The sequence below is a fragment of the Huijunlia imazamoxiresistens genome (assembly GCF_037132455.1).
In the GTDB taxonomy this organism is placed as follows: Bacteria; Bacteroidota; Bacteroidia; order Chitinophagales; family Chitinophagaceae; genus Flavisolibacter; species Flavisolibacter imazamoxiresistens.
In genome coordinates, this window is record NZ_JBBBEI010000009.1 from 189,743 (window position 1) to 237,717 (window position 47,975).

Below are 47,975 nucleotides of genomic sequence, written 5' to 3' on the forward strand. Positions count from 1 at the left end.
CTGCCCTCCTCGGGTTTTGGGCCTTCGCTGACCCTTTCCCAGACAGCCGATTCTGTACCCGCCACCCCTGTATACGTGCGGATGAAAGCCGGGCTGCCCTCGGGGTCGTATACCGGCACCCTTTCCCTGAGCACGGCCGGCGCGGCGCAGGTGCATGTTTCTTTAGCCGGAAGTGTAAAGTTGCAAAAGGCGTATACGTTTACGGCGGATGCCGCCACCACCGGCGCCGCCAACCCGCCCGCCGCCAACATAACCGTAGCCGCCGGCAATACCGCCACCGCCGGTGTGGTAGACTATACCGATGCCGGGGGCGCCACCGGCAACCGTTTCCGGGCGTATAGCGGGGGGCAGCGCAATGCCACGGGGGCCATGGACCTGAACCTGTTCCCTGCAGATGCCACGGACTATTCTGTTACCTGGAAGCAGAGCGTGGGTACGGCCAATACGGATTACAAGGCAGGCGTGTTGCTCAGAGGTTCCGGCGAAGCAGGAACCGCCACTACCGGTTATGTACAGGGTCTGAGGCAGGGCTACCTGTTCATTGTGTATACCGCCAACGGGCAGGCGACCAAACATTCGGAATTCCGGGTGTACCGCTCCACTTCCGCCACTTCCCTGAATACGCTGGTGAATACTTCGGTCAACAGCCTGGTTCCTGCCGTGGGGCAATCCATCTGGTACCGGGCCACGGTTTCCGGAACTGCTTTGGTGAGCCTGAAGCTGGAATACTCCACCGACAGCCTGACGTGGACTACCGGCGCCACCGCCTCGGACGCCTCCGGAGCCTTCCCTGCAGGGGCCACCCAGCTGGTGTGGGGCCTGGGAACACCGAACTACAACTTTTTCCTGGACGATATTACCCTGAATGCCATCAAGCCTTCCGGGGTGCTGTCCTTGTCGGCGGACGCGTTGACCGGCTTGCGGTATCTCCGGGATGCGGGTCCTTCGGCCAGCCAGTCGTTTACGGTTTCCGGGAGCGCACTGCCCGACCAGGTAGTGCTGCAGGCCCCGGAGCCTTTCGAGATCTCTTTAAACGCCGGTTCGGGCTATGGCGCTTCGCTGACGCCGGCACAAAGCGGCGGATCGCTTCCGCAGACTCCTGTATACGTTCGCCTGAAGGCCGGACTGGCGGTCAATAATTACGAAGGGGCGCTTACGCTTGCCTATGCCGGCATCGCGGCCAGCCCCGACAAGGCAATTAGCCTGGGCGGCGCTGTCGTGCAGCCGGAGATCCTCGTGACCACACCCTCCGCCCTTAACGACCTGGGGTATATCGCGGGTTACCCTTCAGCGGAACGCAGCTTTACCGTAGCCGCAACTAACCTTTCCCAAAACCTGGAGCTCCGGGCTCCGGCCAATTTTGAAATCTCCTTGAGCCCGGGTGGGGGCTACGCCCCCGCGCTGACCCTGGCGCCCGCTACGGGCAGCATCGCTTCCACAACGATCTATGTGCGGCTGCAGCCGGGCTTGACGGGCACGGCTTACAGCGGGGAGATTGCCCTGGCTTCCGCCGGTGCCGCCGATCAGCGCATGACCCTCCAGGGTGCGGTGCAGGTGCAGGCGCTGACCGCTGTTTCCGAAACGGCTTTGGAAGGCTTTTTCTATAACTACTATGCTGGCGGCACTTCTCCGGAAAAGTCCTTCGAGGTTTGGGGCAACCCGCTGGCGGATGCGATTACCCTCACGGCGCCGGCGCATTTTGAAATTTCCCTGAGCCCGGGATCCGGTTATACCTCCTCCATCGTGCTGGCCCCGGCAAACGGGATGGTGGCACCGGTCACCGTCTATGCCCGGCTGAAAGCGGGCCTGGCCGAAAACACCTATTCCGGAAACATCAGCATTACCTCGAACACGGCTGCCGACAAGCAGGTGGCCCTGGGCGGTTCGGTTTCCTGGAGCCGGGTGTACGACTTCAGCAACGACGTGGCCACGACGGCGGCCACTCCCGGCACGACACCGGCGCTGAACATGACCGTGGGCCGGGACAACAGTGCGTCCGGTGGGGTAGTGGCATATTCCGACGCCGCTCAAAATACCAGCAACCGTTTCCGGGCGTACAGCGGCGGCAACCGCAACGCAACGGGCATCGTCGACCTGAACCTGTTCCCCTCCGATGCCGCGGATTATTCCGTGACCTGGAAGCAAAGCACCGGCTCCGTTACCGACTACAAGGTGGGCTGCCTGTTACGGGGCAGCGGTTCGGTGGGAACCGCCACCACGGGATACGTGCAGGGGATGCTGAACGGCTATGTGTTCATCGTGTACCATGCCGGCGCTGCCCGCACCGAGTTCCGCATCTACCGATCTACCACGGCCACTTCGCTCAACACGCTGGTGAACACCACCGTTGCGGGCTATGTGCCGGCCGTGGGCCAGTCGGTATGGTACCGGGCTTCCGCTACAGGCACGTCACCGGTAAGCCTGAAGCTGGAATACTCCACCGACAGCATCAGCTGGAATACCGGGGCCGTGGCCACGGACGCCACTGCCGGCGCCTTCGCCGCCGGGGCCACCCAGCTGGTATGGGGCCTGGCTTCGCCCGGCTACGATTTCTTCATGGATGATATTACGTACAATAAAGTGCCGAAGGCCCAGGCGGTCACCTTTAAGGCCCTGGCGCCCAAAAGGGTAGGGGATGCTGCCATAACCCCGGAGGCTACGGCTTCCTCCGGCCTGCCGGTCCGCTATAGTTCTTCGGATACGGGAGTGGCCACCGTGGTCGATGGTACCCTTCACCTCGTGGGACAGGGCACCGCCACCATCACCGCCGTACAAAGCGGGAACGAGGATTATGCCCCCGCCCAGGCCACGCAAACCCTGGCCGTGCTGCCCTGGAAGCTGTTGGTGCAGCACCTGGACGGCGATGGCGGCCAAACGGCCAACAACAACCTGCGTCCCTACCTGAAGGTGGTCAGCCAGGACAGCGTTCCGGTGCTCCTGAGTGAGCTTACCGCCCGCTACTGGATGACTACCGAAAACACCGGCCCTGTTATGGCCAACATCGACTGGGCGAAGATGGGTGCTGCCAAAGTGAAGGCCCGCTATGTAGGCCTGGCGGCACCCCTGCAGGGCGCTACCGGCTACGTGGAATACAGCTTCGATACGGCCGCCGGCCTGCTGAAGGCAGGCGCCCACTCGGGAGAGATCTTTTCGAAAGTGTACCACAGCAACTGGAAGGCCCTCAACGAGCTCAATGATTATTCCTATGCCGCCCACAGCACCTTCACGGCTCATCCGAAGGTGACCCTGTACCGCAACGGGCAGCTGATCTGGGGGGTGGAGCCGGCAGTTGCCGGATTGTCTGCCGCACGCATGGGCGTGCCGGAAGAAGAGGGGCAACCGGACGGTATATCGCTTTATCCCAATCCGGTAAACGACGTCCTGTATGTACGTGCAGGAAGCGTAGCGCCGGGAGCGGTCCTGGAGATCTATACGCTCACGGGCGTGCGGGTACACAGCACCCGGCTGGTCCGTGGTGTGCACACCCTGTCGCTGCAGGGCCTGGCTGCAGGCACGTACCTGGTGCAGCTGAAAAACGGCGCCGCCGTTACCACCAAAAAACTGGTGAAACAGTAGGCGCGGGGCTTTCCGGACTTCCATAAAAAAGAGGCTGTCTTTTCGGAGACAGCCTCTTTTATGCCAGCCGGGCAAACAATTTTATCCTTAGTTTCAACAAATAATCCCTTCCTCCTTAAGGGCCTATGCTACTTTTACCCTCTTTCAAATACCCTATTCACAAGAGAACCATCACCATATGAAAAGAATTCTTTTAGGACTGGCGCTGCTGGCGGCACCGGGGCTCTTTGCCCCCCTGGCGGCGCAGGAAGGCCGGGCGCAGAACCCCATCATTTTTGCCGACGTTCCCGACCTGTCGATGCTGCGGGTGGGCGACACCTACTACATGAGCAGCACCACGATGCATATGAATCCCGGCGTGCCGATCATGAAATCGAAAGACCTGGTCAACTGGCAGCTGGTAAGCTATGCCTACGATACGCTGGCCAGCATGGACGAGCTGAACCTGGAAGGGGGCAAAAGCACCTACGGCAGGGGCTCCTGGGCCAGCACCATCCGTTTCCACAAGGGCACCTATTACGTGTCCACCTTTGCCCAGACTACCGGGAAGACCTACGTATACAGCACGAAGGATATCGAAAAAGGACCCTGGAAGGTGGCGTCCTGGAAGCCGGCCTTCCATGACCATTCCCTGTTTTTCGATGACGACGGCCGCGTGTACATGATCTACGGCGGGGGCAAGCTCCGGCTGGTGGAACTCAAGGCCGATGCCTCGGGGGTAAAGCCGGGCACCACCGAACAGGTGCTCATCGAAAATGCCAGCGCCCCCTCGGGCGCCAATGTGGGCCTTCCGGCCGAAGGTTCCCAGCTGTTTAAAATCAATGGCAAGTACTACCTGTTCAACATCACCTGGCCGCGGGGCGGCATGCGCACCGTGGTGGTGCACCGGGCCGATAAGATCACCGGCCCTTATGAAGGGCGGGTGGCCCTGCAGGACCTCGGCGTTGCCCAGGGTGGATTGATCGATACGCCGGACGGCCGGTGGTTTGCCTACCTGTTCCGCGATTTCGGCGCGGTGGGCCGTATCCCGTACTGGGTGCCGGTAAAATGGGTCGACGGCTGGCCCGTACTGGGCAACGAAGGCAAGGTGCCGCAAACCCTGGACCTGCCCGCCTCCAAGGGCCTGATCCCCGGTATTGTAGCCCCCGATGAATTCAGCCGCCGCAAGGGCGAACGCCCCCTGCCCCTGGTATGGCAGTGGAACCACAACCCCGACAACCGCCTGTGGTCGGTGACCCAGCGCAAAGGCTACCTGCGCCTGGCCACCGGCAGGACCGACACCTCCTTCCTGCTGGCAAAGAATACCCTCACCCAGCGCACCATCGGGCCGGCCTGCAGCGGTTCCACTTCCCTGGACGTGGCGCATATGGCCGAAGGCGACTTTGCCGGCCTGGCCCTGCTGCAGAAACGCTACGGCCTGGTGGGCGTGCAGTACAAAAACGGGACGAAGTCCCTGGTGATGGTCAGCGCCGAATCGGAAAAGCCGGTGGAGCTGGAGCGGATCCCGCTTTCGCAAAAGACGGTGTTCCTAAAAGCCGAATGCGACTTCCGCGACCGCAAGGATATCGCCCGCTTCTTTTACAGCCTGGACGGGCGGTCCTGGACGCCCATCGGCGGACCGCTGAAGATGGCGTATACCATCCCGCACTTTATGGGCTACCGCTTCGGCCTGTTCAACTATGCCACCGAAAAGGCGGGCGGATACGTCGATTTCGATTTCTTTCATATAGAGGACCGGATTGCCACTACTCCTTAATCAATTCCTGAATAAGTTATGTTTTTAAAAAATAGCCGCCGTTACCTGCTCGGCAGCCTGTTGCTGGCCGGCACCCTTGCCGGTGCCTCCAACCGGGTGCTGGCGCAAAACCCTTTGATCCAAAACCAGTTCACGGCCGATCCTTCCGCCCGGGTGTTCGGCGACCGGGTATATGTGTATCCGTCCCATGATATCCTTTGCGAAGAAGGGAAAGGGCGCCCCGGCTGGTTCTGCATGGAAGACTACCACGTCTTCTCCTCGGCCAACCTGGCCGACTGGACCGACCATGGCGTCATCGTGCGCCAGGATAAGGTGCCCTGGGTCAATGACACCACCTACAGCATGTGGGCGCCGGACTGCATCTACCGCAACGGCAAGTATTACTTCTATTTCCCGTCAAGGGTAAAAGATACGACGCTGGCCAAAGGGTTTTCCATTGGCGTGGCCGTAGCCGATCAGCCAACCGGTCCCTTTACCGTGCAGCCCAAACCGATCCGGGGCGTCCGGGGCATTGACCCGGCCGTGTTCCTGGACAAGGACGGACAGGCTTATTTGTACTGGGCCGAAGGCCATTTGTACATGGCCAGGCTAAAGGAAAACATGCAGGAGCTGGCCTCGGAGCCGCAGGTCATTGCCAACCTCCCCGACAAGGGGCTGAAGGAAGGTCCCTACCTGTTCGAGCGCAACGGCCTGTACTACCTGACCTACCCGCACGTAGCCAACAAGACCGAACGGCTGGAATATGCCATCGGCAAAAGTCCTATGGGGCCGTTTACGCCTGCCGGCGTCATCATGGACGAATCCGCCTCCGGTTGCTGGACCAACCACCAGTCCATCCTCCAGTATAAGGGCCAGTGGTACCTGTTTTACCACCACAACGACCTGTCGCCCCAGTTCGATAAGAACCGGTCGATCCGGGCGGACAGCCTGTTTTTCCTGCCCGACGGCACCATCCAAAAAGTGGTGCCCACCCTCCGCGGCGTAGGGCTGACCGGGGCGCAGGCCGAAATACAGCTGGACCGCTACAGCCGCCTCAGTGACCGGGGCGCTTCCATCGCTTTCCTGGATCCTCAAAATACCTTCCGGGGCTGGAAGACCGTGCTGGAAGGCCCGGGCGCCTGGGTGCAATACAACAGCGTGGATTTTGGCAAAAAAACGTTCCGGTCGGTGGGACTACGGGGCCAATCTTCAACCGGGGGCACGATACAGGTCCGGGCTGGTGGTGCCGAGGGTCCCCTGCTGGCCGAAGTCAACATACCCAAAGGAAAGGACTGGGGCCTGGTGAAGGCATCTTTGCGCCTGCAACCTTCCGGAACGAAAAACCTGTTTGTCAGCACAAAAGGAGCCGGCCGTGTGGAACTGGACTGGATCCGGTTTGAATAGCTTTTCTGATGGTTTCAAGGGGAGCGGCGGGCGCCGCACACAGCCGCGTAAACAATTGTTATATAAGTTTCGACAAATGAGCCATGGCTGCCGGGGCGGGGTGCCTACTTTTACCCTCTTCCCGGAAAGCCTCCGGCCCCGGGTTTCGGACTGATGATAAACGACGCATAATGAAACACCTGATTGTTTGCCTGGTTACGTTATGGGCTGCCTTTTTCCAGAAGGCGATGGCCCAGGATCTTCCTAATATTATTACCGCTCAAAAGAGCCCGGGGGCGTTTGCCCTCGCGGAGGGCGGCGCCACCGCTTCCATAGTAGTGGAAGCCGGCGCGGACTCGCTGCTGCACAAGGTGGCCGGCCTGTTCCGCGACGACGTGGAACGGGTAACGGGCCAGCGGCCCGGCATCAACACCACTTCCGGGTCGGCCAAAAACATAGTCCTGGTCGGGGAGATCAGCCATTCGGCCCTCCTGCAGCAACTGGTCAAAGCGGGTAAATTATCGATCGCCGGCCTGAAAGGAAAGTGGGAAGGCTACCGCATCCAGGTAGTGAAGGCGCCGTTCAAGGGCGTGGACCAGGCCCTGGTGGTCGCCGGCAGCGACCGCAGGGGAGCGGCCTACGGCCTGCTGGAGCTTTCGCGCCAGATGGGCGTGTCGCCCTGGTACTGGTGGGCCGACGTGCCGGTACAGCGGAAGAGCGCGCTCTATATAAAAGCCGGAACGGTTCTGGCCGATGCCCCCGGCGTCAAATACCGCGGCTTTTTTATCAATGACGAAGCCCCTGCCTTAAGCAGCTGGAGCAAGGAAAAATTTGGCGGCTTTAATCACCGCTTTTACGAAAAGGTGTTCGAGCTGCTCCTCCGCCTGAAGGGCAACTACCTCTGGCCGGCCATGTGGGGCAATGCCTTCAACGCCGACGATACCCTGAACCCCGTACTGGCCCACCGCTGGGGCATTGTTATGGGCACCTCGCACCACGAGCCGATGGTGCGGTCGCAGCAGGAATGGAAACGTTTTGGCAAAGGCGCCTGGAATTACGAAGAGAATAAGGCCGTCCTCCAGGATTTTTGGAAAAAAGGTATCGAGAACAGCCGCGGCCACGAAAGCATCGCCACCATCGGCATGCGCGGCGACGGCGACGAACCCATGACCGAAGGCACCGCCACCGCCCTGCTGGAGCGGATCGTAGCCGACCAACGGAAAATCATCAGCGACGTTACCGGCAAGCCTGCCGCCCAAACGCCCCAGCTCTGGGCCCTGTACAAGGAAGTGCAGGATTATTACGACAAAGGCATGCGCGTGCCGGACGACGTAACCCTGCTGCTGTGCGACGACAACTGGGGCAATATCCGCAAGCTGCCGAAGCTGAACGAAAAACCCCGCAGCGGCGGCTATGGCATCTACTACCACTTCGACTATGTGGGCGGTCCCCGCAACTACAAATGGCTGAATACCAACAATATTGCCCGTGTATGGGAGCAAATGCACCTGGCCTGGGAATACCACGCCCGCCAGATCTGGATCGTGAACGTGGGTGATATCAAGCCCATGGAGTTCCCCCTTTCCTTTTTCCTGGACCAGGCCTGGGCCCCCCAAAAATGGAATCCCAATAACCTCCGCACCTACTACACCCGCTGGGCCGAATCCCAGTTCGGCGCCCCGCAAGCCGGGGAGATCGGCGACCTGCTGCGCCTCTACGGCCAGTACAGCGCCCGCCGCAAGCCGGAACTGCTGGATGCCCGCACCTACAATGCGGAGGAGTGGGACCGGGTGGTGGCCGAATGGAACGCCCTTTTAGGACGGGCCGAAGCGGTGAACGCCGCACTGCCCGCCGCTGCCCGCGACGCCTTTTTCCAGCTGGTGCTGCACCCGGTAAAAGCCCTGGCCAACCTGCACGAGCTGTACCGGGCCGTGGCAACCAACCGGCGCCTGGCCGACCGGGGCGACGCCCGCGCCAACGCCTTTGCCGACAAGGCCAAACACTTTTATGCAGCCGACTCCCTGATTACGTTGGAATACCACCGGCTCGCCGGCGGCAAATGGAACCATATGATGAGCCAGACCCATATCGGCTATACCTACTGGCAGCAGCCGCCTTTCCAGAAAATGCCGGAAGTGGCCTATGTGCCCCAGGGCGCAACCGCCCGGGAAGCGGCCAAAACGGAAGTGGTGTATCAAACCGCCGAACACCTGGTTCCTGCCACGGCGAAAGGTTCGGTATTTTATGAACAGGAGGGCTATGTGTCGCTGGAGGCCGAACATTATACCCGGGCGGTGCCCGCCGGGGGGCTGAGCTGGAAGGTGATCCCCGATATTGGCCGGACCGGCTCCGCCATCACCACCTTCCCGGTAACGGCGCCGGACCAGCAGCCGGGCAAGGGCGCCCGCCTGGAGTACGACTTTTACACCTATGATACCGGCAGGGTGGTGCTGCAGGCTTTCTTTTCGCCCACCCTCAACTTCCCCGGCGGCGACGGCCTGAAGTATGCCGTTTCCCTGGATGGCGAGGCGCCGCAGGTGATCACCCTCAACAAGGACGACAACGACGGGCGCGCCTGGGGCAGCTGGGTGTCGGACAATATTATCCGGAAAAGGTCGGAGCACCGCCTTCGGACCCCCGGCAGGCATACCCTGACGTACTGGCCCGTTTCCCCGGCCGTACTGCTGCAAAAGGTCGTGCTGGACCTGGGCGGCCTGCAGCCGTCCTACCTGGGCCCGCAGGAAACCAGGCGCCAATGATCCGTTTCCTTAAAAATTTTCATTAATCGTTCATCGTACAAGCACAAGCAAGCATTAACGGAGGGGGTTTCTACCCCCTCCTCTTTTTTTGCGGCTTCCGGATGGCGCTTGTTTCACCAGGGACTTAAAGGTCATTTAACCCTTTTCCATCGAGGATTTGAGGAATGCATTTTTCTACCCGGCTTACCCGGGTTTTGGATTGCTTGGGGGCGGAAAAGTGAAGGACGTAGGCCCGTTGCCGTCCCGGCGTCAACGCCTCGAAAGCTGCTCTGAGGGTAGGGTCTTCCGTTAATTTCCATTGGAATTCTTCGGGGAATACGAGGTCCGTGCTTTTTTTAAAGGCCACTTTCAGGCCGGCCTTTTCCACTTCGATGGCTTCATAGATAAAGGCTTTCAGGAGGGCTTCCTGTTCCTCGATTTCGCGAACACCGGTAAAGCGGGCCTGGCGTGCCGCCTGCACGTTTGCGGTTTGTTGAATAAGCATACCCTGGGCATCCTGTAACAGGGCGCCTTTGAAAAACAACAGGGCGCAGTATGCTTTAAAATCATGGATCAGCACGATGTTCTTTCCCTGGAACGTATAGGCCGGAACGCCCCACTTCAATTCTTCCGACAGCCCGCAGTCCAGCACGATCGTTCTCAGGGCGTTGATCGCTTCCTGCCACTTTCCTTCATTGTTAAAATAAAAATCAACCTTAGGGTTCATGGTCGTCATTGTTTAAGCGCTTGTGTGCGCCAATGATAATGAATTTCCTGCGACAGGCAGGGGCAAAAAAAAGGGCCCGAATAGAAATTCAGCCCCGTATTAAATCCAATATCCTATGAAAAACCAGGGCGAAAATAGGCAGGCCCCGGCTTATAAAAAAGTATATGCGTGTCCGGAAGACACCATTAGCATCATTTTAACGAACGGAAGAGCAGTTGCACCTGCCGCAGGCCCGAAGGCTCCAGGGCATCCTGTGGCGTGGCGATCAGCGGATAAGCATACGTGATGCGCTTTTCCTCCGGTAACCCGGCATCGTAGATCATCCGGTTCATCAGGGAATTGGCCACGTGGATCTCGATTTCATTTTCCCCCTTCCGTACATACTTTGAAATCTCCAGCTGCCAGGGCGAACACCACACTACCCCGGCTTCCTGCCCGTTGACCCGCACCCGGGCAATGAAACGAGGGTTGCCCAAATCCAGGTAGACCCGGTCGCCGCCGGGATCCAGCGACAGCGTCTTTTTGTAGACCGCCGTTCCGGAATAATATTTTATTTGGGGCTCGTCCTGCTGGGTCCAGTCCACGAGGCGCGGAAAGCTGCGTTCGCCCGGCCCGCCCATCTTTTCATCGAAATACACCTTCCAGGGGCCCTCCACCACTTCGGCCCGGTCCGCGGCGCCGGGCCGGGAGGGGAGCGGCTCCGCTTTGTCCGTAACCACCACGAAGCCCGATTCCCGGGCCGCCAGCCCCAGGCGGACCGTTACCGTTTGTCCATCCGAACGAACGGTCGGGAGGGCGAAGCGCTCGCCCGTTACGCCGTTCCAGAACTGCACCTGTTTGCCCGTAGCGGCAAAGGTAAACAGCTGGTCTTCCGGGGCATCTTTGTGGTTGTCCAGGAAATACAGGTCGCCATCGGGCAGGCGGCGGTGGGCAAAGTAAATTTTGGCGCTTTTCGTATCCCCTTTTTCCAGGGCCACATCCGGCAACAGGCCGGCCTGCTGCATCGCTTCCGCCAGCGTGCCGCCCCAGTACACCGTTCCTTTTCCATACGCCTGCACGCCCTGGCTGCCCGGAACCTTTCCCCACAGGGCATCGGCCAGCCGCTGGTATTCCGCATCTTTTTGCCGGTCCCTGCCCGACCCGGAGCGGGCCGGTTTGGGCCCGTACACGTTGGCGCCCTGTTGCACGAGGGCGGCGATCTTGCGCAGGGCGTCCAGGGTGAGGTCGCCGTTGCGGGGCAGCACCATCAGTTGGTAGTCCACGCCGTCGGGCAGCACGATCCTTCCCGGGCGGGCCTGCATGCGCGTGAGCAGGGCGTCGGTGGTGCAGGCATCGAAGTCAAAGCCGCCGGGGATATCGGGCAGCCGGTAGGTGAGGATCTTTACGGGGGCATTTTCGCCCAGGTACACGCACAGGCCGGCCACGGGGCGGCCCTGCCGCATCAGGTAGGCGACCCGGGACTGGTAGTCCCAAAAGGGGCGGCTGTAGGGCCACCAGCTGTTGTTGCGGTTGATGGCATAGTGCCGGCCCCCGCCGGTGCTGCCCGGCAGCTTGTTGAGCCAGGGCTGGTAGGCCGAGGCGCAGACCACGAATTCGTTGATGCCGAAGGCATAGGCGTAGTCGGCCAGGGATTTCAGGTCGGCCGGCGAGGCGCTGTACCGGGCATCGGTATACGCCTCCCCGGAAGCAATGGGCTTGCCGTAGAGGTGGGCGGCGGAGGCGCTTTCCTTGATGTCGTAGTTGCCGTCGGGATGGATGGCCCAGAACTCTCCCTGCGGTTTCGCTACTTTGCTTTTCGCAAAAATCGGGTCGCCGGGGATGCAGAGGGCGTTGCCGATGGCCTGGGCGGTGAAGGTGAGGCCCTTCCCGCGGCAGAGGCGGTCGAAGGTGCCGTAATAGTTGTCGGCCATCAGGTCGGCGATGTTGCGGCGTACGTCGAAGAGGAAGCCGTCCGATTCGCGTACGCCGTTCACCACGTAGCCCGCCAGGGCAGGCAGGTAGGGCAGGGGATCGTACTGCCGGCGCAACCGGAACTCCTCCATAAAGTTGTCCGTCCAGTTTTGTGCGCCGGCTTCATGGCTGTCCATGGCCACACCCGATATGCTGCCGCTATGGGTAACCGTTAGGGAGTCCACGATTTTCTCCACGTAGTTTTTCCAGTGCAGTTCGGCGGCCCTTGCCGACAGCTTATCGCATTCCTTCCCGATCAGGTTCTTCCGCCCGTGCTTGATGGAAGCGCCCGTGGGCACGTAGGCGAACCGCATCACCATCCAGTTGCCGGGAGGGGCGTCCCAGATTAGGTTGCCTAGAGTATCCATCTTGCCGGTAAGGTTGATGATGCTGCGGGCGTCGATGGCCTCCGGGCGGCTATACGCAGGCGTTCGATCCGCCTCGATATACTCGGAGAACAGGCCTGCCTTTTCTTCCCACTGGTCGAGTTTTGCGGCGGAGTGCAGCACGATGGGGCCGATGCGGAGGTCGCGGTTTTTTTCGCCGCTTTCCCACCAGTCGTGGAAATGCAGCCGGAAGTATTTGGCCGTTACCGGGGCAAAGGAAATGGTTTTCTGGCGCCAGCTTTCATGGGCGCGGTAAATGGGTTTGAGGTCGCAGACCTTTTCGTAATGGATCCCGTCGGCCGACGCTTCCAGCTGTCCCAGGTCGGGCAGGAGGCGGTAACCGGTGCCCACGAAGGTGGGGCCGGGCGGGCCGGGTACATTGGTGGCGCTGGAGGTGGCCTTGCCCTTGGGTTGTACTTCGTAGGTAATGCTGCGGGCTTCGAAGGTTTTGGGGAATTCCAGGTTGATATAAATGCCTTCCTCTTTGGGGGCGATGGTCGTCAGCGTGGCGGCCCTGGGGTGGAATAGCTTTTCCAGGTCCACGCCTTCGGCGTTGGAGGAAAGGCGGACCCCTTCGGTAGCCGAGCTGGTGCCTGCTCCCGCGGGGGCGGGAAAGGCCAGTACGGCCACGTCGCGGTAAAAGTTATAGGTGTTGGTGGGTGCTTCCAGCCGGCCCGTGAAGCGGCCGCCGCCCCGGACGAGGGTTTCGGTGGCCGTGAGTCGCTTCATGCTGTTTTCGTGGTCGATCCAGGGGCCGCCGGCTACGTAACCGTTGGAGAGGTGCACTTCGAAGGTGAGTCCCAGCCGCTTTGCCTCTTCGGCGGAAAACCGCAGCATCCGCCACCAGTCCGGCGAAAACCCGGGCAGGGCATTTTCGGCTTTTCCATGCGATTGATCATAATAAACCACCCCGCCCACGCCCGCCTGCCGGAAGGCTTCCAGGTCGGCGGTGATGCCTTCCGTTGTGGTTTCCGTTTCGCCATGGAACCACCATACCTTGGTGCGGGTACTGTCCTGGGGATGCTCAAACCCGTAAAGGGCGTCGGACAGCCGCCCGCCGGCAGGAGGATGAAAATGGGTGGCGCAGCCTCCCAGCAGGAGGCTGAAACAGAGCAGCAATCGATTCTTTTTCAACAGGGGCGGGGATACCGGGGGCCTCATTTTTTCTGGTACATTTTGATGAGGTAAATGTACGCCTCGCCGAAGCGCTCTTTTTCTTTTGGGCGTACTTTGTCCGAAAGGATTTGGCCCGCGAAGGGCATCCCCCTTCATCTATATTTTACCATCATGAACTACCGGAACACATTGCTCCCTTGGCTGGGCCTCAGTCCCCTGGGGCAGGTAGTCCCTTTTCATAAAGGTTACTGCCAGCACACCCCTTTGGTTTACCGCTATCCCCGGAAATAAAAATCCCCTCCGGAGGGAGGGGAAGATTTATAAGGCGTTGAAGAATTTGTTCAGTTAGGATAAGGACGCCTTTGGTTTTTCAGGATCTGGACATTTTCAAAAGGTACTTACGGATAAAACGGGCTTTTTCTGGATAATGGAAACGGTCGGTTTGGACTTTTGGATATTGTTTTTGGATATTCAGTTTTTCAACAGGTATCGGATCGTTTGACCAGTCAAAGATAGAACGCCGTTTAGGGCTTTTGCCTGTTCCTTCGGCGAATGCCCCGTTTTTGAAGGTGAATCTATTTTAAAACAGAAGCGTTAAGAGTATAGCTGCGCGGCGCAGTAAGGGTAAGGCCTGATGCGGCATCCGGCCCGCAGCAGCAGGCCCGTGGTGTAATATTTGTTGGCTATACCTCCTCTAAAACGGATCTATGGCACAGACAGTGGCAGCGTATGTGATCAACCGGCTCCAGGAATGGGGCGTGGACCGGATCTTTGGCTATCCCGGCGACGGCATCAACGGCTTTATGGCGGCCCTCCGCGGCGCGCAAGAGCACATCCGGTTCATTCAAACACGGCACGAGGAAATGGCGGCCTTCATGGCGGGCGCCCACGCCAAATTCACCGGCGAGGTGGGCGTATGCCTGGCCACTTCCGGTCCCGGCGCCATCCACCTGCTCAACGGCCTGTACGATGCCAAGATGGACTTCCAGCCCGTAGTGGCCCTGGTGGGGCAGCAGGCCCGCACGGCCCTGGGCGGCCAGTACCAGCAGGAGGTGGACCTGCTTTCGCTGTTCAAGGATGTGGCCGGCGATTTTCTGCAGATGGCCACCCAACCCTCCCAGGTGCGACACCTGGTGGACCGGGCCTTCCGCATCGCCCTTGCAAAGAGAACCGTTACCTGTATCATCTTTCCCAACGACCTGCAGGACCTGGACTACGAAGAACCCAAACGGGAGCACGGCACCATCCATTCCAGCGTAGGTTACCGGTCGCCCCGGGTGCTGCCGCAGGACGTGGACCTGCAAAAGGCGGCGGCCCTGCTGAACGAAGGCAACAAAGTGGCGATGCTGGTGGGCGCCGGCGCTAAAGGCTGCGAAGAAGAGCTCCTCCAGGTGGCCGACCTGCTGGGGTGCGGCGTGGCCAAGGCCCTGCTGGGCAAAGCCGTGCTGCCCGATGACCTGCCCTTCGTGACCGGCTCTATCGGGCTGATCGGTACCGGCCCCAGCTGGGATATGATGTCGGGCTGCGATACCCTGCTGATGGTGGGCTCCAGCTTTCCCTATTCCGAGTTCCTGCCCAAGGAAGGGCAGGCCAAAGGCGTGCAGATCGATATCGATGCCGGCATGCTGGGCATCCGCTATCCCATGGACGTGCTGCTGCAGGGCGACAGCAAGACCACCCTGCAGGCCCTGATCCCTTACCTGAAACGGAAGGAAGACCGGGCGTGGCGGCAAACCATTGAAGGCAATGTCGAAAAGTGGGGGCGGATCCTGGCGGCCCGGGCGCAGAACAGCGCCGATCCCATCAATCCCCAATACGTTTTCCACGAACTCTCGCCCCGGCTGCCCGACCACTGCATTATTTCGGCGGACAGCGGTACGGCGGCGGCCTGGTTTGCCCGCGACCTGAAAATCCGCAAGGGCATGAAGGCCTCCCTGTCGGGCAACCTGGCCACCATGTGCCCGGCCCTGCCGTACAGCATTGCCGCCAAGTTTGCCTACCCCGAGCGGGTAGCCATCGCCCTGATCGGCGACGGCGCCATGCAAATGCTGGGCATCAACGGGCTGATCACCGTATCCAAATACTGGAAGAGCTGGCAGGACCCGCGCCTGGTCATCCTGGTGCTGAACAACCGCGACCTGAGCTTTGTTACCTGGGAGCAAAGGGCAATGGCGGGGGATGCGAAGTTCAACGCTTCCCAGGAAATGCCCGACTTCGCTTATGAAGAATATGCCCGCCTGCTGGGGCTGGAAGGCATCCGCGTGGACCAGCCCGGCCAGGTGCCGGCGGCGCTGGACAGGGCGCTGGCCGCCGACCGGCCGGTGGTGCTGAACGTCTATGTCGATCCCAACGTACCCGTCACCCCGCCGCATGTAGGCCTGGAGCAGGTGAAATCCATGGCCGCCGCCCTTTTTAAGGGCGACAGCGACGGCTGGGATATCGTGCGGCAATCGGCCAAAGATGTCTGGGCGGAATATTTTCCCAAGAAATAACGGAGCGGACCGCCGGTTACCTCGTCTTCCCGGGCGCTACTTTCGTTAACGAACGCTAATGGCGACGGCTGCCAACCTTCACCTTAATGAACGAGGGAAAGGCCTGAAGCCTATTTTTAATATTGATGGGCTTTGCCGATATTTATCTGCCTGCATGCCCGTTCCCCCGAAAGAGATGGAATGGCCTTAAACGATTACGCTTATGCCCGCCAATGACCCCTTACAGGTAAACGACTTTACGGAAGCGGTACAGCCGCTGATCGACGCCCTACAGCAATTGTACGACGCCCCCAACGAGCTCCTGCAAAAAGACTGGCCGGCACCCCAAAAACCGGGACCGGCCCGCATCCCGTTTATTGTTTCGGACGTGGTGGATAACCAGGGCCGCCAGTATGTGGACCTGGTGCAGGAAGGCGGCGGCGTCCATGGCATCGCCCTGGCCGGCTATACGTATGTGCTGGAAAAAATGGGCATCGCCTTTACCAAAATGGCAGGCACCAGTGCCGGCACCATCAATACCCTGCTGTTAAACGCGGTATCCACCCGGTCCGAGATGGACAGCCTGCAGCGCAATTTTGAAGCCTATCGCAAAAGCCACCCGGTGCTGGAGGATGAGCTGGTTTATGATCCCAATAAAATAAAGAAGGAAGCTTATTATGAGACCCGCTCGGAAAAGCTGCTGGAATACCTGTCCAGGAAAGAGCTGGCCGACCTGGTGGACGGGGATCTGCGGTGGCGGGAAATTTTACTGCGCACCTTTACCGGGACCGTGGATTTTGAAATGATCAAAAGTTATTACCGCAGGGTGAAAGGCCGCGTTCTGATCAGTGTGATCGTGCTGGCCATTACACTGATTGCCGGCATTGGCCTGGCCGTGACGCCTCCCGGTGCGCCGTTGCAGGGAGCGCTTCGATGGGTTACAGGCATCAGCAGCACCCTGTTCTTTCTTTTCCTGGGGTACCTGGTCGTCCAGTATCTTTTTATCAGGAGTTTGTGGAAGCGCAGGGCCGGCAACGGCATCAACCCGGGAATGGATTTTGAAGAATGGATCCGGGAAAAGCTGGAGGAGAACGGCATCCATCATGTATCGGCGCTGAAAAACAAGCTGCAGCAGGAACGGATCTGCCTGGGCCCTGAGTACCGGCCTGCCAGGGCCCCCTCGACGGAAGGGGGGACGGTAAGGGAACGGCAGGACGGAAGTTTTTTCCGGGAATATTCCGCCATCCTCGGCGAACTGGAGCATATCCGGAACAACCAGCAGGTGAGTCCCGACCTGCTTGCGGACATCAACCAGCTGAACGACCGCGTCATACGGCTGGCCCGGCAGCTGCCGGTCCCGGAAAAAGAAACGCATGAAAGCCCGGCGGAAGAACGCAGGGAGGAGCAGCTCCAGCTGCTGGCGCAGCAGCAGGCGCGTTTGCTGCTGCCGGTCTTTTACAACCTCATCCGCCTGAAGAACAGCACCGCCCCCCTGGTGGAGGTAGATTTTAAAACGCCGATGGACAAAGAGATCGCCGTGGTCAGTTCGGATATCACCAATGGCATCAAGGTGGAATTCCCGGCGATGCATAAAATGTATTGGGGCGAGGACTTCAGCATATCCCCCGCCCGGTATGCCCGGGCCTCCATGTCGGTGCCTTTCTTTTTCCGGCCCTTTGAAATTGAACTCGACCCGGCCCAGAAAAGCGCCATCGAGGCGGAATGGATCAACCTGGCGAGCCTCAGTAAAAACCTGGACAGCATAAGCGCCGATGATGCCAAAGTGGTAATGGTAGACGGGGGCGTCCTCTCTAATTTCCCGATCAACATTTTTTCCAATACAGATTCCCCTGTTCCGCTGAAACCCACCTTCGGCATTAAGCTGGAATTTGAGGATGATGCGGCTTCCCATAAGATCAAAACCTTTCCCAGCATGCTGGGCGCCATGGTATCCACCATGCGGTTCTTTTACGACCGCGATTTCATCATCCGGCACAGCATCTATAAAAAACCGTCCGCAGCATCGATACCGGCCATATTCATTGGCTCAACTTCAACCTGAACGACAACGACAAGCTGGAATTGTTTTTCAGGGGCGCACTGAGTGCCGCCATCTTTCTGCTGGGAACGCTAGGCGATAAAGAGCGGATAAAGGGGCAGATAGAGCAATTCCTGCAAATGGGCAGGGCTGTTCCGTTCCGGAAAGGCGAAACCGGCAGCCTGAACATTTATGGCGAAGGCAAGGTTACGTTTTTCCAGACCGAGGACCTGGGGCAGGAAGACGTTACCTTCCACTGGGAGCAGTACAAGGTGAAACGCGTCCTGATGCTGAGCGAACAGGATGCCCTCCGGAAGCGTTTACGGAAAAAGGCAGGCCCCTCCTCCCAATCGAATACCCAACCGGGATAAACGCCCGGCTTCCAGGGTGATGGCCACTGCCCTTTTGCGCGCATGAACGGTTTACCCCTGTTTTTTTCATGATGGTTCCCCTGCCTTACCGCCTGCCCCTTTCTACCTTGCATACCGGGAGTGGCGGCGAACAGCAATGCCCGCTCCCGGCCGGGAACTTCCCGGTTTTTCCTCACCGCTAAACGATCCGTTATGCCATCTGTTTCCCATTTGCCCCGGGTGGATGCTCCTGCCGGTCCCAGCATCCTGCTCGTTGATGACGATGCCGATGACCGCTGTTTGTTCCGGGAAGCGCTGGCAACGGCGGCGCCCCTGGCCTCCCTGCACTGCCTGTGCGATGGGGAGGAGCTGCTGGAAACCATCGAGGGCACCGGGCCTGCGCTGATCTTTATCGATTATAACCTGCCCCGGGAAGACGGGATCGAATACGTGCGGCGGCTGAAGGCCCACCCGCTCTACAACAACATACCGGTGATCATGTGGAGCGGCTCCAGCATGGCGAAACATGTGGCGGCCGCTTACGGGGCCGGCGTACAGCTGTTTTTTGAAAAGCCCTGGGAAATAGAGCGGCTCATACAGAAACTGAAACATATTATCCTGCACCAAGCCCGTTCCGCTTAGGAGCCTTTTTGAAAAAATTCTCATAGCAAGCAATCGTTCTGGTCCGCTGTTTCCACAGGGGGCTTTTTTGACCGTTTCACCCCCTCTATTTGGTTTTTACCCCCTTCCATCCCCTCTTTTCCCCTCACTAACTTGCAGCTACTCCCTTTTTGTCTTTGCTTTGACCGTTAGGGCATTATGCCCCTGTTGTCTGGCCAAAAGGATATTTTGGGGAATACGTTCGATTACCAAAATGCTTCAGCTTGCTATATGCGTACGTTACTTGCCAAATATGTTACTGCTTTACTCCTTTCCGTCTTATGAAAGGAGCGTAAACTTTAGGCGCCCCGGGAAATTTTGCCCGGAGGCTTTTTTCGCCGCGCTGAAAACAGGCAACCTGCCGGACTTCTTCCTACCTTACAGGAGAAAGGAGCGCAGCCGTTGCCTGCGGCTCCCGATAATTGATAGTTTATGCAAGCAAACGACCCCATTATGAGCGGATCCTACGCCGTGGGTGTGGACATCGGCGGCACCCATATCACCGCCGCCATTGTTGACCTCCAGGCCGGGGCGGTGGTGGAAGGCACCCTGGAACGCAGCCTGGTGAATGCCCAGGGCACCACGGAGGAAGTGCTGGAAAGCTGGTACCACCCCATGGAGCGGGTCATCAGCCGGTGGCCGGCGCCCCTGCGCTATTTAGGCGTTGCCCTGCCCGGTCCTTTTGATTACGAGGGAGGAGTAGCCCTGATCCGGGGCATGCACAAGTACGATTCGATTTTTGGCGAGGACGTGAAGCAGTTCCTGGCCCGGAAGCTTTCGCTGGAGCGGGACAATATACAGATGCGCAATGATACCGAAGCCTTCCTGGAAGGGGAGGTGATTGCCGGGGCCGCCAAAGGAGCCTGCACCGCTATTGCGGTGACCCTGGGCACGGGGTTGGGCACCGCCCGCAGCCTCAACGGCTTTGCCGAGGACCTGAACCTGGGTTCCTCCGACTTCCGCGAGGGCATTGCGGAAGATTACCTGTCCACCCGCTGGTTTGTAGAGCGGTACCGCGAGCTGAGCGGCAAAGAGGTCAGCGGGGTGGCGGAGCTGGTAAAGCTGGGCCGGGAGGATGCCCTGTTGCAGCAGCTATTTGCGGAATTTGCCAAAAACCTCGCCCTGTTTTTACAGGGGTTCATCCGGTTTGAGAAACCCGACGTGGTGATCATTGGCGGCAATATCAGCCGGGCCCACGACCTGTTTTTCCCCCAGCTGCACCGTTTGCTGGAGGCCGGACCGGTCAAAATATACACGCCGGGGCTCTGGGAAAAAGCGGCCCTGATTGGCGCCGTCAGCTGCTGGATCAAGGATTGCCGGGCACAGGCAGGATAGTCAAATGGCGGATCATTCGTTGTTGAAGCAGCAGGAAGCATGGGAGTTTAAAATAAAATCAACCTGTAGTTTAACGGACCTCAAAAGTTTATAAGTGATTTTAGCTTTTGACACCTATTACTTTGATAACAAAGCGAAGACCGTTTGTATTTCGTTTGACAACTGGGCCGACGAGGAAAGTTTTAAAGTCTACTCGGAAATAACGGAAAACATGGAAGCGTATCAATCAGGTGCGTTTTATAAAAGAGAGCTGCCCTGCATTTTAAGTTTGCTCGATAAAATTGAAGTTAAGGATATTGAAGCGATTATAGTGGACGGGTATGTGTATTTGGACGATAATGAAAAACCTGGTTTAGGGGCGCATTTGCACAGGCATCTTAACGGCCGGATACCCATCATCGGCGTTTCCAAAACAAATTTTGCGACGCTGGACAAAAATAAAAGAGCACTTCAAAGAGGTAACAGTATAAGACCGCTTTACATAACTTCTGTTGGTATAGACCTCGACGAAGCGACAAGGCTGGTGCAAAATATGAAAGGGCTGAACAGGATACCAACGTTATTGAAAACGTTGGATAGGTTAACAAAGGAAAATAACCGTGGCTAACATCGGCTTGGCAATAGCACCTTTATTGCTCCCTGCGACAATAATTTCGAGGCGACGTTGTTCACCACTTTTTTCCAGGGCGCCGGCTACCTGTTTATGATGCTGGTCGCCAACCTGTTTTATAATCTCGGGCCACTCGTTGACAAAGCCTTCAATCAAGCCAGCAGCGAAATGTTCAGGCTGCGATTATACCAGTTAGGACCCTGGTTTTCCTTGGGACTGCCTTTCCTGCTGCCCGCTTTGATCGTAGTGGAATACCTCGTTTGCTTTGCAGGCCATTAGTGCGTACCCGGCCAGGTTCCAACAGGATACGGGCCGGAAACACGGCGCCGGTCCGGTTATTAATAGTAGCTTCGCAAGCATAGGACAAGCGGGTGAAAACGAAAACGGAACTCCAATGCTGACAGCGCTGATCGTGTTCAGGTGTATTATTGCTTTAGTTGTTTCCATAAGCTCTATGTACGTAAGCGGGAAGCTGCTTTTCCGTATCTGTAAAAAAAACGCATTTGCCAACGAGCTGGAACAGTTCTTCTGGTATTGCCTCACCGGCTTGTTGCTCCTGACCTCCTGTTATGCCCTCCTTGTTTCGGGTGGTAAAACCATCCTGTCCTGCATTCCCTTCCTGCTGCTCCTGCTGGTTCACCAGGTCCGCCAGGATGCCGGCGAAAAAACCGTGGAGGGCCGAAAGGTATTGCCCTGGATAGCGGCAGGCATCGGGATCTTCGTGGCTTACTACCTGCAGGGTTTTCTATCGCCGGATGCAACATACGTCCGGTATGTAGCCGGTGATCCCCTGTATTACGCAAGACTGGCCGATTACCTGAACTACACAGGCGTAGAGGCTTCCACGCCGGAATATTTATTCCAGAAGGAGTGGCCGGTAAATCCTTATCATTACGGGGACGTCTGGGTAACCGCATTGATCGCAAGGTGCAGCTTTGTCCCCGCTCACTATGCCCTGCTGCTGGTGGTATACCCGCTGCTGGCGATCATTGCCACGGCAGGAGTGGCCGGGTATGTGCGCAACAGGTTTCAGCAGCCGCCGGGACCCTTTATTTATTTCCTGTTGCTGCTGGTGTTTTTCAAAGGCTTCGCCTACGGGTACAACGTTGCCCCCGCCTTTTACCCCAAGACCTTATGGCCGCTTTGCTTTATCGCCGGCAGCTTTCAGCTGGTGTTCCGCAAAGATGTGAATGCGTTATGGATATTCGTAGCGATCGCCGGGATCTCCTTTTTGAATATAGGGCCTGCTTTCGGGTTCGGCGTGGTTTTGTTTGCAGGTTTTTGTGCGCTTCAGGGGCAGTTGCGGCTTAAAGAAATGATGGTGGGAGGCGCCGCCTGTTTCGCTGCCGTGGTTTTCTTCTTTATCTTTTATTCCCTGCTGATGCCGCAGACCGGTGACAGCCTCGTGCCGCAGGGACAGGGCGCCGGCGCCCTGGTTAAACAGTTGCCGGCACTGTTTTTTAAAAAATTGTACCGGCAGAAAGCGGATTTTTTCACCCTGCTGCTGTTTGCAGCCCTGGTGGCGGCAGGGCTGTTCGTTCAAGGGGGTAAGGCGGCTGTGACGCGTTTTGTGCGGGCGCCCGAGGTGGCCTGGAGCCTGCTGCTGCTTTTGTCCGGCCTCCTGTTCTGGGTAATCGCCGAACCTTTCCTGTATGACAGCTTCCAGTTTTTTTATAATATCGTCATCATTGTGACCGCCATCAGCATAGCGGTTGTGCTTTACTGGTACCTGACACAGGCGCCCTGGAGGCCGGTGCAGGCGGCGGCAATGCTGTTGCTGGCAGCACTGGTCCTGAGAAACTATCAATTCAGCTTTCATGTGCGGAAGATGGCCGCAGGCGATGTGGCACGGCTCCGTAGTTTCCTGACGGTGAAGAAACAGGCGACTTTTTTCTTTTACAACCGCCCGGAAGGATTCCGGAACCTACTGGATGTGAACACCCGCTTCCGGTACCCGCTGCCTGTCGTCACTTATTTGTGCGACGGGTGCATTATAGAATGCCTGAACACCCCTTTTTTACTTGCTGACACCTCCAGGAACTGGACCGGGATGAAAAAGAATGCATTAAAGCTGTCCAGCTTTTACCAATACGTTGTTCGAAAGGAACCGCAGTTGAAAGGACTGAGCGAGGAAGCCGTGATGCGGCGGTTTCTTCAGGAATACAAGCCGGATTATATCCTGTTGCAGGCCGGGGTGCCGGCGCCCGGAGGTGTGCGGGAGGCGGCTGAGGATTCGCTGGCGGTGGAGGGGTACCGGGTTTTCAGGATGCGGAATGAATAAAATGGGCGGTAAATAATTTTCTTCGGCTTACCTACCCGCACAAAGAGGGCGATGGGCGCACCGCCAGGGCTGGCTGGTCTGTTTTTTTCATAGCATTGCAGGCAAAAACAGGAGGAATATGCACCATAGAACGTCGGAGGCGGGCGGGCCGTTGAAGAACTGGGCCGGCAATTTAACCTACAGCACCCGCAACGTAGCGTATCCCCGGTCGGTCGAAGAGGTCCGGGAGGTGGTCAGCCGCTCCCGCAAGCTCCGGGTGCTGGGCTCCCGGCATTCGTTCAATCCGGTTGCCGACAGCACGGAACAGCTGGTTTCCCTGCAGGCCCTGGACCGGGTGGTGGCGCTGGATACCGCCGCCCATACCCTGACGGTGGAGGCGGGCGCCCGGTACGGCGATTTCGCGCCCTTCCTGCACCAGCAGGGCTATGCCCTGCCCAACCTGGCCTCCCTGCCCCATATTACCGTGGTGGGCGCCTGCGCCACGGCCACCCATGGCTCGGGCGTTCGCAACGGCAGCCTGGCATCGGCGGTCTCCGCCCTTGAACTGGTGACCGCACAGGGCGAGGTCGTCCGCTTGTCGCGGGAAAAGGACGGCGAGCGGTTTTTAGGTGCCGTCGTGCACCTGGGCGGGCTGGGGGTAGTAACAAAGGTCACCCTGGACCTGGAGCCCTCCTTTGACCTGCGCCAGCTGGTGTACCTGGACCTGCCGATGGCGGCCCTGAAAGATCAGTTCGGCGCGCTCCAGGAAGAGGGCTACAGCGTGAGCCTGTTTACCGACTGGAAAAAGGAAAATATCGGCGAGGTGTGGATCAAGAAGCGGGCAGGGGGACCGGACACCCCTGCTCCTGAACTGTTGGGCGCCCGGCTGGCCCTGGAAACGATGCATCCCATTGCCGGGGAGTCGGCAGTGAATGTAACCGAGCAGCTGGGGATCCCGGGCCCCTGGTACGAACGGCTGCCCCATTTTAAAATGGGATTTAAGCCCAGCGCCGGCGCCGAGCTGCAGTCGGAATACTTTGTGCCGCTGGAGCATGCCTATGAAGCGATGCGGGCGATCGCGCAACTGCAGGAGCTGCTGGCGCCCCACCTCTTTATCAGCGAGGTTCGCACCATAGCTGCCGATGACTACTGGCTGAGCCCTTTTTATAAACAACCCTCGGCCGCCTTTCATTTTACCTGGAAGCAGCACATCGGCGCGGTGATGGCACTGCTGCCGCTGGTCGAGCAGCAGTTGGCGCCCTTCCGCCCGAGGCCGCACTGGGGCAAGCTGTTCACCCTGTCGCCCTCCCTGGTCCAATCCCGTTACGAGCGGCTGCCCGACTTTAAGGAACTTGCCCATGCGTACGACCCCACGGGCAAGTTCCGCAATGATTTTTTGGAGCGCTATATTTTCTCTTAGCGCTACAAAGTAGCCATGTCAATGACAAACCGGTAACGGACATCGCCTTTGAGCATCCGTTCGTAAGCCTCGTTGATGTCCTTGATGGCAATCACCTCCACGTCGGAAACGATGTTGTGCTCTGCGCAGAAGTCCAGCATCTCCTGGGTTTCGGGCAGCCCGCCGATCAGCGAGCCGGCAATGCTGCGGCGGTGGAAAATGAGGTTGAAGCCCAGGATCTCCGTGGGGGTGGGCGGCACACCCACGCAGATCATCACGCCGTCGGTGTTCAGCATGTTCAGGTACATGTTGTAGTCGTGCGGCGCCGATACGGTATCGATGATGAAATCAAAATATTTTTTGAGTCCCTTTACCTGTTCCGGGTCCCTGGTCAGGGCAAAGCGGTGGGCTCCCAGCCGCCGGGCATCGGCTTCCTTGGAAGGGGAGGTGCTGAGCATCGTAACCTCGGCCCCGAAAGCGGCGGCGAATTTTACGGCCATGTGGCCCAGCCCTCCCAGGCCCAGGATACCTACCTTGTGGCCCTTGCCCACCTTCCAGTGGCGCAGCGGCGAATAGGTGGTGATGCCGGCACACAGCAGGGGGGCTACCCCTTCCAGCGCCAGCCGGTCGGGTACCCGCAGCACGAAGCTTTCGTCGGTCACGATCACGTTTGAGTAGCCGCCCAGGGTATTGGTGCCGTCCACCCGGTCGGGGCTGTTGTAGGTAAAGGTGGCGCCTTCTTCGCAGTATTGCTCCAGGCCCTGTTTGCAGGGCGGGCATTCCCGGCACGAGTCCACCAGGCAGCCCACGCCCGCCAGGTCCCCGACCTTGAAGCGCTTTACGTGTTCTCCCACGGCGGCCACCCTTCCCACGATCTCATGGCCGGGCACGCAGGGGTAGGCGCTGGGGCCCCACTCGCTGCGCACGGTATGCAGGTCGGAATGGCAAACGCCGCAATAAAGGATGTCGATCTGGACGTCATGCGGTCGTAACGCTCTTCTTTCGAACGAATAGGATCTCAGGGGCTCGGTGGCGGTATAGGCGGCATAGCCTTTGGCAGGTATCATACACGTAAATTTTTAAAAGGAGCAGAGGCACAAATAGAAGGCCAGTTCTTCCCATTCCTTCCAGCGCACGGCTGCGGTAAATTAAATATGTATAGTGTGCTTGTTTACAATGAGCCTTCTTTCCGGAGCCGGAAATTTGGACCCTTTCCTTTGAAATTTGAACCTTCTCCTCGCCTCCGGCATCTAGGTTTGTGGCCTCAATCCCAACGCTTAAACTCAAAAACCACTAACGATTGTATGTTGTCTAAAAACACGAAGCGGTTCTTAAAAAACCTGCTGCTGCTGGGGGCCCTCTGCGGCGCCCGGACGGCCCAGGCCCAGCTGCCCGCCTTTCCCGGGGCGGAAGGCGCCGGCATGTACACCTCCGGCGGCAGGGGCACCCCCGGTGCGCCCACCACGGTCTTCGAGGTCACCCACCTCAATGACGATAACAACCCCGGCAGCCTCCGCTATGCGCTGACCGCCGCCGCCACCCATCGCACGGTGGTGTTCCGCGTGTCGGGTACCATCCACCTTACTTCCAACCTGGGCATCAGGGCCAACACCACCATCGCGGGACAAACCGCTCCCGGCGACGGCATCTGCGTGGCCGATTACCCCGTCTCCATCAGCGGCGACAACGTGGTCCTGCGCTACCTGCGCTTCCGCCTGGGCGACCGCCACCAGAAGGTTACCGACGCGGGCGGCAACCCCGTCAACGGCAGCGGCGGCGGCGACGCCCTGGGCGGCCTGGGTCCCAGCAACATCCTCATCGACCACTGCTCCGTCAGCTGGAGCGCCGATGAGGCCCTGACCATCTACCGCGGCGACAACCTCACCATCCAGTGGTGCCTGGTGTCCGAGCCGCTGAACTACTCCTACCACTTCGAAACCGGCGATACCGACTACGAACGGCACGGCTACGGCGGCATCTGGGGCGGTAAGCGGGCTTCCCTGCACCACAACCTCATTGCCCACGTCCGCAACCGGGCACCCCGCTTTTCCGGCATTTCCACCTATACGCCCAGCACCCCGGGCGTGGAGAACGTGGACTTTCGCAACAACGTTCTGTACAACTGGGGCATCAACAACGTGTACGGCGGCGAAGGCGGCAACTACAACGTGGTGAACAATTTTTATAAGTACGGCCCCAATACCGGCAGCGGCGTACGCTACCGCATCTGCAACCCCTCCAACAGCGCCACGGTGCCGTTCGGCAAATGGTGGGTAAGCGGCAACTACGTGGACGGGTCGTCCTCCGTTACCGCCGATAACTGGACGGGTGTGGCCATCGACGACGTGTCCTGGGTAATGCCCTCCGGTCCCCTCAACCATGGCTACCCGGTAAAAACGCAGACGGCCGCCGATGCCTATGCCGCCGTACTGGCCGGCGCGGGCTGCTCGCTGCCCAACCGCGATACGCTGGACCAGCGCATCGTGAACGACGTCAAAAACCGCACGGGCGGCATCATCGACGTGCAGGGCGGCTACCCGCACGGCACCCCCTATGAACAAACGGTAAACGCCTGGCCGGCCCTGGCGTCCGCCCCGGCGCCCGCCGACGGCGACCACGACGGCATGCCCGACGGCTATGAAAGCGCCCACGGCCTGAATGCGGCCGACGCTTCCGACCGCTCCGGCATAGCGGCCAACGGGTATACGCACCTGGAAAATTACCTGAACAGCCTGACCAGCCCGGCGGCCGCCACCGACCCGGTGGTATACGCCACCACGGCGTTCAGCAGCTTCAAGCAAACCACCGGCGCTGCTTCCGCCCCGCAAACCTTCCCGGTTTCGGGCACCAACCTGGCGGGGGCCATCAGCCTGACCGCGCCGGCCGGCTACCAGCTGTCCACCGACGGCACCAGCTGGAGCTCCAGCCTGTCGCTAAACCCGGTGTCGGGAACCGTTGCTTCCACCACCGTCAGCGTGCGGCTGAATGCCGCGGCCATCGGCTCCTATGGCGGCGTCATCGAAGTGACCAGCGCCGGCACGCCCACGCTGACCTTTGCCGTAAGCGGTGCCACCGCCGACCCCGTGCCGGTAGTGATCAACCAGAAGCAGGTCATCGGCCTGTTCCCGCTCATGGAGGGCGGCTTTGAGAACCAGCCCGCCGGCGCCGTGTCCACCACCGCCCCGGGGGCCGGCGTAAACCTGTTGCAAACGGTATGGACCACCAACGGTTCGGCCAATATCGTGGCCAATGGTACGGCCCGCACGGGAGCGAACTATTTTACCTATACCAGCACCAGCGGCAGCGTCAAAAGCGCGATGTCGCCCACGGTAACGGGCACCCTTTTTTCGAACAATACCAAATACATTGTTCAATACTATTACCGCACGCCGGCGCCCGCTACGGGCAACGCGGTAGGCGGCCAGCTGTCAGTGGCGGACAATACCAACCTCACCTCGGCGAATTCCACGGCGGCTTATGCGGGCACCAATGGCGCCTGGGTAAAGGCCTCCTTTTCCTATGGGCTCAATCCTGCCTATACGGCCACCATGGCCTTTGGCGGCCTGCGGTTCAACGGCGGCGGCTCCGCCCTGGTGCGGCCGTTCGACGTGGACGACTACGTGGTGTACCCGGCCGACAACCAGGCCAGCCCGGCAGCGGATGTAACCGCACCGGATGCCCCCGCTTCGGCCACCGCCACCGGCAATTACGAGAACGGCACCATCAGCCTGGGCTGGACGGCCCCTGCCACCGGCCTGGACGGCGGCGGTTACCTGGTGGTCCGCAGCACGTCGGCAACGGCGCCGGTCCTGACCCCCAACGGCCTCTACTCGCTGGGCAACAGCCCTGCCGCCGGGGTCGTAGTGGTGTACCTGGGCAAAACTGCTGGCTTTACCGACGATGGCAGCGTGGCGGCCCTTGCTTCCGGCACCACCTATTATTACCATGTGTTCACTGCCGACAAAGCCTTTAACTACAGCGCTGCCGCTACCGCTTCCGGTGCCGTCACCGTTCCCGTGGCCACCGTTTCGCTTTCGGGCAGCTTGGCCGCCTTCGGCCAGACGGTCGGCGCTCCCTCTGCTGCACAGCGCTTTTCCCTTTCGGGCAGCAACCTGAACGGCAAGGTTACCCTGACGGCGCCTACAGGCTTCGAGCTGTCGGAGGACGAGAATGCCTGGAGTTCCTCGCTGCTGCTGACCCCTGAAAACAAAAGCCTGAATCTTTTGGGCTTCCTGCGCCTGAATGCCCCCGCCGCCGGTTCGTACAGTGGCGCGCTTTCGGCCGCCAGCGCAGGCGCCACCGCGGCCACCCTGCCCGTCAGCGGTACCACCACGGTGGTGTACCAGGTGCAGGTGTACACGGCGGCCAATGCCGACGTGGTGGTGGCGAAGGACGGAAGCGGTCAATACGCCTCCATCCAGCAAGCCATTAACGCGGCGCCCGTGGGCCGCACCACGCCTTACGTGATCTTTATCAAGAACGGCAAATACGTGGAGAAGATCAATATTCCTTCCAACAAGCCGTTCATCCACCTGGTAGGGGAAAGCGTGGCGGGCACCGTCATCAGCTGGGACGCGTATTCCGGCAAAGTGGAAAACGGGGTGAACATCGGCACCAACACCTCGGCCACCCTGACGGTGAATGCCAGCGACTTTTTCATGATGAGCGTTACGGTGGAAAACGCCACCGGCTACGTGGGCGACGGCCCGCAGGCGCTGGCCATTTACATCAGCGGCGACCGCTGCGTGTACAAGAACTGCCGCTTCATCGGCGGCCAGGACACCGTATGGCACAACGGCAACGGCCGGCACCTGTTTAAAAACTGCTACATCGACGGCAATACGGACTTTATCTTCGGTTCGTCCACGGCCCTGTTCGACTCCTGCGTGATCTATGGCCGGGACCGTCTCGATGGGGGCGGGGGCGGCTATGTGACCGCTGCCAACACGCCTTCCGCGCTGGCCTACGGCGAAGTGTTTCGCGACTGCCGCATGCCCGCCAACCGCGGCGTCACCTCTTATTCGCTGGGAAGGCCCTGGGGCAATGCACCGAAGACCGTTTATATCAATACCCGAATGGGTTCTTCGGTTAGCCCTGCCGGTTGGTCCACCTGGTCCGTGGATACGGCGCTGATCACGTATGCGGAGTATAAATCCCGCAAATGGGACGGCTCGCCGGTGGATGTGAGCAAGCGTCTTTCCTGGTCGAAGCAGCTGACCGACGAGCAGGCGGCCCCTTATTACAACAATAACAACCTGTTCGGCGCCTGGGATCCGTATTATGCGTTCCCGGCCCTGAACGCCCCGGTGCCCGCCGAGCTGGCCGTGGCCAATTTCCGTACCCAGCGCAACAGCAGCAATGTTACGCTCAGCTGGAACCTGAGCTGGCCCATCAGCGGGGTGAAATTCGAGCTGTTCCGCAGCTCCGACAGCGTTCACTTTACCAAGGTAAATGAACTCACCGGCGGCGTGGATTCGGTGGTGGCCTTCAGCCTTACCGATGCCCTGCCTGCCAAAGGAACCGTTTATTATTACTATGTAAAAGCTTCTAAGAGCGGTTACGCTTCCACCAGCAGCTACACCGGCTTTATAGACCCCTCCATTCCGTTGAACGGGGATACCCGGTCCCGCGCTTCGGGCAACTGGACCAACAATGGTACCGCCTCCATCTGGGAAAAGTACAATTCGGGCACAAAGGCCTGGGAGCCTCTTGCCCTGGGTACGGGCGCTTCCGGCAACGTGACCGTTGCCACCGGCGACACCGTTGTGTTGAACAGCCTGGTGGGCATCAATAACCTGACCATTGAAAAAGACGGTGTTTTACAGGCGGATGTGCTGGGCAAGAACCTGCGTATCAAGGGCGACATCTACAATGCCGGTGTGTTTGGCGGCACCGATCCTGCTGCCAACAAGATCACCCTGGAGCTGGACGGCACTAACGGCGTGTACCAGCTGGGCGGCGACGGCCGCTACCAGTTCAACGGTATCCGCGCCCTGACCGGCGTGTCCAACATTACCCTGAACATTAATTCCAACCTGGTGCTGAGCGGCGGGCTGCAGGCCTGGTACGGTTCCAACAACAGCACCTGGGACTATGGCACCAATGACGTGACGGTGAATGTGCAGCCGGGAGTGACCGTACAGGCGGGCTTCCTGCACACGGCCAGTGCGGGCGATTTCGTGGTGCGGACCGTAGGAAAGTATACGTACAACATCGCGGGCACACTGGATCTGAGCGGCAGCGCCATGCTTTCCGCCCTGGTGCCGCATAAGACTATAGCGCAGCCCATTACCCTGAACGTGACGGGAACGCTGAAGCTGGGCAAGCTATTCAGCACCAACACGGCGCCGGTTGCGGGCTCGCTTTCCCTGAATATCGGCAATGGCGGCCTGGTGGATGCCAGCAAAGCCACCACCTTTACCACGGGCAGTCATTACTTTGCCACTACCGGCTCCGGGGCCTTGAAGCGCCAGGTAAGCGGCACCGCCACCTCCTTCCCGATCGGTACGGCAGGTAGCTATAACCCGGTGACGCTGACCAACAGTGGTACGGCCGATAACTTTTCGGTGCGGGTGCAAAGCACCTTTGATCAACCCGTTGCCGACGCCTCCAAAGTGGTGAACCGGCAATGGACCATCAGCGAGGAGGTGGCAGGCGGAAGCAACGTCACCGCTAAGTTTGGATGGCAGGCCGCCGATAAGGCTGCCGCCTTCGATCCTTCCGGGTTGCTGGCCATTATGCAGTATGCCGGCGGAAGCTGGAACAACACGGCTGCTTCCCCGGGCGGAAGCGGCACCACCGCGGATCCGTACACGGCCACCGCTTCCGGCCTCACTTCGTTCGCTCCTTTTGGTGTGACCAACTATGACAAGGTTCCGGCCACCATCCGGTTGCAGGACACCACCATTACGTACGACGCTCAGCCACATGGCGCCGCAGGCGTTGCATCCGGCACCGGCGTCGAAGGCGAGCAGCTGAGCCCCGCCCTGACCCTTACCTATAAGGACGCAACGGGTACCCTGCTGCAAAGCGCTCCTGTACAGGCGGGTACGTATTCCATTACCGCTTCCTTTGCCGGGAACGCCTTTTACCTGCCGGCCTCGGCTTCCGCTACGCTGACCATCAGCCCGCGGCCGCTGACCATCAAGGCGGGTGACCAAACGAAGGAGTGCGGCACGGCCCTGGACCTGGGCACTACGGCCTTCACCGCCGAAGGCCTGGCAGGTGCGGATGCCGTTAGCAGTGTGACCCTTTCCAACGATGGTGCCGGGCTAAGCGGTACCGAAGGAAACTACGACATTGCAGTAGCGGAGGCCCGGGGTACCGGCCTCACCAACTATAGCATCAGCTATGTGACGGGCACCCTGGCGGTTACCGATGGTACCGCTCCTGTGGTGACGTATCTCCCGGAAGTGCCGGTACTATGCTACCGCCCGGACGGTGTCTATACCATTCCTGCGCTTGCCGCTACCGACAACTGCAGTACGGTGGGCATCAGCTACCGCATCAGCGGTGCTACCAGCCGCAGCGGCAGCGGGGCCAATGCCAGCGGGAGCTTTAATGAGGGGGTCAGCACCATTACCTGGACCATCAGCGATGACCATGGCCATGAAAACACGGTCCAGACCACCGTTACGGTGAACCCCCGGTTCACGGCGGGCATTCCGGATGTTTATGCCCTTAATCAGGCAGTGGATGCCAAAAACACCCTGTACCTGGGTTATGGCCCTGCAACACTGGGTCTTGAAGTCCTAGCGCAGGGCGGCACGGCTCCGTATACCTTCGGGTGGAGTACCGGAGCGACCACCCCATCGATTTCCGTAAGTGCTGCCGGCGTGTACGGCGTAACCGTAACAGATGGCAATGGCTGTGTGGCAGCGCCTGCTGCATCGGTAGAAGGAGCTCCTGCCGGGCAGGCCTCCGTCCCTACGGTGCATGGCAGTGCGGTCCTGGAGATCAAAGTGATGGACGTTCGCTGCGGCAACAACAATGACAAGGTGCGGGTGTGCCACAATGGAGTGGATATTTGCGTGGCTTCGGCTGCGGTGGAACAGCACCTGGACCATGGTGACCAACTGGGAGGCTGCAATGCCCTTTCGCAGACTCCTTCCGGCACAATGGGCGAAGCGGCTGCATCCCTGGTTCAGGTATATCCCAACCCGGTTGCGGAAACCATCAACCTGCGCATCAGCCAGCTGCATGCCGGTGCTTCGGTACAGGTATATAATGCCGGTGGCGTGCAGGTGCTTTCCCAACGGCTGACCAACACCCTGCAAAGCATTCCTGCCAGGGGGTTAACGGCAGGCATGTATTATGTGGTGGTGCGCAACGGTGATCAGACCACTACTCATAAGATGCTCAAACAATAGCTGTTTCAGCAAGCAATAGACAAGCAAGCACGGGAGGGGTTTCTACCCCTCCCTTTTTTTGTTCCATTTGCACGGTTTCATTGCCGTAACCAGGTGAAAACCTTGTGCCTAGCGGCACAAGATATACCCCGTAGGAAGCCACTAAATGTCATCGCTAAATTTTTCCCGCAGAAGGCGTGGGTTGCGGTTACCCGGAACGACGAATGGAAAACAGGAAGGTAACGCCTGACGTAAAATTCAGCCGTCATCATGGTCGGCCATCATTTCTTTGTCATAAAAAGCAAACGTTATTTTTTCAAAGGTGCTGCATGCTTCCAAAAGCGCTGCGCTTTGATCGTAGTGCCTGAGCCGGAAGGTTGTTAGCTTTCTGCGCTTCTGTCGTATGACCATTTGCAGGATGCCCTTTGGCTTGCCAAAGACGGTTTTTACGTCATTAAAATAAATCCTGTCCATTTTTCTTATGGGTATGGTTCTGCCAACCCCTTTGCCCGTAATAGAAATAAGGTCATTTTGAATCGTCAATGTAGCAGGCTTCTGCAACCTTGCATAATAATAAAGCGGTAGGACAAGCAACAGCCCTATTCCGGAATAAGCGGAAAGCCTCTTTAAAGCTTCGGGTACAACCAATATATAGTACGCTGTCGCCATTTCCCCGGAAGCATTTTTTGCAGGCAGCATGACCAGGTACAGCAGGAACAAAAAAGCAAAAAACAATAGAGTCAGGCTATAGAGAAACCTGCTCAGGAAAGGAACTTTTTGACGGATGAAAATATCGAACTCTTTTTGTGCATTCATTGCTGCATTTCTGATTGCCTCTGAACAAACTTATCGATTACAGTTTATATTATTCCCCTCCACCCGATAATACCTGCTTTTGGTATTCCTTGGGCGTCATGCCGAACTGCTTTTGGAAGTTGCGGCCGAAGTTGGTGTGCGAGCTATAGCCCACCATGTCGGAAACCTCGTAGATTTTGTACGTTCCGGCGGCCAGTAGCTCGGCGGCTTTTTTCAGGCGGGTGAGGTTAATCAGTTCGTTCGGCGTCAGGTCGGTAATGGACTTGATTTTTCGGAACAGGGAAGTGCGGCTCATGGTCATCAGCCGCGCCAGCTGGTCCACATCCAGCTCCACATCCTCCATATGCGCCCGGATCACTTCGTTCAGCTTGTCCAAAAAGCTTTCGTCCGGGCGGGTGGGTGCAATGCTTTTGAGGTGCACCAGCGGCGAATGGGCAAAGTATTCCTTTATTTTATTGCGGTTGGCCAGCAGGTTGGCGATCTGCACCAATAAATATTCGGAGTCGAAGGGTTTTTCGATGTAGGCGTCGGCGCCCTGCTCCAGTCCCTCGATCTTCGATTGCAGGGTGTTCTTCGCCGTTAGCAGGATCACCGGCACGTGGCTGTACTCGAAATTCGACTTGATGGCCCGGCACAGCTCAAAGCCGTCCATCACGGGCATCATCACATCGCTGACCACCAAATGAACGGCTTCCTGCCTCAGCAGCTCCAGGGCCTGCCGCCCGTCCGGGGCCGTGCGGATCTCGTATTTCTCGCCGAGCTCGTCGGCCAGCACTTCCAGCATCTCGGGGTGGTCGTCCACCAAAAGGAGCACAGGTTTCATATAGCAGTTTTGTTTTCGTCAGAAAATTTACTTTCCACGCCGTTGCCGGCCGCTTCCTGGTGCACGGGCAGCGTCAGCGAAAATACGTTCATCCCCTCTTCCGGCGCTTCCAGCACCAGCGTGCCGTTGTGCAGCAGCGTCAGCGAACGCGAGAGCGCCAGCCCGATGCCCGTGCCGCTCTGCCCTTCGGTCTCCCGTAACCGGAAAAAAGGCTCGAAAATCTTTTCCTTCATCTCCTGGGGCACCAGGTAGCCGTCGTTCTTCACCCGGATGGTAAAGGACTGCCGGTCAGGAAAATAGGGGAGGAGCGCAATGTCCACCCGGGCGGCGGCATATTTCACGGCATTGCCAAATAAGTTGTAAATGATCTTATTGAAAGCGTCCACGTCCACCGCCGCCTGGAAGGGCTCTTCGGGCAGCTGCAGCGACAGGTCGGTATTGTGTTGCTCGGCCAGGGAGGTAAAGCCGGCGCAGGCTTCCGCCACCAGCGCGGAAATATCGGCCTGCTCGATGGACAGGTGGAACCGGTGGATCTCGGTTTGGCGGAAATCGAGCAGCTGGTTGGCCAGGTCCACCAGCCGGTTGGTGTTGCGCTGCATGATCTGCAGGCTGTTGCTGATCTCGGGCAGGCCGCCCACCTTGCGGATCACCTTGGCCAGGGGTACCTTGATGAGGGTCAGGGGCGTCTTGATCTCGTGGGCCACGTTGGTGAAAAATTCCATCTTGGCTTCCAGCACCTCTTTTTCCTTGGCCAGCTCCAGCCGCTCGAACTTCCGGCGGTTCTTTTCTTCCATGCGCTCGTGGTACGACTGCACCAGGTACACCACCAGCCCCACCGCCAGCAGGATATAAGCGGCATAGGCCAGCGGGCCGGCCCACCAGGGCGGCTGGATGACGATGATCAGCTTCGTTTCCTGTGGGCTCCAGGCGCCGTTGCCGTTGGAGGCCTTTACCCGGAACACATAGGTGCCCGGCGTCAGCCCCATGAAATACACCCGGCGGTTGGTCTTTAGGTTGATCCAGCTCCTGGACAACCCTTCCATCTGGTAGCTATACTGCGTCATGTCGGGGGCCGTATAGCTCAGGGCGGCAAAATCGATGCTGAAGGTGGACTGGCGGTGGTTCAGCGTCAGCTTTTTGGAAAAAGTCACGGACTGACGCAGGGGCGAGCCTTCGGCCCGGATGGCCGTTTCGCGGTTGTTGACCTGGAAGCCCGTGATGGAAACCGGCGGCACAAAGCTGCTCTGGCCGATCTCTTCGGGCCGGAAGCTGATGAGGCCTTTGGCGCTGCCGAAATACATCCGGCCCGCGGCATCCTTAAAGGCGGAATTATAGTTGAACTGGTCGCTGAGCAACCCGTTGGCCGTCGTGTACACCTGCACGCCGCCGGAAGGGGGATGAAAGCGTACCAGTCCCCGGGTGGTGCCGATCCACAGCTGCTGGCGGGCGTCTTCCAGGATGCTGAGGATAAAGTTGCTGGGAAAGCCGTTGGCCGTGCCGTAGCGGGTAAAGGAGCTGTCTCGTTCGTTGAACCGGCATAACCCCTCCTCCGTGGCCACCCACAGCTGCCGGCGGCTGTCTAAAAATATGGAGTTGACCCCATTGCTGCCCAGGCTGTTGGACTTTGTTTCTTCATGCCGCAGGTTGCCGCTCTTTCCCGTGGCCGGGTTGTAATAAAACAGGCCGTTGCCGAAGGTGCCCGCCCAAAGCACGCCTTTGTCGTCCTTTTGGATGGAGGTATACCAGTTCCATTGGGGCATCCCCGGGGTCCAGTACAGGCTGTCGGCGGGCCGGCTGTAGGTGAACATGCCGGAGGGCGTGGTGATGAGGATCTCGTCCGGGGAAGGCTGGTAGAACGTATAAATGAAGTTGTGCCAGAGCACGTTGCCCTGCCCCGCGTTGAAATGCCGCACTACCTTGCCGGAGCGCAGGTCCAGCACGTCGAGGCCGTGGTGGAAAGTGCCGATCCACAGCTCGTCGCCGGTGGCCAGCAGGCCGTGGATGTTGAAAAAAGTGACGCTGCCCGGGGCGCCGTCGGCCTGGAAGCGGGTGAAGGTGCCCGTGGCGGGGTCCAGGCGGTTCAGCCCCGCGTCCTCGGTGCCGATCCATACCTGCCCGTAGCGGTCTTCTTTGATCTCGCGGACCACGTTGCCGCCGAGGGAGTTCTCGCCTTTTTTGGGAAAGTATTTCTTAAACGGGCTGTATTGGTTGGGAAAATAGTTGATGCCCCCGAAATAGGTGCCGGCCCAGACGCCGCCTTCCCGGTCGCGGCAAAAAGTATAGATGGCGTTGTCGGTAAGGGAATACGGGTCGTTGTAATCTTTTTGCAGGCGCACCGTTTTGCCGGTCTGGCGGTTGTATACGATGATGCCGGACTCGGTGCCCAGCCAGTACTCGCCGGGAGCGGTTTGCAGGATGCTGCGGATGTATAAATTCTTTTGGGGGCTGTTGGGCACCGTAATGTCCGTATAGGTGGAGCGGTCCGCCCCGATCACCTTGATCTCCGTATTGGAGGTGCCGGCCCAGATCTGCCCGTCGGCCGTAGTGTACAGGCTTTCGATCCAGCGGTTGGGCGTGGGGGGCGAATGGCCGAACAGGTCGAGGCCGGAAAAGGAATCGCTTTGGGGGTGGTATTTTTCCAGGTACCCGTTGGGGGTGCCGATCCAGACCGCTCCCTCCGGGCTGGTGCAGATGCTGGTGGCCGCGAAGTATTTATGCTGGTCGTAAAACGCCAGCTGGCCGGTGCGCTTCGCCAGCCGGCACAGGTTGTAGCCCGAGGTGAACCAGAGGTTTCCTCCTTTGTCCTCCGCGATCTTATCGATATAGAAGCCCCTGGTGGCGGGCGCCAGGCGGAACTCCTCGGTCCGGTCGAGGTATTGGTACAGCCCTGTTTCCGTGCCCACCCAGAGCGTGCCCTCCTTATCGAGGAACAGCGAGTGGATGTTGTTGCTGCCGATGGCGCCCTCCTTGCCCGGGGTTTTGCGAAAGGTTTTGAAGGTGTAACCGTCGAAGCGGTTCAGCCCGTCCTTGGTGCCGAACCACATAAAGCCCATTTTGTCCTGCATGCTGCAGGTGACGGTATTGTGCGACAGGCCGTTCTCTACCTGATAATGGCGGAAGTAGAAGGACTGCGCCCGGAGGGGCAGGCCGCACCATAATAATAAGGAAGCAAGCAGGGCAAAAAGTAATCGTTGCATGGAGAAGGTGAAGGTCTTAAAGGTAGCACAATCTGCCGGTCCGGGGCGGGGGTGGTACGTTTTGCGGAGGTTCTGGAATTATTTATGGAAGGGAGCGCCCGGCAGGGTAAGCAAATGTTAGTATGATACGATTTGTAGAAACTCTGGAACGCTGGGTAGAAAGGAAAAAAAGGAATAGCAGCAACTTTACATCACTATAAATTTTGTTAAAAACGATTCACGCCATGAAATTACGATTGCCTGCTTGCCGTCCCCGGGACGCCCTGTCCCCCTTGCCCTGTCCTGAAGCGCCCACGGCCGCCGTGAAGCCGGTATAGAAACCCATTCTTCCTTTGTAAAGATTTTTCATGAAGTATAAGACTACTCCTTGTGAGAAGAGAGCGCCTATGTTGCTGCTCTTCCTGCTTTCTTTTATTTCCTTCGGGGCTTTTGCCCAGGGAAACCAGATCACCGTTGCGGGTAAGGTCAGCTCGGATTCTTCCGTGCTGCAAAGCGTCACGGTGCAGTTGAAAGGCGATGCCAAAAAAGTAACCCAGACCAGCCAAAGCGGTGAGTACACCCTGGTGGTGCCGGCCAGCGGAACGCTGGTGTTTTCCGCCGTCGGCTACGAGGTGCAGGAAATGCCCATCGCCGGCCGCAGCATCGTCAACGTCCTGATGAAGTCCACCAGCAACACCCTGGGTGATGTGGTGATCATCGGCTTTGGCGGTACCCAGAAAAAAGCCTCCTCCGTCAGCTCCATCACCACGGTGAACGTCAAGGAACTGAAGGGGCCTACCGGCAACCTCACCAATACCCTGGCCGGCCGCATTCCCGGCATGATCTCCTTCCAGCGCTCCGGCGAGCCGGGCCTGGGTACGGATAACTCCTCCTTTTATATCCGCGGCCTGTCCACCTTCGGCACCGGCAAAACCGACCCGCTGATCCTCATCGACGGCGTGGAGTCGTCCTCCACCGACCTGGCCCGCATGCAGCCCGACGACATCGCCGACTTTTCGGTGCTGAAAGACGCTGCCGCCGCCTCGGTGTACGGCGCCCGCGGCGCCAACGGCGTGGTGCTGGTGAATACCCGTACCGGTAAGGAAGGCACCGCCCGCTTCTCCTTCCGGGCCGAGAACCGCGTTTCGTCCAATACCAAAAACTTTAACCTGGCTGATAACATTACCTATATGGAGCTGGCCAACGAAGCGGCCCTGACCCGCTCGCCCCTGGCCATCCAGCCCTATTCTCAAAACAAGATCGAGCATACCAAAGCCGGCGACGATCCCTACCTGTACCCCAACAACAACTGGATCGACAAGCTGATCAAAAAGAATACGGTCAACCAGAGCTATAACCTGAACATCAACGGCGGCAACGCCAAAACCCGCTACTACATCGCCGGCACCTACAACCAGGACAACGGCGTGCTGAAAGTGGACCCCATAAACGACTTCAACAGCAACATCAAGCTGAAGAACTATTCGCTGCGCACCAACATCAACCTGAACGTAACGCCCACCACCGAAGTAGTCGTGCGGATGTACGGCCAGTTCGATGACTACCAGGGCCCCATCGGGGGCGGCGCCGCCACCTTCAACAACGTCCTCTGGTCCAACCCGGTGATGTTCCCGGCCGTGTACCCCCAGGACAAGCTGCCCTATATCGACCACCCGCTGTTCGGTTCCGGCCGTACCGTCAATGCCGGCGGCCTGACCTCCACGCTGTTTGTGAACCCCTATGCCCAGATGGTGCGCGGCTATTCGGTGTACAAAACCTCCAACCTGCAGCCGCAGCTGGAGCTGAAGCAAAACCTGAACTTCATTACCCCGGGCCTGAGCTTCCGCACCATGGGCTACCTGCGGCGTTATTCGTACTATGCAGTGGACCGGAGCTATAACCCCTTCTACTATTCCGCCCTGGTGGACCCCACCACCCAGCAGTACAACCTGCAGGTGCTCAACGACGGCAGCGCTACCTCCATTGGGGCCGTGGGTACCGAATACCTGGGTGTGTCCGCCCCCCCGCGTGTGCTGGATTCCCGGTTCTGGTGGGAAGGTTCGGTGAACTATAACCGCAATTTTGGCAAGAACACCGTGGGCGGCACCCTGATCGGCGTGATGTCGAACTACGAGTCGGCCAACTATGAATCCAATATTGCCAACAGCGTCCAGGCATCGCTGCCCCAGCGCAACCAGACGCTGTCCGGCCGGTTCACCTACGGCTACGACAACCGCTACCTGGCCGAGTTCAACTTTGGCTATAACGGCTCCGAGCGTTTTGCCCGCAACAACCGCTTCGGCTTCTTCCCCTCCGCCGGTATCGGCTACCGCATCTCCAACGAGAAGTTTTTTGAACCCCTGAAAGGAACGATCGACGACCTGAAGTTCCGCGCCACCTACGGGCTGGTGGGCAACGACCAGATCGGCAGCATCAACGACCGCTTCTTCTACCTGTCCAACATCAACCTCAATGATGCGGGCTTCGGCGCCTCTTTCGGCAAGAACGACGGGGCAGGCACCTACTACCGCTCGGGTGTTTCGATCTCGCGCTACGCCAACGAGGACATCACCTGGGAACAATCCCGCTCGCTGAACCTGGGCATGGACCTGAAAATGTTCCGCGACCTGACCGTCACCGCCGAGGTGTACCAGCAATGGCGCTCCAATATCCTGCAGCCCAAGTCCACCGTAGAGTCGGCCGCCGGCTTCTCCGCCATCCCTTCGGCCAACTATGGCAAGGCTGAAACCCGGGGCATCGACCTGTCGGTGAACTACCAGCATTCCTACACCAAGGACTTCTGGATCAACCCCCGCGGCACCTTCACCTATGCCACCAGCAAGGTAAAAGTGACCGACGAGATCCAGTACCCCGCCAACATCGCCTACCTGTCGCGCCGCAACCGCTCCATCAGCCAGGTCTGGGGACTGGTGGCCGAGCGCCTGTTCATCGACCAGAAGGAAGTGGCCAACTCGCCCGTGCAATACGGCGATATCGGCCTGCTGGCCGGCGACATCAAGTACAAGGATATCAACAAGGACGGCGTCATCAACGACGACGACCGCGTACCCATCGGCTATCCCCAGCAGCCCGAGATCATCTACGGCTTCGGCGCCTCCCTGGGCTACAAGCGCTTCGACTTCGGCTTCTACTTCCAGGGTGCGGCCCGTTCGTCCTTCTTCATCAACCCGGCCAACATCCAGCCGTTCTACCTGAACGGCGGCTACCAGAACAACCTGCTGAAGGGCATCGCCGACAACCACTGGTCGGAAGACAACCAGGACCCCTACGCCTTCTGGCCCCGCCTGAGCAACTGGATGGTGGAGTCTAACAATAAAACCTCTACCTGGTGGATGCGCAGCGGCGACTTCCTGCGGCTGAAGAGCGTGGACCTGGGCTACACCCTGCCCGACATCAAGGCCCTGAAGCTCAAAGGCACCCGCATCTATATGTCGGCCACCAACCTGTTCATCCTCAGCTCCTTCAAAGAGTGGGATGTGGAAATGGGCGGCAACGGCCTGGGCTATCCCATTCAATCCGTGTACAGCATGGGCGCCCAGCTGAATTTCTAACCACCTCCTATTTAAACGCACTAATGAATACCATGAACCTCTTCAAATTCAATAAAGACAGGAACCGGAAGCTGCTCTTCCCGGCCCTGCTGCTGGTAGCCCTGGGTACGGGCGTCTCTTCCTGTAAAAAGTACCTCGACATCGTGCCCGACAACGTGGCCACGCTGGACAATGCCTTCAAGTTGCGCAACGAAGGCGAGAAGTTTCTCTTTACCCTTTATTCCTACATGCCCAAGAACGGCGACGGCTGGTACAACGTGGCGCTGACCGGCGCCGACGAGATCTGGTACCCCCAGGACGACCAGACCCACTGGCATGCCGCTTTCCGTATCGCCCAGGGACAGCAGAACGCTGCCGACCCCTACTTCAACGAATGGGCGGGCTGGCGCAAGGGCGGAAACGGGAATACCCGCTTCGACAACCAGAAGCTCTGGACCGGCATCCGCAACTGCAACATCTTTCTGGAGAACCTGCAGGATCCCGCCAAGGTGCCGGATATTTCGGCTGCCGAACGCTCGCGCTGGATCGGCGAAGGCTTGTTCCTGAAAGCTTACTACCACTTTCAAATGCTGCGGATGTATGGGCCCATTCCCCTCATCAACGAGAACGTGCCGGTGGATGCCGACCCGGCCAGCTCCTATGTAAAAAGGGCGCCGGTGGATGAATGCGTGAACACCATCTCCTCCTGGCTGGACAGCGCCGCCAAGCTGCTGCCCGTCCGCATCGAGAACGAGAACACGGAAATGGGCCGCGTGACCCAGCCCATTGCACTGGCCCTGAAGGCCAAGCTGCTGGTGACGGCCGCCAGCCCCCTGTTCAACGGCAACCCCGACTTTGCCGGCTTCAAGGATAAAGACGGCGTGGCGCTATTCAACCCCTCCTTCGATGCCGAAAAATGGGTGAAGGCCCGCGATGCCGCCAAGGCCGCCGTGGAAGCCGCCGAACTGAACGGTTTCTCCCTTTATAAATACACCAACGACATTTATAGGCTGAGCGACTCCACCAAGGTGCAGCTCAACATCCGCAATGCCGTTACCCAGCGCTGGGGCGTGGAAACCGTCTGGGGCAATGCCCAGATGTATTTTGCCAACGAAGCCCTGTGCATGCCGCCGCAGGAAAGGGGCACCAACGTCGACCGCTTCCAGTTGCAGGGCGTGTGGGCGCCGCCGATCAAGATCGCCAAGTTGTTCTATACGTCCAACGGCGTGCCCATCGACGAAGACAAAACGCTGAATTTCAGCAACTACGACCAGCTGAAAACCGCCACCGCCAAGGACCGCTATTATATCGAGCAGGGATACAACACCGCCCGCCTGAACTTCGACCGCGAGCCCCGCTTTTATGCCGACCTGGGCTTTGACGGCTCGCTCTGGTACATGAAGGACGGCAATGCCTCCGGCAGCGACGTGGCCACCTTTTATGTAAAAGCCAAGAACAGCGAAAGCGCCGGCGTCGGGCACTTTACCAACTGGAGCGAAACCGGCTACTTCGTCAAAAAGCTGGTGAGCTGGGAATCGACCACCCGTGGTACCTCCGCCCCCGTATGGCGCAGCTATCCCTGGCCCGAAATGCGGCTGGCCGACCTGTACCTGATGTATGCCGAAGCGGAAAACGAAGTGGCCGGCGGATCGGCTACTGCTATCAGTTACCTGGACAAGGTGCGCGAGCGCGCCGGCCTGAAAGGCGTGGTGGAGTCGTGGACGGCTTATGCCCAGAACCCTTCGAAGTTCAGCAGCAAAGAAGGCCTGCGCGCCATCATCCACCGCGAACGCACCATCGAGCTGATGTTCGAAGGCCAGCGCTACTGGGACCTGCGCCGCTGGAAGGAAGCCGCCGAGGAGCTGAACAAGGACATCACCGGCTGGAGCATCACCGGCAAGACCGACAATACCTACTACAAGGAGCGCCAGATCTTCAGCCAGCGGTTCATTGCCCCCCGCGATTATTTTTCGCCCATCGGCAACTACGATACCCGCCGCAACCCCCGCCTGGTGGAAAACCCGGGCTGGAGCAACTAGTAACCAATAACCATTACCTGTAAAAATCAGATCATGAACTATAGAAAAATATTTTCTTCCCTGCTGCTGCCCACGGTGTTGCTGACGGCCGCGTGCAACAAAGAGCTGGAATCGCATAACCCGGTGGAAAGCGACGGTGCCGTACCGGCCCAGGTGAGCGGGGTGAAGGTGGTCAACGGAAACGGCAAGGCGACGATCTCCTACACGCTGCCCAACGACCCCAACCTGCTGTATGTAAAAGCGGTGTACACCATCACCACCGGCCAGCAATACGAAGCCAAGGCCTCTTATTACAACAACTCCCTGATGGTGGAGGGCTTTGCCGATACGCTGGAGCACGAGGTAAAACTGTATTCGGTCAGCCGCTCGGAAGTGGCCTCGGCCCCGCTGAGCGTTACCATCAAGCCCCTGGTAGCCCCCATCTGGCAGGTATACCGCAGCCTGCAGGTGATGAACGCCTTCGGCGGCTACAACTTCACGGCGCTGAACGCTTCGCGGGCCAACCTGGCCATCCTGGTCACCAAGCCCAACGTGTTCAAGGAATACGAGACCGACAACAACATCAGCGTGTACACCAATACCGACAGCATCCTGTCGAAAGTGCGCGGCCTGGATACGCTCAATTACCGCTACGGCTTTCTGATCAGGGACCGCTGGGGCAACAAGACCGATACGGTGTACCAAACGGTGAAGCCGCTGTTCGAGACCCAGCTGGACCCCAATAAGTTCAAAGCCTTTGTACTGCCCGGCGATGCGCCGCAGGTGACCAACGGCGCGGCCCTGCCCTATGCCTGGGACGGCAAGCTGGGATGGCCCAATACCTCCTTTACCAACCAGGTGCCCGGCGGCTCCGGCCCGCACATGATCACCTTCGACATGGGCGCCACCGCAAAGCTCAGCCGCGTCTGGATCCGGCCCTTCCCCGAAGGAACGAGGTATTACTACCTCACCACCATGAAGCGCTTCGAGATCTGGGGTTCCACCAATCCGTCGCTGAACGGCGCGCTGGACGGCTCCTGGAGCCTGCTGGGGAGCTACACGGTGAAGAAGCCCTCGGGCCTGCCCTACGGCACCGACAGCGCCGAAGACCAGGCCACGGCCGCTGCCGGCTTCAACTGGGACATCGACCTGGCGGCGCCCAAGGTGCGGTACCTGCGCGTCCGCTGCCTGGAGAACTTTGCCGGCGGCACCGCCCAAAGCATCAACGAACTGAAAGTTTACGGCGATCCCCGCTAACAGCGGATCCAAAAACCGGGCAGGCTGCAGGCCCTTCCGCCGGCAGCCTGCCTTCAAAAACCTGACAAATGCAAATGCGCATGAAAAAAATTACGGCCGCTACGGCCATGCTTATGGGCCTGTTCGCCCTTGCTTCCTGCTCCAAGTGGGACGAATACAAGGAATACACTGCCGGGGGAGAAACCCTTTATACCGGCAAGCTGGATTCGGTAAAAGTATACTCCGGTAACCAGCGGGTACAGGTCCTGGGCCTGTTGCCGGCCGATCCGAAGATCACCAAAACCAAGATCACCTGGAACGACGGCCGCGATTCAGCGGTCTACGATATTACCAAGGGTGTGGGCATCGATTCCTTCAAAAGGATCATCCCCGTCACCGAAGGCATCCAGGTGTTTAAGATCCAGAACTTCGACGCGGCGGGGAACAGCTCCCTGACGGTGACCCAGACCGGTGTGGCCTATGGTCCCAAGTATGCGGCGGGGCTGAGCAACCGGCCGGTTTCCCGGGCCGAGGTGCTTGCGAACGGAAGCGCGGAAGTGGCCTGGGACAGTTTTGATACCACCACCGGTGTCAAGGGCACCTGGGTACGTTATACCCGGACGAACAACAACGCCGATTCGGTGTTTGTGCCCGTAAGCCAGCAGCTGACCACGCTGCCCGATTTCAAAGCCGGTACGTCCCTGACCCTGCGCACGAAATACCTGCCCAAGCCCACCGCTATCGATACGTTTTACAGCGCGGCGCAAACCGTAGGCGTCATGTACGACGTCACCTCCCGCTACATCGTTGATGCGGGCCCCGGCTTTGCCAATTCCGCCGGCGGCAATGACCGCTGGCAGACGCCCACCAACTGGATCACCACGGCCGATGTACGCAACGGCGGCAATAATATCGGCGGCCTGGACAACGGCAGCTGGCTGCCCTCGAAAGCGCTTTCCATTGAGGCCTGGTGGGGCATGACGGCCATACCCAATGGCAAGGTGTACCAGACCGTTACCCTTCCGGCCGGAAAATACACGCTGGTGGTCACCGCAGGCGATTGTTCCTCGGGCGGTACCAAGTACATCACGGTAGCTGCCGGCAGCACGCTGCCCGACATCGCCAGCACGCCCAACACGGCCCTTGCGTACAAGAGCATCGATAAGTTCGCGGACAACAAGCTCAGTTTCACGCTGGCCAACGCCACGCAGGTTTCCATCGGTATCCAGGCGAACATGACGGCCGAAGGGAATTTCATGAAAGTATTCAAGGTGCGGCTGTTCGGACTGCCTTAATCGGCTTGCCCGCAGGGAACACTAGCGTATCTTCCAACCGCTACCGCTGATTCATTCACTAAAACCAACCATATGAGAAGAGTCATCAAAGGCGTCTGCCTGGCCCTGGCCCCGGTTCTGTTGCTGTCCTTCGTCCATCCGCCCAAGAAGCGAAAGGCGGACATTGCCGGTCACTGGGTAACGGGTAACCCGTCCGATCCGAAAACATCGCCCCACATGAAGGTTTTTGAGGAGAACGGCAGCTATTATTGTGTGGGTTTTGAACAGGTGGGTACGGTCCTGACCCATAAAGGGCGCTACAAAGTGGTGGACGACGGCCACTTTAAGGAAAAGGTGACCAACGTGCGGTTCAACGCGCAATGGGACCTGAGGGGCAAAGAGTTCCTCAACAACTACGAGCTCAGTAAGGACGGCAAGTCGCTGGTGCTCAGCGGCGTGGTCTATTCCAGGGATGGAAAGGATTCACTGCGGTGGTCGCACCGGTACCGGAAGCTGGAGGTCCCCGAATAGGGATTACCGCCTTCGGCTGTTCACTAAGCTTCTTCCCGTTTCAAAAAGCCCCGGCATCTGCAAGATGCCGGGGCTTTACTTTTTAAAGATGTACGATTTGAAGAAGTTTTGGTACCTATTGCCCTGTCTGTATTTTACAAGTTGATTTTCTTTGTAAAAAGCCTCCCGCTCACCTATTGTTACCGAAATCATTTTCCCCATTCCGCATGAAACAGTTCTTCCAACCCTTGTTATATGGCTGCTGCCTGGCTGCGGCCGCCTTATTTTCCCTTCAACCGGCAAGCGCACAGATGGCCCCGCCCGCTGCCGCACCGGCCGGCAACCCCATTATCCGGCATAAATACACCGCCGACCCGGCCGCCTTCGTACACCAGGGCACCGTGTACCTCTATGCCGGCCACGACGAAGCGCCGCCCCGCCAGGAGCGGTACGTGATGAACGAGTGGCTGCTGTTCTCCTCCACCGATATGGTCCACTGGAAGGAGCATCCCTCGCCCCTGAACGTAAAGGAATTTGCGTGGGCCAAAGGCGATGCCTGGGCCTCACAGGTGATCGAACGCAACGGCAAATTCTACTGGTACGTGGCGGTGGAGCACGGCACCATCGGCGGCAAGTCCATCGGCGTAGCCGTTGCCGACAGCCCTGCCGGCCCCTTTAAGGATGCCCGCGGCTCGGCCATCATCACCAACGACATGACCACCGACACCAAGATCAGCTGGGACGATATCGATCCTTCGGTGATCATCGACGACGACGGCCAGGCCTACCTGTTCTGGGGCAATACCAAATGCTATTATGCAAAGCTCAAGGAAAACATGATCGAGCTGGATGGTCCCATCCAGACCGTCGACCTGCCGCATTTTACCGAAGCACCCTGGATCCACAAACGCAACGGCTGGTACTACCTGTCGTATGCCTACGAGTTTCCCGAGAAGATTGCCTACGCCATGAGCCGCAGCATCCATGGCCCCTGGCAGTTCAAGGGCATCCTCAACGAGGTGGCAGGTAATTCCAATACCAACCACCAGTCCATCATCGACTTCAAAGGCAAAAGCTATTTCATCTACCACAATGGTGTAATCCCCACCGACGGCAGCAGCTACCACCGCTCCGTCTGCATCGACTACCTGCACTACAACAAGGACGGCACGTTGAAAAGGGTGGTGATGACCACGGAAGGAGTGAAGGCCGCAGGTGGGAAGTAAGAACCTCCATAACCATTTTCAAAAAAATCGATCCTCATTCTAACCCGGTAGCTGCCTATGAAAATGCTGCAAACCAGCGACTACGTCGTTTTTCTTGTTTACTTCCTGATCGTGGCCCTGTATGGGTGGTGGGTGTACCGCAAAAAGAAAACGGCCCGCCTTTCCACGCAGGACTATTTCCTGGCGGAAGGTTCTTTGACGTGGTGGGCCATCGGCGCCTCGCTGATCGCCTCCAATATTTCCGCCGAACAGTTTATCGGCAT

26 protein-coding genes (1 of these 26 cut by a window edge) are annotated in these 47,975 nt (G+C 58.8%); 20 read left to right on the plus strand and 6 right to left on the minus strand.

What is annotated here, in order from left to right; translation table 11 throughout:
• The 4 genes from V9K67_RS13260 to V9K67_RS13275 form a co-directional block, all read left to right on the plus strand.
• Positions 1-3,576, plus strand: partial view of a glycoside hydrolase family 98 domain-containing protein gene (locus V9K67_RS13260; RefSeq protein ID WP_336723196.1) — the 3' portion only. Its footprint begins 3,000 nt before the window's first position; the window shows 3,576 of its 6,576 coding nt (coding positions 3,001-6,576); its start codon lies beyond the left edge, outside the window; the stop codon is at positions 3,574-3,576.
• Between the two features lie 178 nt (positions 3,577-3,754).
• On the plus strand, positions 3,755-5,332 hold the full coding sequence (locus V9K67_RS13265; protein WP_336723197.1) for a glycoside hydrolase family 43 protein: 1,578 nt from the start codon (positions 3,755-3,757) through the stop codon (positions 5,330-5,332).
• 18 nt (positions 5,333-5,350) lie between these two features.
• Positions 5,351-6,715, plus strand: coding sequence for a family 43 glycosylhydrolase (locus V9K67_RS13270; RefSeq protein ID WP_336723200.1), 1,365 nt, complete (start codon positions 5,351-5,353; stop codon positions 6,713-6,715).
• 170 nt (positions 6,716-6,885) lie between these two features.
• On the plus strand, positions 6,886-9,453 hold the full coding sequence (locus V9K67_RS13275) for a glycosyl hydrolase 115 family protein (protein ID WP_336723201.1): 2,568 nt from the start codon (positions 6,886-6,888) through the stop codon (positions 9,451-9,453).
• 124 nt (positions 9,454-9,577) lie between these two features.
• Here V9K67_RS13275 and V9K67_RS13280 read toward each other — a convergent pair whose 3' ends face one another.
• Positions 9,578-10,159, minus strand: coding sequence for a YdeI/OmpD-associated family protein (locus V9K67_RS13280; RefSeq protein ID WP_336723202.1), 582 nt, complete (start codon positions 10,157-10,159; stop codon positions 9,578-9,580).
• 191 nt (positions 10,160-10,350) lie between these two features.
• Positions 10,351-13,629: a glycosyl hydrolase gene (locus tag V9K67_RS13285; protein ID WP_336723203.1), complete on the minus strand. Its 3,279-nt coding sequence runs from the start codon at positions 13,627-13,629 to the stop codon at positions 10,351-10,353.
• A gap of 689 nt (positions 13,630-14,318) precedes the next feature.
• On the opposite strand from V9K67_RS13285, the gene V9K67_RS13290 reads away from it, so the two are divergent.
• The 8 genes from V9K67_RS13290 to V9K67_RS13325 all read left to right on the plus strand — a co-directional run bounded on the left by V9K67_RS13290 (position 14,319) and on the right by V9K67_RS13325 (position 24,755).
• Positions 14,319-16,103 carry a thiamine pyrophosphate-requiring protein gene (locus V9K67_RS13290; RefSeq protein WP_336723206.1) on the plus strand — a complete coding sequence of 595 codons (1,785 nt, stop codon included), beginning with the start codon at positions 14,319-14,321 and terminating at the stop codon, positions 16,101-16,103.
• 202 nt (positions 16,104-16,305) lie between these two features.
• Positions 16,306-18,144, plus strand: a complete 1,839-nt coding sequence (locus tag V9K67_RS13295; protein ID WP_336723209.1) for a patatin-like phospholipase family protein — start codon at positions 16,306-16,308, stop codon at positions 18,142-18,144.
• Positions 18,145-18,260: 116 nt separating this feature from the next.
• A complete protein-coding gene (locus V9K67_RS13300) occupies positions 18,261-18,491 on the plus strand; it encodes a hypothetical protein (RefSeq protein ID WP_336723210.1) in 231 nt (76 codons plus the stop codon).
• A 192-nt stretch (positions 18,492-18,683) separates the two neighbouring features.
• On the plus strand, positions 18,684-19,112 hold the full coding sequence (locus tag V9K67_RS13305) for a response regulator (protein WP_336723213.1): 429 nt from the start codon (positions 18,684-18,686) through the stop codon (positions 19,110-19,112).
• Positions 19,113-19,562: 450 nt separating this feature from the next.
• Entirely contained in the window at positions 19,563-20,465 is a 903-nt protein-coding gene (locus V9K67_RS13310; RefSeq protein WP_336723216.1) for an ROK family protein, read from the plus strand.
• A gap of 94 nt (positions 20,466-20,559) precedes the next feature.
• Positions 20,560-21,072 (plus strand): endonuclease V, encoded by a 513-nt coding sequence (locus tag V9K67_RS13315; RefSeq protein WP_336723217.1) that lies wholly within the window; start codon positions 20,560-20,562, stop codon positions 21,070-21,072.
• 397 nt (positions 21,073-21,469) lie between these two features.
• Positions 21,470-23,356, plus strand: coding sequence for a hypothetical protein (locus V9K67_RS13320; RefSeq protein ID WP_336723219.1), 1,887 nt, complete (start codon positions 21,470-21,472; stop codon positions 23,354-23,356).
• Positions 23,357-23,474: 118 nt separating this feature from the next.
• Positions 23,475-24,755 (plus strand): FAD-binding protein, encoded by a 1,281-nt coding sequence (locus V9K67_RS13325; protein ID WP_336723220.1) that lies wholly within the window; start codon positions 23,475-23,477, stop codon positions 24,753-24,755.
• A 2-nt stretch (positions 24,756-24,757) separates the two neighbouring features.
• Here the strand turns inward: V9K67_RS13325 and V9K67_RS13330 are convergent, their stop codons facing one another.
• Entirely contained in the window at positions 24,758-25,801 is a 1,044-nt protein-coding gene (locus V9K67_RS13330; protein ID WP_336723222.1) for an NAD(P)-dependent alcohol dehydrogenase, read from the minus strand.
• Between the two features lie 237 nt (positions 25,802-26,038).
• Between V9K67_RS13330 and V9K67_RS13335 the strand changes: the two genes are divergently transcribed.
• Positions 26,039-33,103, plus strand: a complete 7,065-nt coding sequence (locus V9K67_RS13335; RefSeq protein ID WP_336723224.1) for a pectinesterase family protein — start codon at positions 26,039-26,041, stop codon at positions 33,101-33,103.
• A gap of 237 nt (positions 33,104-33,340) precedes the next feature.
• Here V9K67_RS13335 and V9K67_RS13340 read toward each other — a convergent pair whose 3' ends face one another.
• Genes V9K67_RS13340 through V9K67_RS13350 form a run of 3 tightly spaced genes read right to left on the minus strand, consistent with a single transcriptional unit; the run spans position 33,341 to position 37,918 of the window.
• Positions 33,341-33,898, minus strand: a complete 558-nt coding sequence (locus tag V9K67_RS13340) for a hypothetical protein (protein ID WP_336723227.1) — start codon at positions 33,896-33,898, stop codon at positions 33,341-33,343.
• A gap of 49 nt (positions 33,899-33,947) precedes the next feature.
• Complete coding sequence (locus V9K67_RS13345) at positions 33,948-34,721, minus strand: response regulator transcription factor (protein WP_336723228.1); 774 nt, start codon at positions 34,719-34,721, stop codon at positions 33,948-33,950.
• Positions 34,718-37,918: a ligand-binding sensor domain-containing protein gene (locus tag V9K67_RS13350; RefSeq protein WP_336723230.1), complete on the minus strand. Its 3,201-nt coding sequence runs from the start codon at positions 37,916-37,918 to the stop codon at positions 34,718-34,720. Before V9K67_RS13350 ends, V9K67_RS13345 begins: the two co-directional genes overlap by 4 nt.
• Before the next feature lie 386 nt (positions 37,919-38,304).
• Between V9K67_RS13350 and V9K67_RS13355 the strand changes: the two genes are divergently transcribed.
• From V9K67_RS13355 to V9K67_RS13385, 7 genes are all read left to right on the plus strand, one after another.
• Positions 38,305-41,469 carry a SusC/RagA family TonB-linked outer membrane protein gene (locus V9K67_RS13355; protein WP_336723232.1) on the plus strand — a complete coding sequence of 1,055 codons (3,165 nt, stop codon included), beginning with the start codon at positions 38,305-38,307 and terminating at the stop codon, positions 41,467-41,469.
• Between the two features lie 32 nt (positions 41,470-41,501).
• The gene (locus V9K67_RS13360; RefSeq protein WP_336723235.1) at positions 41,502-43,487 is read left to right on the plus strand and encodes a RagB/SusD family nutrient uptake outer membrane protein; all 1,986 of its coding nucleotides are present in this window, start codon (positions 41,502-41,504) and stop codon (positions 43,485-43,487) included.
• A 33-nt stretch (positions 43,488-43,520) separates the two neighbouring features.
• The gene (locus V9K67_RS13365; RefSeq protein WP_336723236.1) at positions 43,521-44,723 is read left to right on the plus strand and encodes a DUF5000 domain-containing lipoprotein; all 1,203 of its coding nucleotides are present in this window, start codon (positions 43,521-43,523) and stop codon (positions 44,721-44,723) included.
• Between the two features lie 80 nt (positions 44,724-44,803).
• Complete coding sequence (locus V9K67_RS13370) at positions 44,804-45,997, plus strand: DUF4998 domain-containing protein (RefSeq protein ID WP_336723238.1); 1,194 nt, start codon at positions 44,804-44,806, stop codon at positions 45,995-45,997.
• Between the two features lie 72 nt (positions 45,998-46,069).
• Positions 46,070-46,507, plus strand: coding sequence for a DUF4488 domain-containing protein (locus V9K67_RS13375; RefSeq protein WP_336723240.1), 438 nt, complete (start codon positions 46,070-46,072; stop codon positions 46,505-46,507).
• A gap of 206 nt (positions 46,508-46,713) precedes the next feature.
• Positions 46,714-47,712: a glycoside hydrolase family 43 protein gene (locus V9K67_RS13380; RefSeq protein WP_336723243.1), complete on the plus strand. Its 999-nt coding sequence runs from the start codon at positions 46,714-46,716 to the stop codon at positions 47,710-47,712.
• A 57-nt stretch (positions 47,713-47,769) separates the two neighbouring features.
• The coding region (locus tag V9K67_RS13385; RefSeq protein ID WP_414696772.1) for a sodium:solute symporter family transporter at positions 47,770-47,975 on the plus strand (206 nt) is incomplete at its 3' end.

Excerpts from the sequence above, each read along its gene's own strand:
- V9K67_RS13265 (WP_336723197.1), top strand. The coding sequence starts at position 3,755 with ATGAAAAGAATTCTTTTAGGACTGGCGCTGCTGGCGGCACCGGGGCTC.
- V9K67_RS13270 (WP_336723200.1), top strand. The coding sequence starts at position 5,351 with ATGTTTTTAAAAAATAGCCGCCGTTACCTGCTCGGCAGCCTGTTGCTG.
- V9K67_RS13275 (WP_336723201.1), top strand. The coding sequence starts at position 6,886 with ATGAAACACCTGATTGTTTGCCTGGTTACGTTATGGGCTGCCTTTTTC.
- V9K67_RS13280 (WP_336723202.1), bottom strand. The coding sequence starts at position 10,159 with ATGAACCCTAAGGTTGATTTTTATTTTAACAATGAAGGAAAGTGGCAG.
- V9K67_RS13290 (WP_336723206.1), top strand. The coding sequence starts at position 14,319 with ATGGCACAGACAGTGGCAGCGTATGTGATCAACCGGCTCCAGGAATGG.
- V9K67_RS13295 (WP_336723209.1), top strand. The coding sequence starts at position 16,306 with ATGCCCGCCAATGACCCCTTACAGGTAAACGACTTTACGGAAGCGGTA.
- V9K67_RS13300 (WP_336723210.1), top strand. The coding sequence starts at position 18,261 with ATGGGCAGGGCTGTTCCGTTCCGGAAAGGCGAAACCGGCAGCCTGAAC.
- V9K67_RS13305 (WP_336723213.1), top strand. The coding sequence starts at position 18,684 with ATGCCATCTGTTTCCCATTTGCCCCGGGTGGATGCTCCTGCCGGTCCC.
- V9K67_RS13310 (WP_336723216.1), top strand. The coding sequence starts at position 19,563 with ATGCAAGCAAACGACCCCATTATGAGCGGATCCTACGCCGTGGGTGTG.
- V9K67_RS13320 (WP_336723219.1), top strand. The coding sequence starts at position 21,470 with ATGCTGACAGCGCTGATCGTGTTCAGGTGTATTATTGCTTTAGTTGTT.
- V9K67_RS13325 (WP_336723220.1), top strand. The coding sequence starts at position 23,475 with ATGCACCATAGAACGTCGGAGGCGGGCGGGCCGTTGAAGAACTGGGCC.
- V9K67_RS13330 (WP_336723222.1), bottom strand. The coding sequence starts at position 25,801 with ATGATACCTGCCAAAGGCTATGCCGCCTATACCGCCACCGAGCCCCTG.
- V9K67_RS13335 (WP_336723224.1), top strand. The coding sequence starts at position 26,039 with ATGTTGTCTAAAAACACGAAGCGGTTCTTAAAAAACCTGCTGCTGCTG.
- V9K67_RS13340 (WP_336723227.1), bottom strand. The coding sequence starts at position 33,898 with ATGAATGCACAAAAAGAGTTCGATATTTTCATCCGTCAAAAAGTTCCT.
- V9K67_RS13345 (WP_336723228.1), bottom strand. The coding sequence starts at position 34,721 with ATGAAACCTGTGCTCCTTTTGGTGGACGACCACCCCGAGATGCTGGAA.
- V9K67_RS13350 (WP_336723230.1), bottom strand. The coding sequence starts at position 37,918 with ATGCAACGATTACTTTTTGCCCTGCTTGCTTCCTTATTATTATGGTGC.
- V9K67_RS13355 (WP_336723232.1), top strand. The coding sequence starts at position 38,305 with ATGTTGCTGCTCTTCCTGCTTTCTTTTATTTCCTTCGGGGCTTTTGCC.
- V9K67_RS13360 (WP_336723235.1), top strand. The coding sequence starts at position 41,502 with ATGAACCTCTTCAAATTCAATAAAGACAGGAACCGGAAGCTGCTCTTC.
- V9K67_RS13365 (WP_336723236.1), top strand. The coding sequence starts at position 43,521 with ATGAACTATAGAAAAATATTTTCTTCCCTGCTGCTGCCCACGGTGTTG.
- V9K67_RS13370 (WP_336723238.1), top strand. The coding sequence starts at position 44,804 with ATGAAAAAAATTACGGCCGCTACGGCCATGCTTATGGGCCTGTTCGCC.
- V9K67_RS13375 (WP_336723240.1), top strand. The coding sequence starts at position 46,070 with ATGAGAAGAGTCATCAAAGGCGTCTGCCTGGCCCTGGCCCCGGTTCTG.
- V9K67_RS13380 (WP_336723243.1), top strand. The coding sequence starts at position 46,714 with ATGAAACAGTTCTTCCAACCCTTGTTATATGGCTGCTGCCTGGCTGCG.